The sequence below is a fragment of the Hydrogenophaga sp. genome (genome assembly GCF_030373245.1).
In the GTDB taxonomy this organism is placed as follows: domain Bacteria; phylum Pseudomonadota; class Gammaproteobacteria; order Burkholderiales; family Burkholderiaceae_C; genus Hydrogenophaga.
In genome coordinates this window covers 1-55415 of the sequence record NZ_JAUCZF010000004.1, presented here as the reverse complement: position 1 = coordinate 55415, position 55415 = coordinate 1, and the positions used below count along the sequence as shown (strand labels likewise).

Below are 55415 nucleotides of genomic sequence, written 5' to 3'. Positions count from 1 at the left end.
GAGCTCGCCTTCGGCGCCGTGGCCATCTTCTTCGCCGGCCTTACCGGTTTCCAGTGAACCCAGGCAACCGAGTTCACCTTCCACCGAGACACCGCAGGCGTGCGCCAGATCCACCACCTCGCGGGTGGTGGCCACGTTGTAGTCGTAGCTCGCGGGCGTCTTGCCGTCGGCCAGCAGGCTGCCGTCCATCATCACCGAGCTGAACCCCGACTGGATGGAGCGCGCACAGATGGCCGGTGCAGCGCCGTGGTCCTGGTGCATGCAGACGGGGATGTGGGGGTACATCTCGATGGCGGCGGCGATCAGGTGACGCAAAAAGGGCTCACCCGCGTAGGAGCGCGCACCGGCCGAACCTTGCAGGATGACCGGGCTGTTGACTGCATCAGCTGCCTGCATGATGGCCTGCACCTGCTCCATGTTGTTGACGTTGAAAGCCGGCAGGCCGTAGCCATGTTCGGCCGCGTGATCCAGCAGTTGGCGCAGGGTGATGAGTGCCATGGTGCGGTGTCCTTGAAAAAATCGATGGGGTGGAATGCGAGCGCGCGGAAGTGGCGCAGTGTCAGCGCGCCGTACCCTGGGGCTCGCGCAGCGCCGACAGATCAGCGATCACACGATCGGGCTGGCAGGCTTCGATGGGCTCGCCCATGTTGTAGCCATAAGGCAGCGCCCAGACGGTGATGCCGGCATTGCGCGCGGTCGCGACGTCGATGGATGAGTCGCCCACGAACAGGGTGCGCGCGCGCGCCACGCCGAAACGGGCCATGCAGTGTTCTACACCTGCCGGGTTGGGCTTCTTCACTGGCAGCGTGTCGCCAGAAATCACATGATCGAACAGCGGAGCCAGCTGATGCGCATCGAGCACGGTCTGCGTGTATCGGCCTTCCTTGTTCGTCATCACCACCAGCTTCACGCGTGCTTCTCGCAAGGTATGCAGCGTCTCTCTCACCTGGGGATAAAGATGGCTGCGCGTGCCGCAGCGGCGCTGGTAGTGGCCACTGAAGGCGGCCTCGATGGTCTGAAAGCGTGCTGAGCTGCGCACCACATCGGCCGATTCGTGGCCCACAAACGCCAGCGCCTGGATCAGCAGCTCGCGCGTACCGTGGCCGATCCAGTCGTTCACCTGCTGCTGGGTCACCAGCGGCAATTCGAACTCGTCGAGCGTGTCGTTCACCGCATCGGCGATTTCAGGCGCCGTCTCGATCAGCGTGCCGTCGAGATCGAACAGGATGAGGTCGTAGGCATGGCTCATGGCAGCAGCCCCTTCACCGCCTCGACGACCTTGGCTGAGGTGATGCCGAAGTGCGCGTACAAGTCCTTGGCTGGCGCGGATTCGCCAAAGGTCGCGATGCCGACCACGGCACCGGTGCGCCCGACGTACTTGCGCCAGAAGTCCGGGTGCGCGGCTTCCACCGCCACCGCGGGCAAGTCGATTGGCAGCACCTGGTCCTGGTAGGTGCGCGGCTGGCGGTCGAACACATTGCTGCAGGGCATGGACACGACGCGGGTGGCAATGCCCTCGCCAGCGAGGGCCTTCTGGGCAGCCAGCGCCATCTCGACCTCCGATCCGGTGGCCACGATCACCGCTTGCGGACGCTCCATGTCCGACAGTGAGTAACCGCCGCTGCGGATCTGACCCGCCGTGATGTGCTCGGACACGCGCGGCAGATTCTGGCGCGACAGACACAAGGCGCTCGGCCCATCGCGGCGCTCGACAGAACAGACCCAGGCCACCGCCGTCTCCAGGCCATCCGCCGGGCGCCACACGTCCAGCCCCGGGATGATGCGCAGGCTGGGCACATGCTCGACCGACTGGTGGGTCGGGCCGTCTTCGCCCAGGCCGATGGAGTCGTGGGTGAACACGTGGATCACGCGCTGCTTCATCAGCGCGGCCATGCGGATGGCGTTGCGGCTGTAGTCGCTGAAGGTCAGAAAGGTTCCACCGTACGGGAGGTAGCCGCCGTGCAGCGCGATGCCGTTCATGATGGCGGCCATGCCGAATTCGCGCACGCCGTAGCTCAGGTGGTTGCCCCAGGCATCGCGGCCGGCCTTCACGCAGCCCTTGAAGTTGGTGAGGTTGGAGCCGGTGAGGTCGGCACTGCCACCGAAGAACTCGGGGACCAGCGGCGCCAGCAGATCCAGCGCATTCTGGCTCGCCTTGCGGGTGGCGATGGCGTCGGCCTTGGCCGCGACAGCCGCGAACAGCTCCGGCAGCTGTTTTTCGAACGCGGGCAACAGGTCGCCCGCCATGCGGCGCTCGAACTCGGCGGCTTCCAGCGGGTATTGCACGCGATAAGCCTCGAAACGCTGGCGCCACGCGCGCTCGGCCGTCTCGCCACGCTCCACGGCGTTCCAGGCCAGGCCGATTTCGGCAGGCACCTCGAAGGGCGCGGCCGTCCAGCCCAGCGCGTCGCGCGTGGCCTGCACCTCAGCGGCACCGAGCGCAGCGCCATGCACATCGTGCGTGCCGGCCTTGTTGGGTGAACCCATGCCGATCACGGTCTTGCAGCAGATCAGCGTGGGCTTGCCGTGCGGTTGCATGGCCTGTTTTTTCGCCGCCACCAGAGCGGCCTCGACCGCGACCGGGTCGTGCCCATCCACACCCGGGATCACGTGCCAGCCATAGGCTTCAAAGCGCTTGGGCGTGTCGTCGGTGAACCAGCCTTCCACATGGCCGTCGATGGAAATACCGTTGTCGTCGTAGAAGGCAATCAGTTTGGACAGGCGAAGCGTGCCCGCCAGTGAGCCGGCTTCGTGGCTGATGCCTTCCATGAGGCAGCCATCGCCCAGAAACACATGGGTGAAGTGATCGACGATGTGGTGGCTCACCGTTTCGTCCTCGCGGTTGAACTCGGCCGCCAGCAGCTTTTCGGCCAGCGCCATGCCCACCGCATTCGTGAAGCCCTGGCCCAACGGCCCGGTGGTGGTCTCCACACCGGGCGTGATACCGACCTCGGGGTGGCCGGCAGTCTTGCTGTGCAGCTGGCGGAAGTTTTTCAGCTCATCGATGGGCAGGTCATAGCCGGTGAGATGCAGCAGCGCATAGATCAGCATCGAGCCGTGGCCGTTGGAGAGCACGAAGCGGTCGCGGTCTGGCCAGTGTGGGTTGGCCGGGTTGTGCTTCAGGTGCCGGTTCCACAGCACCTCGGCGATGTCCGCCATGCCCATGGGTGCACCCGGGTGGCCGCTCTTGGCCTTTTCCACCGCATCGACGGACAGCATGCGAATGGCATTGGCCATCTGCTTCGCGAGTTCGGGAGAGGGGTTGTTCATGTCATTTCCTGGAAATGATGGCGACCGTAAGCGGGCCAACAGGGAGCGAGGGGATGGGTTCCAGAACACCGCGGAACCGGCTATGCCGGGCCGCAGGTGTTGCCCCCTGGAGGGGGCGACGCCGCAGGCGGCGCGGGGGTGGGTCAAGCCAGAGCGCGTTTACGTCGCTCCACCATCCGCCAGATGAAGGGCGTGAAGATCAGCTGCATGGCGAGCTCCATCTTGCCGCCGGGGACCACGATGGTGTTGGCGCGGCTCATCATCGAGCCGTTGATCATGCTCAGCAGGTAGGGGAAATCGATGCCCTTGGGCTTGGCGAAACGGATCACCACCATGCTCTCGTCGGCCGTGGGCACGTCGCGCGCGACAAAAGGGTTGGACGTGTCCACGATGGGCACGCGCTGGAAGTTCACGTGCGTGTACTGGAACTGCGGAGTGATGTAGTTCACGTAGTCGGGCATGCGGCGCAGGATGGTGTCGGTCACCGCGTCGGCGCTGTAGCCGCGCATGTTCTTGTCGCGGTAGAGCTTCTGGATCCACTCCAGGTTGATCACCGGCACCACGCCCACCAGCAGGTCCGGGTACTGCGCCACGTTGTGCTCGGGCGTGACCACCGCGCCATGCAGGCCTTCGTAGAACAGCATGTTGGTGCCATCGGGCAGCGGCTCCCAGGGCGTGAAGGTGCCCGGCTCCTGCTGGTAGGGTGCGGCCTCTTCGGCGTTGTGCAGGTACTTGCGGCTCTTGCCGGTGCCGGTCTCGCTGTAGGTCTTGAACAGCGTTTCGATTTCACCGAACAGGTTGGCCTCGGCACCGAAGTGGCTGAAGTTGACATTGCCTGCCTTCTCTTGCTCGGCGGCCTGCAGCTTCATCGACTTGCGGTCGTAGCGGTGGTAGCTGTCGCCCTCGATGATGGCTGCCGTGACATCCTCTCGCCGGAAGATGTTCTGGAAGGTGCGCGTGACGGTGGACGTGCCCGCACCGCTGGAACCGGTGATGGCGATGATGGGGTGGCGTTCTGACATGTGTGCTCCTATCACCCCCGCGCCGCCTGCGGCGTCACCCCCTCAAGGGGGCAACACCAGCCGTCCGGCAAAGCCGGCCCGGCGGTGTTTTGAACAAAGCCCGGCAGGCGATGCGGATGGGTGTCTGCGGTTGATCGAATGGTGTTGAAAGTTCAGTCTCGGAAAAGTGAGCGTTCTACAAACAGCGGGTTGGCGTCGTCCTTGTAGGCGCTGGGTTCTCGGTGGTAGCGCTCGATGCGCTCGACCTCGTTCTTGGAGCCAAACACCAGGCCGATACGCTGGTGCAGCGATGTCGGTTTGACGTTCAGCATGGGATCGCGACCGGTGCTGGCGCGGCCACCGGCCTGCTCCAGGATCATGCCGACCGGGTTGGCTTCGTACAGCAGGCGCAGACGGCCGTTCTTGCTCAGGTCCTTGGTGTCGCGCGGGTACATGAAGACGCCGCCGCGCATGAGAATGCGGTGCGCCTCGGCCACCATGCTGGCGATCCAGCGCATGTTGAAGTCCTTGCCGCGCGGGCCGGTCTTGCCGGCCAGGCACTCGTCCACGTAGCGCTTGATGGGCGCTTCCCAGAAACGGCTGTTGGACGCGTTGATGGCAAATTCCTGCGTGTCTTCGGGCACCCTGAGGTTGGGGTGCGTGAGCATGAACTGGCCCAGATTGGGGTCGAGCGTGAAGCCGGCCACGCCCTGCCCCACGGTGAGCACCAGCATGGTGGTCGGGCCGTAGAGCGCGTAGCCGGCAGCCATCTGCTGCGTACCGGGCTGCAAGAAGTCGGCTTCGACCACATCGCGCCCGCTGTCGATCACGTCCTGTGGCGCGCGCAGGATGCTGAAGATGCTGCCGACCGTCACGTTCACATCGATGTTGCTCGAGCCGTCCAGCGGATCAAACACCAGCAGGTACTTGCCGCGCGGGATGGTGGCCGGGATCTGGTACGGGTGGTCCATCTCTTCCGAGGCCATGCCCGCCAGGTGACCGCCCCACTCCGTCATCTGCATGAAGTAGTCGTTGCTGATCACGTCCAGCCGCTTCTGCTCTTCGCCCTGCACGTTCACCGTGGTGGTCACCGCCTCGGGGCTGCCGATCATGCCGCCCAGGTCGCCAAAGGCCACGGTGCGCGCGATGGCCTTGCAGGCCAGTGCCACGTCGAGCACCAGCGCGTTGAAGTCGCCGCTGGCGGTGGGAAAGCGGCGGCGCTGTTCGATGAGGTACTGCGTGAGCGTGAAGCGGCGGCGGGTGGGCATGGTGAACTCTTTTTTCGAAGGGATGATTCGGTGCGCGATCGAGTCAGCGCTGGACAGCGTTGGTTCTGAGTTGCTGCATCACGGTGCGGTAGCCACCGCCTTCATCGGGCGCGCCGAACACCGCGCTGCCGGCCACCAGTGTGTCGGCCCCTGCGGCCACGATCTGCGCGATGTTGTCCACCTTCACGCCACCGTCCACTTCCAGCCAGATCGGCTGTCCACCGGCCTCGGTGTGGGCGGTGATGCGTTGGCGCGCGGCACGCAGCTTGTCCAGCGTGGACGGGATGAACTTCTGTCCGCCAAAACCGGGATTCACGCTCATGAGCAGCACGATGTCGAGGCGGTCCATCACATGGTCCATGAGCGCCAGCGCCGTGGCCGGGTTGAACACCAGGCCGGCCTTGCAGCCGTGGTCGCGGATCAGCTGCAGCGTGCGGTCCACATGGCGGCTGGCTTCGGGATGAAACGTGATGAGGTTGGCGCCGGCCTTCGCGAACAGCGGGATCAGCGCATCCACCGGCTCGACCATCAGGTGCACGTCAATTCCAATCTTCACGTGCGGCCGGATCGCTTCACACACCAGTGGCCCGATGGTGAGGTTGGGCACGTAGTGGTTGTCCATCACGTCGAAGTGCACCAGATCGGCCCCGGCAGCTTCGATGGCGCGAACCTCTTCGCCCAGACGGGCGAAATCGGCGGACAGGATGGAGGGGGCGAGGCGAATCATGTCGTTGGTCATTCCGGGTCGGGTGCTCAGTGGGTGGCGGCAGGCAAATGCGGTGCCGCGGCCAGCCATTCGCGCAGCTGCGCCACCGACACGCCCGAGAGATCAGGCAAGACGCGCAGCGCGCCGGTGAAGTCCTGGTGGGCGGTGAAGTCGCTGGGCGTGATCACGGTTTGCAACCCGGCTGCCATGGCTGCGCGCAGCCCGTTGGCCGAATCCTCAAAGGCCAGGCAGTCCGCGGGCTGCATGGCCATGTCGCCCAGCACCTGCAGGTACACCTGCGGATGCGGCTTCTTGACCGGCGAAGAAGAGCCATCGCCCACCGCGAGGAACATCTGGCGCCAGTCTGGGCCCACGGCCTTGCGCAGCAGCGCGGCGATGTTGACTGGTGAAGTGGTGGTGGCGATGGCCAGCTTCAGGCCCTGGGCATGGGCTTCGTTCATCAGCGCCAGCACCCCGGGGCGCAGCTGCACCGCGCCCTCGTTGACCGCGTTCTCGTAGTACGCGGTCTTGAACTCGTGCAGCCGGTTGATGGTGTCGGTGAGCGCACCACCTTCCAGCGAGGTCATGCCGGGATTCACCACGTTCCAGTGGTGGCGCAGGCGCTCTTTGCCCCCGGAAATTTCCAGCAGGCGGGTGTAATCCTCGCGGGTCCAGTGCCAGTCCAGGCCAACCTGGTCAAACGCGTGGTTGAAGGCCTCCAGGTGCACGGCTTCCGTGTCGGCCAGCGTGCCGTCGACGTCGAAGATAAGGGCTTTCAGCATAGGGGTCACCTGTTCAAGAGACCCCGTGGTCAGCGGGGTCGTGGGTTAACTATAGGCAGTCACTTAAATAAGGTAAATTCACGATAGATCACATTTAAGTTAAGCAATTACTTAATGAAAAACACCACCTTCCGCCAGCTCAGGGTTTTCACGGAGGTGGCGCGGCACCTGAGTTTTGCCCGCGCCGCCGAAGTCCTGCACCTTACGCCGCCTGCCGTGACCATGCAGGTCAAGGAGCTGGAAGGCCATGTCGGCCTGCCGCTGTTTGACCGCAAAGGCCGCCAGGTCGCGCTCACCACGGCTGGCGAGTACATGCTGGTCTACGCGCGCAAGATGCTCGCCACGCTGAAAGACGCCGAAGACGCCGCCGCCCGCCTGCAGCGCCTGGAGGTGGGCACGCTCACCATCGGCATGGTCAGCACCGCCAAGTACTTTCTACCGCGATTGCTGGCGGAGTTCCAGCGCGAACACGCGGGCATCGAGATTCGGCTGGCGGTGGGCAACCGCGAACAACTGGTCAAGATGCTCCACGGAAATGACGTGGACATTGCGGTCATGGGTCGCCCGCCCACTGAGCTGGCCACGCGCGCCGAGCCCTTCGCCGCCCATCCGCATGTGTTCGTGGCCCCGGTCGATCACCCACTGCTCAAGATCGGCCACCCCACCGCCGAAGCGCTGCAGCCCTATGGCTTCATCCTGCGCGAGCGGGGGTCGGGCACCCGCGCCGCCATGGAAAAGTTCTTTGAGCGAACGCAGCTGGAGCCGCGCGTGGTGATGGAGATGAACAGCAACGAGACCATCAAGCAGGCGGTCATGGCGGGCATGGGCATCAGCTTTCTCTCGCTGCACACCATCGGTCTGGAACTGGAGAACCGGCTCATCGCGGTGCTGGATGTGGAAGGCACACCCATCGTGCGCGCCTGGAATGTGGTGCACACGCTGTCCAAACTGCTTTCGCCGCCAGCCGAGGCCTTTCGCTACTACATGCTGGAGCGCGGCGAAGCCCACCTGGCCGCCAAGTTCGGCCAGTTCGCCCAGCTCGCCCCCGCCGGTACACCGAGCCCGCCGGTGAGCCCCACGCTGAGCTGAGCACCACCTTGATCCTGCGGCCACACCGCGATGCCGGTGCGTGAACTTTGTCGCTTTCGCCGCAGATGGCATCCCCACGACCACCCAGGCTCCGTATCATGCTTTTGACTGACTTTTCATGCTGATCGGCGCCACCTCCACCGCGCTCAGGAGACACCATATGCAACCGAACCGCCGCCTCTCCCTTGCCATCGCCCTCACCGCTGCGCTGCTCGCCGGCTGCGGCACCCAGGTGGTCAACCCGGTCACCGGCAAGACCGAGCTCTCGGCCATGGATGAGCGCACCGAGATCGCCGAAGGCAAGAAGGGGCATGAGCTGATCCTGGCCGAATATGGCGTGGTGAAAGACGCGCGGCTGCAGGCCTATGTGAACCAGGTCGGCCAGCGCCTGGCCGCGCAGTCACACCGCCCCGCCCTGCCCTGGACCTTCACCGTGCTCGACAGCCCGGAGATCAACGCGTTTGCGCTGCCCGGCGGCTATGTGTACGTCACGCGCGGCATCCTGGCCTACATGGAAAGCGAGGCCGACATGGCCGGTGTGATCGGCCACGAGATCGGCCACGTGACTGCGCGCCACGGCGCCCAGCGCGCCACCCGCCAGCAGAACGCCGGGCTGGGCGTGCTCGCGGCCAGCGTGCTCGGCGCGGTGCTGGAGAGCCAGGGCGTGAGCGGCGCGGCCGACCTCAGCAGCCAGGTGGCGCAGGGCGTGGCCGCCGGCTACATCGCCAAGTACAGCCGCGAGCAGGAACTGCAGGCCGACACCCTGGGCGCCGAGTACCTGGCGCGCAACCGCTACAACCCCAGCAACATGGTCGACGTGATCCAGGTGCTGAAATCGCAAGAGGTCTACGCCGCCGACCAGGCGCGTGCCGAAGGCCGCCCGGTGCGCGAGGGCGACGACTGGCTGGCCTCGCACCCCAGCAACGTGCAGCGCCTGCAGTCCATCCGCCAGAACGCCGCCGCCCACAAGGGGCAGTACGGCGATGACGGGCGCGAGCGATTCCTGCAGGCCATCCGCGGCATGACCTTTGGCGACAGCCCCGAGCAAGGCCTGGTGCGCGGCCAGAACTTCTACCACCCCGAGCTCGGCATTGGGCTCACCGCCCAGCCCGGCTGGCGAATCCAGAACAGCCCCAGCGCCCTCAGCTTCGTCAGCCCACAGGGCGACGCCGCGCTGCGCATGCTGGCCGTGCCACCCAAGACCGGCACCACGCACGACGCCATCCTGAAAGACGGCCTCAAGGCCAACCAGGGCCGAGTCACGCGCGGCACCATCAACGGCTTGGCGGCCACCCACTTCGCGGGCACGCGTCTGGTGAACAACGGCCAGACCCAGCCACTGGAAGCCACCATCGTCACCGGCCCCAACAACGCGAACTACGCCCTGCTCTACCTGGCTGCCAACGACGCCGCCAGGAACCGCGCCATGGCCGCCATGAACGCCACCGAAAAGACCTTCCGCCCCCTGAGCGCCGCCGACGCCCGCAACGCCCGCCCTTGGGCAGTGAACCTCGTGCCCTTCCCGCGCGGCGGGTTTGCGGCGCTGCAGACGCCGGGTGTGTCCACCGAGCGGCAGCTGCGGCTGCTCAACGGCCTGTACGACGGGGGTTCTGAGCCCCGGGTGGGGCAGTTGGTGAAGGTGGTGGGGGTGCGGTGAAGCAGCGCCTTCAATGACCCATCGAAGGCCATTCATTCGCTTGAACTATCGTATCCCATAGGATACACTTCACCCATGCGTGTGCAGCTGACTGAAACCTATCGGGACTGGATCAACGCATTGCGAGACCGAACCACGCGTGCGCGGATTCAGGTACGCGTTGACAGGCTGGTGCACGGCAACCCAGGGCAAGTCCGGCGCCTGACCGAGGGCGTCTCTGAACTCAAGATCGATGTGGGTCCTGGCTATCGTGTTTACTACACAGAACGCAACGGGGAGCTGATCATTCTGCTGGCTGGCGGCGACAAGTCCAGCCAGCGCCAAGACATCGAGGCGGCGCTTGAACTCGCCCGCCACCTTTAGGAAACACAGGAGCCAGCCATGACCCAGAACCCTGCCCAGAAGACCCAGACCATGGCCTACGATGTCGCCGAACAGCTGCGCACACCGGAAGAAATGGCCGCCTACCTCGACGCCTGGCTCAGCGACGCACCCGACGACGCCGCCGGCATCGCCCGCGCACTGGGCGACATTGCCCGAGCCAAAGGCATGACCCAGGTCGCCCGGGACAGCGGCCTGAGCCGCGAAAGCCTCTACAAAGCGCTGAGCGAAAACGGCAACCCCAGCCTGGCCACGGTGCTCAAGGTGGCGAAGGCGCTGGGGGTGAGGTTGCACGCGGAAGCGGCTTGAGCGATTGATCGGAGTCTGACCCCATTCGCCGAATTGGAATCTGACCCCAATTTCCTCAATTTCCTGATTTCGCCGCGCGGCTGCAGCGACTGGGAAAGCGCCTGTTGCAGTTGTCGCTCGCCTTGGCGTTGATGGCTCATTGCTGTTTGGGCCAGCCAACCAGCGACAAGGCATGCAGCTAACGCGAGGCTGGCGTGTGCGGCGGGGCGCCAATGCGTGAAGGGTGGGCGGGGCATGAAGTTGGCGGTGAGGTGACCGAGAGGCGTGAGTCAGCGGTTCGAGGGATGGGCAAAAAATGATCTTACTGAGGTGTTGATAGTGAAATTACCAAATTGGAATCCGACCCCAATTTCCCCGTGAAGCAGCTGAAGCCCTCTTCAAAACGGCATCTAGCTCTTAGGCCTCTTGCGGCGCATATCTCGAAATAGAAAAAAAAGTCAAACAAAGCTGTAGAGTAGCAGCAAATTGGGTGATTACTACTGAGGGAATGGAGGTTCCTCGAAGAAATACGTCAGGAACTTTCGATAGAAGAAAATAGAATCCGATGTAAGCTACAGCCGTCAGTGCTAACGAAAGCATAAACAAGATAATTGAAGCTGCAAGAGTTTTTAGCGAAGAGATAGCTGCTGATATGCCCTCATAGATAAGCATTATTACCAAAACCACAATCAGACTGAACCCAGAAAAGAATACCAGTTCACGGCCCGAAACTGACATATCGGTTTGGGGTCCTAATAATAACATTAAAAAAATTAATACAATTATCCCTGTCCGGACTATGGCTGCTTTCAGAGGGTTCATTGGGGGCAGGGGTTTGGCCATAGATTGCTATTTTGTCACATCCAATCTTCGGCTTTTGACATTATTTAGGATTTGCTGAGTAGACCCATATGTCTCAGTGAATCCTGGTGCTGTGTTGGCGAAATGATTTAGGGCAGAGGTGACTTGATTGACTGTAAGGTAGTTATTTTGTGCATTAGGGTTGCTCTTGAGCCACGTACCAAACTCGGTGCTCAGCTTCCTATCCATACTAGGGAGAAATTGGGGTCAGATTCCAATTTGACCCTGCAAGATCAGAGGTTCAGACCTGCGCCGCATCCTGCAACACCTCAGTCGCCCATTGATTCAGGCTCTTGCCCGACGCCTGGGCGGCCACGATGGCAGCGCCGTGCACCTCGGGCGGCACGCGCAGCATCAGCTTGCCGGACGCGGGCTTCTCGGGTTTGATGCCTTGCGCCTTGCAGTCTTGCAGGAAGTCGTCCACAGCCGCTTCAAACTCGCTGCGCAGCTGTGCCACGGTGTCGCCGTGGAAACTGATGATGCTGCGCAGGCCAAGCACGCGGCCCACAAAAATGCTGTCGCGCTCGTCAAACTCGATGCGTGCGGTGTAGCCTTGGTATTGCATGGTGTTCATGGTTGCGCTCCGATTCGTTCTAGCAGTTCTCTGACCTCTTCCACCTGGTAGCGCTTGGCTTCTTTGCCTGGGTGCGGGCGATGGCAGCGCCACTGCTCACCACGCAACTCCAGCTTGACGCGTGAGCCTTCGCGCTCATGCACTTCGCCACCCAACGCCACGATCGGGGCTTCGATGTCCGCGAAAACGATGGACGGCAGCGTGGGCCTGGCAAAAATCGCGCGCAGGGTCTTGCTGTGCTTCGTTTTCATGGCGGAATGCTATCGGTAAATGCAATCATTTGCAAGCGTTTACTGATATCACTCGGTCGCTGAGCCGACAGGCAGAGAGGCGCGAAGACCCCCACCAACGCCGTCTCATGCAGGTCACTCACCTCGACACCACCTCCAACGCCAGAAACTGCGTTGTCTGCAATCGCGAAAAGTTGTTGTCCGACGCCAGGATCAGGCTGCGGTTGCCGTTGGCCAGCACCGGGCCCCAGGCGATGGCTTCGATGTTGTCGAGCAGCAGGCCTTGAAGCGGAATGGGCAGTTCCAGCAACACCTCACGCGACAGCGGCTGAAACGCCGCACCCACGAGGCTTTTGAACGCGCTCACATCGGTCGTATTCGGTTCGATGCGGATCAACACCAGCCGCACGGTGACGCCCTGGCCCGGCACATAGGCGCGCTCCACGGCGATGAAACTGGTCTCGTCCACCGCCAGCAGATCGGTGAGGCCGTTGTCAGCCCGGCTGACCGCCGGTGCACCCTCGCTGGATGGGCGGCGCAATGGAATGGGCGGCAGCGCATAGGCGTACTGCGCGCCTGGTTGGCCGCTCGCTGAGTCGAGCTTGAGCACACGCAGCCAGCTGCCGTGGGACGGCGTGGCCACCGGGCCGTCGTCGATCAGTGCTTCTTCATTGGCCACGAACACCGCGCCGCTGGGTGCGATGGCGAGCGACTCCCACACCTTGTTGCTGCGCGCGCCAGCGGTGACGTTGTCCAGGTAGTCAAAGGCTTGGGGCGGCTCGAACGAGCGCACCCAGCGGCCATCGGTCTGGAACTCGCGCACAAAGGGCTGGTGCCGCGCGCTGGCGTTGCGGCTCCAGTGGCCTTCGCTGGCGATGTAGAGGTTGCCATTGGGCGCCACGCGCAAGGCCTCGGGGTCCAAGCTGGGCCCGCTGGTGGGCAGCGGCTGCCCGTCTGGCCCTTGCAGCAACACCATGCGCTTGATGGCGACGCCGTGAAAGCCGGTCTGATCCACATCGAGGCGCAGCGCATAAAACCGCGGCGGGCCGCGTTCGCCGCCCCGGTCGTCCGAAATGGCCCAATAGGTGCCATCCGGCGCGCGGTCCAGGCCCGAGATGCCGCCAAACTCCACGCCTTCAAACAGGGTGCCGGTGGAGATTTCAAAACTGCCGATCCAGCGCAGGGAAGTGACACGCTCGGGCGCTGGCGCGGCGACCGTTGCCGGCGCTGTGCTCATGGCGGGTACCTGGGCGCTTACCCACCAGGCAGCGCAGCACAGCGATGCGACGCAGGCACAGCGGAACCCAAGGAACAGTGAACGCACAGAAAACCGGTGGTGCATGGCAGCGGCAGCAGATGGCACCGCAGGTTAGCACCGCAGTACGGCAGCGCGATGGCGCGATGCTGTAAAGAGCTGGAAGGGCCCGGCGATGCGCTGCACGCTGGGGTTTTCCCTCGGACTCGAAACGCTCAGACGACCCTACTATGACCCTGTACCCAGTAGGGTATTTTGCATTCCCAACTTTGGAGGAGACTGCCGTGCAACCAGAAGACCTTTCCACCAACCGCCGGCGCCACCTTCTGAAGGCGGTCGCGGCCAGTGCAACGCTGCTGGTCACGGGGTGTGCGGTGTCCACCGGCGCCCGACCACGCGCGGTGGTGGTTGGTGGCGGCTGGGGCGGGCTCGGCGCCGTGCGTGGCCTGCTGGCGGGCGGTGGCGTGGACGTGACGCTGATTGAGCCGAACGAAGCCTTCATGTCTTGCCCGCTGAGCGCGCACTACATCGCCGGTCACCAGCCAGCCAGCGACTTCCAGCGCAGCTATGCCCGCATCGACCAGCTCGGTGCGCGGCGCGTGCGCGAACGCGTGACCGAGATCGACCGGGTCAAGCGCGAAGTGGTGACGGCCACACAGCGACTGCCCTACGACTTTCTGGTGCTCTCACTGGGTGTGGACTACATGGAGGAAGGCATCCAGGGTTATGCGGCGGCGCGCGCGCAGTTGCCAGTGGGTTTTCGCGCGTTTGAGCAATTGGCGGTGCGCCAGCAGGTGGACGAGTTCCTCGTCAAGGGCGGCAACTTCGTGATCAGTGCGCCCAAGCCGCCCTACCGTTGTCCGCCGGCGCCCTACGAGCGCGCCTTCCTGATCGCCGAGCAGATGAAGCAGCGTGGCACCAAGGGCAAGATCATCCTGATCGACGCCAACCCGAACCCGATGCCGCCGCCCATTGCGCAGCCGATCCTGAACGGCATGAAGAGCCTGTATGCAAGTCAGATCGAGTACCTGCCTGACACAGCCATCACCGGGGTGGACATGGGCAAGCGCCAGCTGGCGACCTCGTCGGGCGATGTACCCTTCGCGCACGCCAATTTGGTGCTGCCGATGCGCGCGCCCGCCCTCATCCGCCAGGCGGGCCTGGGCGAGCGATGGGCCGCGGTGAAGCTGCCGAGCTTTCAGAGCCAGGTCGACGACAGCATCTACGTCGTGGGCGATTCGCAGGGCACACCGCTGCCCAAGAGCGGGCATGTGGCCTTTGGCAGCGGCCAGCAGGTGGCCGAGTCGATTCTGGAGCGAGTGGCCGGCAAGCTGCCGGCACCTGCCAGCGGCGCGGTGGATCTGCCGCTGGGTATCTGCTGGGCCAACGTGACCCACAAGGAAGCGATCAACATCAACGTGAGCGCGAGCGTGGTACCCGGGCAGGCGCCCAAGCTCAAATTCACCGTCGACCCTCAGCACAACGAACGCTCGGGTGCCGGCGCGGTCAGCTGGGGCAACGGCATGTGGAAGGCCATGCTGGGCTGACGACACGGTTGCAGGCGGCCGCACCCGGCGAGCTCCCGCACCGGGTCTCGCCCGACCACTACAGGCACGCCGCACTGCCCAGCGACAGGCACCGTTCGTGTCCAATACGGGCATGAGCACCCACAACCCCCAGTCACCCGATACCGACCAGCGCCTGACCGAGCTGGAGATCAAGGCCAGCTACGCCGAAGACCTGCTCGATGCGCTCAATGCGCAGGTGGCGCAACAACAGGAACAGATCGACCTGCTGCTGCGCGAGGTGAGCCGCTTGCGGCAGCAAGGGGGCGACGAGGCTGGCATGAGCTCGCCGCGCAGCCCGCGCGACGAGCTGCCGCCGCACTACTGAGCGCGAGGGCGGCGGCGCGGTACCGGCGCCGCATCGCCTTGCAGGCCAGCGACCATGCGCTGCGCGAGCTCGGGCCGGCGCGCCTGCAGCGCCTGGGCTTGGCGCACCAGCGCGTCGGCCTGCTGGGCGTAGCTGCTGAGTTTCAACCCTTCGATCTCGTCACGAATGGCCTGCAACTGGCGCAACGCTTGTTGCCCCTGAGCAGACCGTGGCGCCGTCTGTTGCGCCACATCGAGCAGCAGCTCGGTGATCAGGCCGAGCTGTTTGCCGTATGACGCCACCGCACAGGCCTGCTGCTCAATGTGGCCATTGCCCGCCTCCGGCGGGATGGCCGCGAACCAGGCACTCGGGTCGATGCGCTGGGCCACATCGCCGCTGAGCGGCAGGTGCAACTGGGGCGCCCAAGTCCAGAACCAGGGAAACATGGCGAACCTCCGGGGTGGTTTTGCTGCGGTGCAGCGTAAACCAGAACACGCTCGCGTGCACCCCTCGCCCGAGGGACGCAACCCAGCAAGCCCTCAGAGCCAGCCTTGGGCATCTTCCTCTGGCCGCGCCGCCGGCGCGGCTTGCGCCAGCGACATCCAGACCTGCAGCGGCAGACGCTCGACCGCGCGGCGCGGTGCGGGCCGCGCCACTTCCAGCTGGCTGCCGGTGGCGATCATCACGCCGCATTCGGCTGGCACCTCGTCGGCCTCGGCGATTGGACGGCCTTTGGCGTCACGCCCGAGCACGTACCAGCAGGCGCCGGCCATGGCGAGGTAGGCGGCGCGTTTGGCTGGGCGCTTGAGGTCACCCAGCAAATCGGCGCGGCTGACCTTGATCTCGTGCACCACCGGCTCCAGGTAGGCCTCGACCGAGCTGCGGCGGATGGAAAACACGTCGGGCATGGCCATGCACCAGGCGCGATCGGGTGCGCGGCCGGCTGCTTCAACTGTCGGCTCGACCGGCCATAGCGGGTGCGGCTCGCTGGCGACTGGTGCAGCGTCAATCGCCGGCTCGCCCTCCAGCAGGTCGCGCGGCAGCGCCACGCGCAAGCTCAGCCCGCGCCAGGCCAGCCGGCCAGCGCGGCCCAGTTCTTCGGCGACCTGCGCCACCAGCGCTTCGTGCGGCGAGCGCGATGCCCGGTTGCCGGCATGGGCCTTGGCCAGTGCCTGGATGCCAGCGCCGGTGAGCCGCAAGGTCTCGAAGCCTTCGGGCGAGCAGCGCCGCTCCAGCAGACCCGCCGCCAGCAGTTCCACCTCCAGCATGTCGGCGCAGGGCCAGCCGGCCGAGCGGTACACCTCGCGCAGGCGCTGATGGTGGCGGCGCGTGATGGCGGGCAACGCAGGCGGGTCAGCGGTGTCGGGCAAAGGCATGGACTGACTGTATATCCAGTACCATGCCTTTTCAATCTCTGCCCCGCTCTCGTGAACGCCGCCGCTTCCCGCATCGACTCTGCCACCGCCAAGCCTTCGCTGATCTCGGCAGACGATGCGCTGACCGGTGAGCTCGCGGTGGCGGTGCGCGCGCTGTGTGATTTCGCGGCGCGGGCGGGTGATCTGGACCTGCGCTTCACCCCGTCGCCCAGCGGCAGCGAAGGCGTGGCCGGTCACGGCACCGTGACCGCGCGCCGCGCAACGGGCTACCAGCGCGAGCTGAGCCTGAGCGCGCGTTTCGAGGCCCTGACGGTGAGCGGCCGCGCCGATGGCTTCGACCCGCAAGCGCTTCGGGTGGAAGAGATCAAGACCCACCGCGGCGACGCGGCGCTGATCCCGCCCAACCAGCGCGCGCTGCACTGGGCGCAGGCGCGGGTGTACGGCTGGATGCTGTGCCAGCAGCTGGGCCTGGAGCGCATCGAGGTGGCCCTCGTTTACTTCAACATCGACACCGGCGAAGAAACACAGCTCACCGAAACGCAGAGCGCCAGCGATCTGCAAACGCAGTTCAACGCCCTCTGCCGGCGCTACCTCGGCTGGGCGCGTGCGCAGGCCATGCACCGAAGCGCGCGCGACACCGCCTTGCGCGCACTGGCCTTTCCCTTTGCCGACTTCCGGCCGGGCCAGCGCCAGCTGAGCCAAAACGTGTACCGCGCCCAGGGGCGCGAGAAAGCCGACGAGCGCGTGCTGATGGCGCAAGCTCCGACCGGCATCGGCAAGACCATGGCCACGCTGTTTGGCGCGCTCAAGGCGGCGCCCGCGCAGGGTCTGGACAAGATCCTGTACCTGACCGCCAAGACGCCTGGGCGCCAGCTCGCACTCGATGCCTTGCAGCGCCTGAACACCGCAGGGCAGCTGCGCGTGCTCGAACGCGTGGCGCGCGACAAGGCCTGTGAACACCCCGACAAGGCCTGTCACGGTGCATCCTGCCCGCTGGCACAAGGCTTTTACGACCGGCTGCCCGAGGCCCGCTCGGCGGCCGCCACCGTGCAGTGGATGGACAAGGCCACGTTGCGCGAGACCGCGCTGGCCCACACCGTGTGTCCCTACTACCTGGGGCAGGAAATGGTGCGCTGGAGCGATGTGCTGGTGGGCGATTTCAACCACTACTTCGACCACGGTGCCGCCTGGCACTCACTCACCGAAGCCAACGGCTGGCGCGTGAGCCTGCTGGTGGACGAGGCCCACAACCTGATCGAACGCGCGCGCCTCATGCACAGCGCAAGCCTGGCGCCCAGTGCCTTCCAGGCGTTGCGCCAGAGCGCGCCACCGGCGCTGAAAAAACCGCTGGATGCGCTGAACCGCCGCTGGGGAAAGCTGGCGCGTGAGCACGACGCGCCCTACACCGCACTGGCCGAGCCGCCGACCGACTGGGTGCAGTCGCTGCAGGAGGCCTGCCACGCCATCGGCGAACACTTCGCCCAGCACCCGGCGCACGCCACCGGCGCGCTGCAGCAGTGGTGGTTCGACGCCCTGCACTTTCTGCGCGTGGCAGAGAGCTTTGGCGACCACAGCCTGTGCGACCTGGCGCGTGATGGTCGGGCCAATGGTCGGGCTTCGGGCAAGCCCGAGCACCCAGCGGTGAGCCTGCGCAATCTCGTCCCCGCACCGCTGCTGAAGGACCGCTGGACCAGCGCCCACAGCGCCACGCTGTTTTCCGCCACGCTCGCGCCCATGGACTACGTGGCCAACATGCTCGGCCTGCCCGAGGAGAGCACGCGCCTGGAAGTCTCGTCGCCATTCGCGCCCGAGCAGCTGCAGGTGCAGCTGGCGCCCCACATCTCCACCCGTTGGCGTGATCGTCTGGCCTCGCTCACGCCCATGGCCGACGTGATGGCGCAGCAGTTCAAGCGCCAACCAGGCAACTACCTCGCCTTCTTCAGCAGCTTCGACTACCTGCTGCAGGCGCTGGACCGGCTGAAGGAAAGGCACGGCAGCGTGCCCACCTGGGCACAGTCGCGCGGCATGAGCGAGCCCGAGCGCGAAGCCTTCATCGACCGCTTCACCGACACCAGCGAGGGTATCGGCTTTGCGGTGCTGGGCGGCGCGTTTGGCGAAGGCATCGACCTGCCTGGCCAGCGCCTGATCGGCGCCTTCATCGCCACGCTGGGGCTGCCCCAGATCAACCCGGTGAATGAGCAGATGCGCGCACGGCTGCAGGCGCGGTTTGGCCAGGGATACGACTACGCCTACCTGTTTCCCGGTCTGCAAAAAGTGGTGCAGGCCGCGGGTCGCGTGATCCGCAGCGAATCAGACCGAGGCACGGTCTGGCTGCTCGACGACCGCTACGCACGCGCCGAGGTCCGCGCGCAGCTGCCGGGGGCATGGTTTCAAGGTCGCGGCCCCTAGCCGGGTCGACGTCACTCCCCGCGGCAGCCTTGCTCAGTCGCCACCGCGGCCGCGCCCTCGACCGCGACCCTGCCCGCCCGAATCTCCGCCGCCCGAGCCACTGCTACCAGAACCGCTGTTGGAGCTGTCGTCCGAGTCGCGATCGTCGCTGGAGCTCCGCCCGCTGCGGCCCCCGCCACGGCGTCCTTCGTTGCGAAATTCCAGTCGGTCGACCACCACCCGCTGCTCGGCGTCCACGCGCCCGCGCACCCACACCGGCTGCCCCGCACGCAGCGCCTCCACCTGGCCGCCCAGCACTTTCAGCACATTGGCCAGCGACAGGGACTCGAAGCCCAGGCTGAGTTCACGCCCACGCAGTTCGTGCACGTAGCCTTGCAGGACCACCTCGCTGACCGGACCAATGGCTTTTCGGGTGGGGTCAGTCTGGGCGTCTCGCACCTGCAGGCGCTCGCCCGTCCACCGACCCTTCACGCGCAGCTCACCGCCCTCACGCCAGCTGACGGTTGACAGATAGCTGCCCAGCTCAAGGCGCGCATCGCCGATGCGCCAGCCAGCGGGATCGCGCGACGCGGACCCGACCAGCAAGGCCTCGCCCGGCGGTACCGCCTGCACACGGGTGGCGCGGATCTCGCCGTCGGCGCGCCGCTGCCCACTCACCCGCACCCAGTCGCCCACAGCAATACCCGCCAGATCCTGCAGTTCGAGCGCGGTCACGCGTTGCCCCATGACCTCCAACTGACCGGTGCTGCGGTCAAGCATGCCCAGCGGTCCCACCACAGCATCGAGCACCGCGATGCGCTCAGCCTGGAACCGTTCGCCCTCACCCTGAGCGCGCAGCGCCACCACCTGGCCCACGGCGAGTTCGTTGAGAGACGACGGTCGACCATCGCGCTGCACCGGCGTATCGCCATCGAAATCCACCTTCACGCCGTTGACACAGATGCTGCCGAACCCGGTCACCACGCCCACGATGCCGGTGCCACCCAGGCCACCCTCGGCCACCTGCCCGGTACCACCCAGCCCCGGACGCTGCGCGACCTGCCCGGTGCCGCCGAGGCCGCCCGGGTTGGCCGCCACCGAGGACGCTGGCGCGCCGGTGCCCCCCAGCCCCGGAGCCAATGGGGCGGGGTTCACCTGCGAAGCCATGCGGGTGCAGGCATCGCCGGCATGGCCGGATCCCACGCCCACGGCGCGCACCACCTGGCCCAGCGGTTGCAGCACGACGCGGTCCGCCAGACTGGCCATGCTGCTGCAGGCGCTGAGGACAAGGACTGCCAGCAGGGGAAAAGCCCAGCGCACCGGACGCCTCAGTGCCCACCACCCCACAGGCGCAGCCCTGCTTGGTACATGCTGGCGAAGACTGGCCCGGGAACTGCGTGGCGCGGCGCTCACGACGACATCCCTTCACCTTGCCCCGCGGGTTCGGCGAGCTCTGCAGGTTCGGCGTAGAAGTAAACGCCCATGGTGATGCGCTGGGGGCTTTCGCCAGGCTGGCGCTCCGCGCTGTCCTTCGCTTCGGCCTCCATGGCCGCCTTGTTCACCGCCAGCAGGGCTTTCATGCCCACCTGCTCAGTCAGCTTGGCCAGGCGATCCACCGAAGCTGGCGCCAGCGCGTTGTAGTGCACGCTGCGCTCCATGAAAGGCGGCTGGCCGCCCAGCACGTTGTGCACCGCGGCGGCGGCATGGTCGTGCAGGTTGTGGCCCAGGTAGAAGGCTTTTTCGTCGGCGCCACGGGTCGGCACGAAGGCGCCGGTGTTGAGACACACGCGGCCTTCGTCGTCGAGATGGACCACGCCCAGGCGCAGCCATTCGTCGAGCACGACGCGCGAACGGATGTCGCTGTTGACGCCGCTCACCAGCGCCTCGAACGATTGCTCGCCGCCTTCGCTGGCCAGGCGGGCCAGCGGTCGGGGCTTGCCATCCTCCTGAACGTAGCGGGCATCGCCCATCCAGTGCGCGACCAGTTGCGCGCCGCGCGGCACCACCGATGGCTCCAGCGCCTCGGGTGTCTGCAGCAGCTGGCGCAGGCGGCTCACGTCCTTGCGGTGCACGCCGCTGACCAGGCTGACCCGGCTGTCGGTGGGCGGTCGGGCATCGAGTCGAAATTCCTTCTCGGCCACTTCCACAAACAAGCCCTTGAGCAGGTCCGCCAGGTACGGGTACGTGATGCCCTGGGCCAGCATCAGCCGCACGAGCGGACGCAACAACTGACGCAGGGCGCGCACCAGCGCGGGCGACGGCCCGCCAGGCTGGCTGCCGTCGGTGGTGGGCTGGGGGGTGTTGTCTGGGCGGGGCATGGCGAAGCGGGAGAAGTGTGCGAACAAAGTTTAACCAATTCGTGGGATATTTTCACACAAATCACTTGACGTGGGAAATTTACCCACACATACTGCGGCTGTGCGTGGGATTTTTTCCCACGCACAAACCCAGAACCCCAACCTTTCAGGAGAAAACCATGGTCACACACAACACAACCCGCATAGCCGCCCTGGTGGCAGCTCTCACGCTGGCACTGGCATCGGGCGCAGCCCTGGCCAAGGACGGCAGTTCCGGCAAGGGCCGCGGCGGCGACAGCGCGGGCTCTTCCTCTTCGTCCAGCGGCGGCGGCAGCGGCGGCCAAGGCCGTGGTCGCGGCCGAGGCGGCGACGGCGCTGGCTCCTCGTCTTCGTCCGGCGGTGACAGCGGTGGCCGTGGTCGCGGCCGCGGTGGCGATGACGGTGGTTCCAGCAGCAGTTCTTCTTCGTCATCGTCATCGTCTTCTTCCAGCAGCAGCTCGGACGGTGGGCGCCGTGGCCGCGGGGCAGATGACGGCCCGAACCACCACGCCGACGGTCACGTCAGCGGCCGCAATCGCCCGCGTGGCGTGGAAGACAGTGGTGTGGACGCACCGGACGACAGCGACGGTCGGGTGGGCCGCCGTGGTCGAGGTGCCGATGACGGAGCCAACCACCACGCCGATGGCCATGTCAGTGGTCGCAATCGCCCGCGTGGCGTGGAAGACAGCGGCGTGGACGCACCAGACGACAGCGATGGCCGCGTGGGGCGCCGCGGGCGAGGCGCAGATGACACGAACGATGCACCAGACGACAGCGACGGTCGGGTCAGCCGCCGCTGATGCCGGCACTCAGGGCAAGAGGGTCGCGCGGGACGCCGCGAGGGCCTCGGCCTGAGCGAGCGCATCAAGTCGATCCCGCGGTTCGACAATCCCGCTTACCTGTTTGCCTCGCTGCTTGCGCCGGCACGGGCAACAACACCGCCGGGGACACTGAACTAGGCCGCGTGATGAACGCCCGCCGCCGGCTGAAGGCTCAGTCATCGTCTCCGAGTTCTGCGCTCCAGCCTGCGGCCTTGGCCAACGCAACCGCCTGCGCATGGATGCGCGCGTGGCGCTCTGCCAGCTCGGGTGGCAGGCGGCTGGGCAGCTGGCCGTAAGGCTCCCAGGCCTGGTGAACTTGTTCAAACAGGTTCTGCAGATCACCCGCCGTCTTACCGGCAAAGGTGTTGCCCTCGGGCACGATGTCGAACACCCAGGCGTCGCGGATGATGCGCCCGGTGAGGGTCATTCCGTGGTTGTCTTCCTGGTCGACGCCAGCGTAGGTTTGGGTGCGGGTTTGGATCATGGTGTGAGCTGAGTGCTTCGGAATGGGCCTAGCGGGTCAGCCCAGCGTACAGCAATGGCAGTTTCTCAGGCAAGCGCTCCACCTGGTCGACCACCAGGTAGTTGCGCGCGCCGAAGATGCGGCTCACGTACTGGTCGGCGCGCGGGTCCAGGCTCATGCAGTAGGTGATCACACCGTTGCGCCCGGCTTCTTCCACCGCCTTCTTGGCGTCGTGGCGCAGATACTGCGGGTCGCGCACATCCACATCGGCCGGCTCGCCGTCGGTGATGACGAACAACAGCTTCTTGCTGCTGCGCTGCGCCTTGAGGGCGGTGGTGGCGTGGCGGATGGCCGCGCCCATGCGGGTGGAGAGCTGCCCTTCCATGCCGGCCAGGCGCGCCTTGGCGGTGTCGTCGTAGGGCTGGTCAAAGTCCTTGAAGCGCCAGTAGTTCACATCGTGCCGGCCATCGGAGCAGAAGCCGTGAATGGCGAACGGATCGCCCACCTTGTGGATTGCGTCGGCCAGCAGCGTGCAGGCAGAGCGCGTGAGTTCGAGCACGGTGTGTTCCTGACCCGCCACCTTGTCATTTGTTGACTGCGAGAGATCCAGCAGGACGAGGACCGAGATGTCGCGCAACTTGCGCACGCTGCGCATCATGATGCGCGGGTCGGGCTGGCGGCCCATGCGCATCTCGATCAACGACGAAAGCGCGGCATTCAAGTCGATCTCGTCGCCGTCTTCGAGCTTGCGGATGCGCTGCACGCCCTGCGGCTGCATCGCGTCCAGGATGTATTTCATGCGGCCGATCAGGCGACGGTGCTCGGCCAGGATGCCGTCGATCACCGCCGCGTCCCCGGCCTTGGGGCGTCTCTCCTGCACCGTGGCCCAGGCCGGGCGTTCGAGCTGGATCATGTGGTCCCACTCGCCGTAGTGTGCCGGCGGCAGCACCGGCTCGCGGCCTTCGCTTTCATTGAACGACACGCCCAGGTCTTCGTAGGGAAACAGCTCGGTGCCCAGCACCCAGATTTCCTGCGCGTCGTCGCCCGCGCCCTCCACCTCGAGCTCGTTGACGAACTCCATCAGGTTGGCCTGCTTGCGCACTTGCTGCGGCGGCTCGTACCCGGCGGCGATGCTGCGCTCGAAGTCGAAACCGTCGAAGGCCCAGAAGTAGCGGTTGTCGTCGCGGTAGGCGACCGTCTGCAGGTCCGTGCGCGGCTGGAAGGCTGGCCCCTTTGTGAGCTCGCGGTAGCTGTGCGCCAGCTGCACGCCCAGTTCCCACGACACGGTGTTGTCGTGCGGATCGGCCTGCATGCGCGGCAGCGCCTCGACCAGCAGCGCGCGGCCCTGGGCGATCCAGGGGTGGTTGTCCTCGTACGCGGGATCGAGCAACGCACGCGCGAGACGATTGAGCCAGTCACCGGCCGTCGCTTGTTGCGTGACCTGCACGGTGTGCAACTGTGCCCAGAGCGGTCGCAGGCCCGGAAAGCGCGCCAGCGTGAGGGCTTCGACCCGCGCGTCTTCCATCAAGCCGATCAGCGCCATCTGCCAGGGGTTCAGCGACTCGGTCGAGATCGGCTGGCGGGTGTACACCACGTGCGCCGCGGCGTGCGCAGCGGCGGCGCGGTAGAGCTGCGTGGCGTCCACCGCACCGGCGTTGCCGTCGACCGCGTCGTAGGCGTCGGGCAGGTGGATGAAGTAGTCCTCGATGAAGGGGCGGTAGCCCTCGCGCGATTCATAGTCACCGGCCGTGGGGCGCATGAAAAAGTCGCGGCCCCAGAGCGCTCGCAAATACATGTTGATGCGCCGCTGCACGTCCACCAGCAGCGTACCCTTGCGCTCCTTCTGCAGCATGGCCAGGGACTCTTTGGACTGCAGGCCGAAGTAGGCGATCTGCTCTTCGTAGTTCGTGCGGTGCGCCTGCGCGCCCCAGGTGGCCCAGCGCCGCAGGCCACCCAGCGTGAGCTGACTGAGGAGCGCGTCGAGCTGGCCCAGCATGGGACGCAGGCCGCGCGGCGCCTGCGCCACCAGCGTATTGAGGAACTGCAGGTACTGCAGGAACAGCGCGCCGTCGGCGAGGCGGCGCGCGGCGGTGGGCGCCGTGGCCAGCACCAGCTCGACTACCGCGCCCGAGGTCTTGGACGCGAGCGTGAGCGCAGTGGTCGCCAGTTCGCCGACCACGTCTTCGCCGATTTCCTGCGCCACCTGCGGCGCGCCATCGATCCAGGCGTTGACCAGTTCGTGACCCCGGCCGAGGCCACGCAGCGCGGCGGCGCCCTTGACGTAGTTGTCCAGCCCGCGCGCGGAAAACACCTTGGTCGCGTCAGGCCAGCGGTGCGCCAGCAGTTCGCGCGAGGCCGCATCCAGTTGCTCGGTCCACTCGGCGTGGTCGTGGAGGTGGACGCTCATGGCGAGATCAGAAGAATGTCAAAACTGCGGCGTCCAAAGCGTCGCGCATGTCCGGGTCGTCCGTGATCGGGCGCACGAGCGCCACGCGGCAGGCGGCCTGTGCGGACACGCCTTTGGCGATCAGGCTGCCCGCGTAGATCAGCATGCGGGTGGAGATGCCTTCGTCAAGGCCGTGGCCCTTGAGGTTGCGCGCGCGCTCGGCGATGCCGACCAGCTTGCCCGCCACGTCCGGACTCACGCCGGTTTCGTGCGCCACGATCTCGGTTTCGATGGCGTGTTCGGGGTAATTGAAATCCAGCGCGCCGAAGCGCTGCTTGGTCGACTGCTTCAAGTCCTTCATCAGGCTCTGGTAGCCCGGGTTGTAGGAAATGACGATCTGGAAGTCCGGGTGCGCGTTCAGGAGTTCGCCTTTCTTCTCCAGCGGCAACACGCGGCGGTTGTCGGTCAGCGGGTGGATGACCACAGTGGTGTCCTGCCGCGCCTCGACCACTTCGTCGAGGTAGCAGATGGCGCCGTGCCGCGCAGCCATGGCCAGCGGGCCGTCCTGCCACCGAGTGCCCTGCGCATCGAGCAGGAATCGCCCCACCAGATCGGACGCTGTCATGTCTTCGTTGCAGGCCACGGTGATCAGCGGCTTGTTCAGCTTCCACGCCATGTACTCGACAAAGCGCGTCTTGCCGCAGCCGGTGGGCCCCTTGAGCATCATCGGCATGCGCACCGAGTACGCGGCCTCGTACAGCTCGACCTCGTCAGTGACGGGGCGGTAGTAGGGTTGTGCGGCGACGCGGTAGGCGTCGAGTTGCTCACTCATGTTTTCGTCTCCACTGCCCTTGCACTCGTTGTCCATCGGCGTTGGCCTGCACCGCGCGGTGCGACGCGGCCAACTCCATTCGTGTCTTCCGCCGGCCTACGGCCGGCTCCCCCTTGACCTCACTGCGTCGGCCACTCCGCACCACGCTCACGAGCACACCAAGTAGAAAACCCTCGGTACGTCCGGCGCGCTTAAGGTGACCAGAGATGCCGTGGAACCGGCTTCGCCGGGCCACAGGCATCGCCCCCCTGGAGGGTGACGCCGCAGGCGGCGCGGGGGGTTAAACAGTTTTCCCGCGATAGATGACCATCGAAGTACCCTGCGACTGGTTGAAGTTGTTGTAGCCAATCAGGCGAACATGGTTGTCAGGGTTGGCCTTGCGGCATGCCGCCGCTTCGGCCAGCACGCGGTCCACATCGGTTTCGCCAAACATGGGCAGCTTCCACATGTACCAGTACGAGTCACCCAGGTAGCGCGGTTCGGTGTGCTCGATGGCGGGGTTCCAGCCCTTGTTCACCAGGTACTCAACCTGCTTTCGGATCTCCGCATCGGTCATGGGCGGCAGGTAGGAAAAGGTTTCGAACTTGCGGCTGGCAGGGTCGGAGAGACGGGATGTGTAGTCTTGCATGCTCATGATGGGTTCCTTAAAAAAGTGACGCTGCGTCCGAACCGGTCAAGTTCGATTCAGGACGCGAAGCAAAGCCGCAGACGGTGCTGAAGGCACGGCAAGGCTTTGCGACAAAGTCATAGATCGAAATCGGCCGGTTCACTTGTGCGCTACGTCGAGCTTGTCCACCGTGTCAAATTCGAATTTGATTTCCTTCCAGGTCTCCATGGCGATCTGGAGCTCGGGCGAATGCTTGGCTGCATCCATCAGCACGGTCTTGCCTTCTTTCTCGACCGCCACGCCTTCATTGCGCGCCTTCACGCAGGCTTCCACCGCCACGCGGTTGGCGCATGCGCCGGCCGCGTTGCCCCAGGGGTGGCCGAGCGTGCCGCCGCCGAACTGCAGGCAGGAGTCATCGCCGAAAATGTTGACCAGTGCCGGCATGTGCCACACGTGGATGCCGCCCGAAGCGACGGGGAAGACGCCCGGCATGGAGCCGAAGTCCTGGTCGAAGAAGATGCCGCGCGAGCGGTCTTCCTTGATGAAGCGTTCGCGCATCAGGTCGATCCAGCCCAGGGTGGCTTCGCGGTCGCCTTCGAGCTTGCCCACTACCGTGCCCGAGTGCAGATGATCGCCACCCGAGAGGCGCAGGCATTTGGTCAGCACGCGGAAATGGATGCCGTGGTGCGGGTTGCGGTCGAGCACGGCGTGCATGGCGCGGTGGATGTGCAGCAGCATGCCGTTGTTACGGCACCAGTTAGCCAGGCTGGTGTTGGCGGTGAAGCCGCCGGTGAGGAAGTCGTGCATGATGATTGGAGCGCCCAGTTCCTTGGCGAACTCGGCCCGCTTGAACATTTCTTCCACCGTGGGTGCGGTCACGTTCAGGTAGTGGCCCTTGCGCTCGCCGGTCTCGCGTTCTGCCTTCTGGCAGCCTTCCACCACGAATTCGAACCGGTCACGCCAGCGCATGAACGGCTGGCTGTTGACGTTCTCGTCGTCCTTGGTCAGGTCCAGTCCACCGCGCAGGCACTCATAGACCGCGCGACCGTAGTTCTTGGCCGACAGCCCCAGCTTGGGCTTGATGGTGCAGCCCAGCAGCGGGCGGCCGTATTTGTTGAAACGGTCGCGCTCGACCTGGATACCAGCCGGCGGACCGCCGCAGGTCTTCACATAAGCAATGGGGAAACGAACATCCTCAAGACGCAGGGCGCGCAAGGCCTTGAAGCCGAACACGTTGCCCACCAGCGAGGTCAGCACGTTGACGATGGAGCCTTCTTCGAACAGGTCGATCGGGTAAGCCACGAAGGCGTAGAAGCAGGTGTCGTCACCGGGCACGTCTTCGATCTTGTAGGCGCGGCCTTTGTAGAAGTCGAGATCGGTCAGCAAGTCGGTCCAGACCGTGGTCCAGGTGCCGGTGGACGACTCGGCGGCAACAGCAGCGGCCACTTCTTCTCGGTCCACACCGGGCTGCGGCGTGATCTTGAAGCAGGCGAGGATGTCGGTGTCTTTCACGGTGTAGTGCGGCTCCCAGTAGGTGCTGCGGTACTCCTTGACGCCGGCGTTGTAGGTTTTGGTGGCCATTCGGTCTTGCTCCTGTTCGTGGTGGTCGGTGGTCTCCGTCGAGGCCCAGGGCATCGGTGGTGAGCCCTTGGCGAGACGCAGTTGCGCTGAACTGGAACAAATTGTTGATCGCTTATAGAATTAGTAAAAGTAAATTGTTTAGACCATAACGGTAGATTTTTATCTATTTATTAGGAACCCAAGAATGAACCTGCGCCATGCCACCCTGCACCAGCTGCGCATCTTCCACGCCGTGGCTCAGCACAACAGCTTTGCACGTGCCGCAGAGGCGCTGCACCTTTCGCCACCGACGCTCTCGCTGCAGGTCAAGCAGCTGTCGGAGACGGTGGGGCAGCCACTGTTCGAGCAGGTGGGCAAGAAAATTTTCCTCACGGCCGCTGGCGAAACCCTGGCCGAGGCCTGCACCGACATCGAGACGCGAATGGAGCGCCTGTCGCAGGACCTCGCTGCGCTGCAGGGCGTGGAGCGCGGCAGCCTGAAGCTCGCCATCCTCACCACGGTGAAGTACACCGTGCCCAAGCTGCTCGGGGGTTTTTGCGCCGCTCACCCAGGCATTGAGGTCGCCATGCTGGTGGGCAACCGCGAGATGCTGCTGCAGCGCCTGGCCAACAACCAGGACGATCTCTACATCATGGGTCAGCCGCCCGAGAACATGGATGTGGTTTGCGAGGGTTTCGCCGACAACCCGCTGGTGGTGGTGGCCCCGCCCGACCACCCGCTGGTGGGACGCAGGCGCATCGCACCCAAGCGCCTGGCGCAGGAGCCGTTCATCCTGCGCGAACCCGGATCGGGCACCCGCCTGACCGCTGAAAAGTTCTTTACCGACCGCGGCATTGCCCTGAAGAACCGCCTGGAAGTGGGCAGCAACGAGGCCATCAAGCAGACGGTGGCTGGCGGTCTTGGCCTGGCTGTGCTGTCGGCCACCACCGTGGTCGCCGAGCTGGCGTTGGGGGAGCTGGTGCAGCTCGACGTACAGGGGTTCCCCTTGATCCGTCGCTGGCACGTAGTCTACCCGCGCGGCAAGCGGCTGTCGGCCGCCACACGCGCCTTCAAGGACTGGCTGTTCGAACACCGCCCGGTCGGCCCGGTGCGGCGCTCGGCGCTTCAGTCCTGATCGGGCTCGGGCGCCGGAGGCGGCGCCAGTGGCGTGATCAGCACCTGGTCTATCCGCCGACCTTCGAGCGCGAGCACCTCGAAACGCCAGCCTGCGCACTCGACCGACTGCGACAAGACCATGAGTTGCCCAGCCTCCGCCTGCATGAGGCCAGCGACGGTGTTGTAGCGGCCTTTGTCCTCGTCGGGTAGTTCGTCGATGTCGAAGCGCGACTTGAGTTCGGCCACCGGCATCGCGCCATCGATCAGCCAGGCACCGTTCTCTTTGGGAATCGCCCACGCGTCCACCGGTTGCTCGGGTGAGAGCTCGCCGGTGATGGCCTCCAGCATGTCCAGCGGCGTGAGCAAACCTTGAACCACGCCGTACTCGTCGACCACGAACACCATGCGCGTGGAGCGGATGCGGAACTGCTCCAGCAGCTCCATGCCCGTCAGGGTCTCGGGCACGAAGACCGCAGGCTTCACATGCTGGCCAATGGCATCCGTCACGCGCTGCGACTGCAGCGAGAGCATGTGCGGCAGGTGGATCACGCCCACCACATCATCAAGGTTGCCACGGCACACCGGATACCACGAGTGCCCGGTGGTCCAGGCTTTCTGGATCGCTTCGTCCAGGGGGTCCTGTGCGTCCAGCCACTCGATGTCGCTGCGAGGCACCATGATGGACGTGAGCTGCCTGTCGTCAAGCAGGAAAACGTTGCGCACCATCTGGTGTTCGTGTTCCTCGATCAGGCCCGCGTCCACGCCCTCCTCCAGGCTGGCGTTGATCTCTTCTTCGGTCACGTGCTGCACCGCATTGGCGTCCACGCGCAGCAGGCGCAACATCCAGTGCGTGGTGTGCGAGAGCAGCCAGACAAACGGCTTGGCCGCCTGGGCCACGAAGGTCATGGGCCGAGAAACCCAGCGCGAGACGGTCTCGGGGTAGAGCTGACCGATGCGCTTGGGGACCAGCTCCCCGAATACGATGGTGATGAAGGTGATGACCACCACCACGACCGCGGTGGCACTCACACTGGCGGTGGTGTCCTCCAGCCCCCAGGATTGCAGCACGAGCGCCAGGTCGTCGCTGAAGGCGGCTTCCCCCACGATGCCGTTGAGCATGCCGATGGAGGTGATGCCCACCTGCACCGAGGACAGGAACTGGGTCGGATTCTCGAGCAGTTTTAGCGCCGTCTTGGCGCCTTTGTCGCCCGATTCGCTCAGGGCCGACAGCCGCGCCTTGCGGCTGGAGGCCAGAGCCAGCTCGGACATGGCGAACGCACCGTTGAGCAAGGTGAGAAAGGCAATCAGCAGTATGTCCATAATTTGTGTATGGCACTTTACCTGATTGGGGATGTACAAGGCTGCAATGCTGCCTTGGGGCAGTTGCTCGACAAGCTGGCGTTTTCACCCAGCCGAGACACCGTTTTTCTGCTCGGTGACCTGGTCAATCGCGGCCCCGATTCGCTGGGGGTGTTGCGGCGCGTGATTGCGCTGGATGGTGCCGCACAGGCCCTGCTCGGCAACCACGACCTGCATTTGCTCGCGACCGCCAGCGGCGTGCGCAAGCCACACCGCAACGACACGGTGGACGACATCCTGGATGCACCCGACCGCGATGCGCTGCTGACCTGGCTTCGCCACCGACCCATGGCCTTGCAGGCGCAGGGCTGGTTGATGGTGCATGCCGGCGTACTGCCCGCCTGGGACGTGGCGCAGACGCTGACCCTGGCGGGCGAACTGCAGGCAGTGTTGCGCGGCCCGGACTGGCTGCACTTCATGCACCACCTGTACGGCAACCAGCCTGACCGCTGGCGCGACGATCTCGCCGGCTTCGACCGGCTGCGCGTGATCGTCAACGCATTGACGCGGCTGCGCTTTTGCACCGCCGACGGCGTGATGGAGTTCGAAACCAAAGACAGCGCCAGCGCCGCGCCACCGGGATTCATGCCGTGGTTCGAGGCGCCCGGTCGGCACACCGCCGGCACACCAGTCGCGTTTGGCCACTGGTCGACCTTGGGTCGGGTGCAACGGGCTGATGTGCTGCCGCTGGACACGGGCTGCGTCTGGGGGGGCTGCCTCACGGCTGCGCGCCTGCTCGACGATCGGGGGGGCGTGGAGCGCATCGACGTGCGCTGCGCGCAGGCTCAGCGCCCGGGCAAGAGAAGCTGAGCGCGAGCGCTGCGGATCAGCTTTCCTGGGCGGGAGCTTCCGCAGGTGCCTCTGCCGCTGCCTCGACAGGTTTGAACAGCATCGGCACTTTCTTGCGCGTCTTGATGTTGGGCGAAACCGAGCGCGCGGTGGCGCGCTTCTCGGCCTCCCATGCCGGTTTCTGGGTGTCCGGCAGGCTGGGTTCGTAGGGTTTGTCGAACAGGGGATCTGCCGGTGCACGCGGCGGACGAGACGGCGCGCGCCCGACGGGGGCTTCGTCACGGCTGCGGCGCTCGCGCGCAGGTTGCGATTCTTCGCGCTGCCAGGCGCGCTGGCCGTCGTTGAAGTGACCCGCCGGCTGCCGGTCGCTGGCGAGCTCCAGGGCTTCGAGCTCCAGCTTCTTGCCCAGCAGCTTTTCGAGATCGCCCATCAGGCGCGTGTCGCGCGCACTCACGAACGACACCGCCAGCCCGGAGGCGCCCGCCCGACCGGTGCGGCCGATGCGGTGCACGTAGTCTTCGGCGTTGAACGGGATGTCGAAATTGAACACGGCCGGCACATCTTTGATGTCCAGGCCGCGAGCGGCCACATCGGTGCAGATCAGCAAGTCCACGGCGCCGCTTTTGAACGCTTCGAGCGCCTTGAGCCGCTCGTCCTGGCTCTTGTCGCCGTGCAATGCGGTGGTGTTGAGGCCTTCGCGCTCCAGAGAGCGCGCCAGCCGAGCGCAGCCGAGCTTGCTGTTGACGAACACAAACGCCTGCTTCAATTCGCGATCGAGCAAGATTTTGCGCAAAGTAGCGCGTTTGTCGTCGTCGTCAACGCGGTAAAAATGCTGCTCCACGGTGGAGGCGGTGGCGTTGGAACGCGCCACCTCGATCGTCACCGGGTCCTGCAGGTAGCTGTTGGCCAGTCGCTTGATCTCGGGTGAGAAAGTGGCCGAAAACAGCAGCGTGGTGCGCTGCTTGGGCAGGTAGCTCAGGATGCGCTGCAGGTCGGGCAGAAAGCCGATGTCGAGCATGCGGTCGGCCTCGTCGAGCACCACGTACTCAACCTGGTTCAGCACGCAGTTCTTGGCCTCGATGTGATCCAGCAGACGCCCCGGCGTGGCCACCAGCACCTCCACGCCTTTCTTCAGCTCGGCGGTCTGCGGCTTCATGTCCATGCCGCCAAACACCACCGTGCTGCGCAGCTGGGTGTATTTGGCATACAGAGCGATCTGCTCGGCGACCTGATCGGCCAGCTCGCGCGTGGGCAGCAACACCAGGGCTCGCACCGGATGGCGCGCTGGTGAGGTGGATGCATTCTCATGCTTCAGCATGCGCTGCAGCAACGGCAGGGAAAACGCCGCGGTCTTGCCGGTACCCGTCTGCGCGGCGCCCATCACGTCCCTGCCCTCCAGCACCACAGGAATGGCCTGGGCCTGGATCGGCGTCATGTTTTCGTAGCCCATTTCGGCCACGGCGCGGGCAAGAGAGGGCGAGAGGGCGAGCTGGGAGAAGGATTGGGTCATTAGAAATGCGTGGCGCGAAAGGCGGTGCCCTGGCTGGGCGTTAGCCTCCTATTGTCGCACTTCAGGCTTTTTTTGCCCATTTTGACCCTCTTTCGGGGCCTGATCCACCTCAAAGGGTGCGTGCGTTGAAGGTATCGCAGGCCTGCACCTGGCCGGTCCTGAGGCCGGTATTGAACCAGCGCTGGCGCTGCTCACTGCTGCCGTGGGTGAAGCTGTCGGGAACCACCATGCCCTGGCTCTTGCGCTGAAGCGCATCGTCACCGATGGCGGCGGCCGCGTTCATCGCCTCTTCCACATCACCCGGCTCGATGATGCCTTTGCTTTTGTCGTTGTGATGAGCCCAGATGCCAGCAAAACAGTCGGCCTGCAGCTCCAGTCGCACCGACAGTGCGTTGTACTCGCGCTCACTGACCCGCCCGCGGGCCTGCTCCATCTTGGTCGTGATGCCGAGCAGGTTCTGCACATGGTGACCGACTTCGTGCGCGATCACATAGGCCTGGGCGAAGTCACCTGGCGCGCCGAGCTGGCGGCGCAAGGTGTCGTAAAAGCTCAGATCGATATAGACCTTTTGATCACCCGGGCAGTAAAACGGGCCCATGGCCGACTGACCGGTACCGCAGGCCGTGGGCGTGGCGCCGCGAAACAGAACCAGTCGGGGCTTCTGGTACTGGGCGCCACCCTGCTGGAACAGCTGGCTCCACACGTCTTCGGTCCCGCCCAGCACTGCGGCGGTGAACTGGCCCATTTCATCGGTCGGCTTTTCGCCGGAGGCGGGCACCGTCTGCACCTGGGCGCTCGGCGCGATGTCGCCCGCGCCGCCCAGCACGCCCAGAATCGTCATCGGGTTGATGCCAAAGATCCAGCCCGCCACCAGTGCGATGACAATGGTGCCCAGGCCAAGGCTGCGCCCGCCGGTGCGCCGTCCGCCGCCCAACATCCCGCCTGCGCCGGGCGACGAACGTCGATCTTCGACCTGATCCGACTGGCGGTTGTTTTCCCATTTCATCTGACGCTCTCCTGATCGGCGGGGAACTCGGTTCTGCACCATGCAGTCCCAAGGTGTGTAGCGCCAATGACTGACAAGCCGCCATTATGCAAACCCTGCCCTCACCTGTCTGCCTGAACACCTCCAAGCGCCGTTGGGGAGCGGTCGCAGCGTGCCGCATCACCGTCGCTGTGGTTTTTGCGGTGCTGGTGCTGGCCCTGGCCGGCTGCGCCAGCACCATCGACGCCAAGGTGACGCGCTTCAACCAGTGGCCCGCCGATGCCGCCGGCCAGACTTTCAGCTTCACCACTCCCGCGGCCGGACGTGAGCTGGAGCTGCGTGCTTACCAGGCTCTCGCGGCTCGCGAGCTCCAGGCGCGAGGCCTGGTGCCGGCACCCGAGGGCCGTGCTGGCCGATTTGTGGTCGAAGTGCAGGCCAGCCAGGCCGAGCGGCAACGCACCCAGCAGGTGCCGGTCTATGTGGATGACTGGGTTTACGTGCCTGCCTGGCGCGACCCCACGCGGTACTACGGAGGCTACTGGGTGCAAGAGCGATTCGGCAGCCGCTATGTAGGCGACCGCGAGGTGACGCGCACGCTGCAGGCCAGCGAGCTTCGCCTGCTCATCCGTGAACGGGGCACAGGTGGCGAATTGCGCACCGTGTTCGAGGCCACAGCGATGCAGGAGAGCCCCAACGATGACTTGGCCGAGGTCATGCCCTACCTCATGCAGGGCGTGTTCCAGGATTTTCCGGGTGCCAACGGCCAAGTGCGCCGGCTTCGGTTCGAACTGCCCAAGCAGTGAGGCTCGGGGCCCAAGCTCTCAGGTCTTGGGCAAGGTGACGCCAACCTGACCCTGGTACTTGCCGCCGCGGTCCTTGTAGCTGGTCTCGCAGACGTCGTCCTTGTCGCTCTCGAAGAACAGCACCTGCGCGCAGCCCTCACCCGCGTAGATCTTGGCGGGCAGCGGCGTGGTGTTGGAAAACTCCAGCGTCACATAGCCCTCCCACTCGGGCTCAAACGGGGTCACGTTGACGATGATCCCGCAGCGCGCGTAGGTGCTCTTGCCCAGGCAGATGGTGAGCACGTTGCGGGGGATGCGGAAATATTCCAGCGTGCGCGCCAACGCAAAGCTGTTGGGCGGGATAACGCAGACGTCCTTGTTGATGTCGACAAAGCTGTTTTCGTCGAAGTTCTTGGGGTCGACCACCGTGCTGTGGATGTTGGTGAAGACCTTGAACTCGGGTGCGCAGCGGATGTCGTAGCCGTAGCTGCTGGTGCCGTAGCTCACGATCCGCTCGCCCGCCGCGTTTTGCCGCACCTGCCCAGGCTCGAAGGGCTCGATCATGCCGTGCTGCTCGGCCATGCGCCGGATCCATTTGTCGCTCTTGATGCTCATGGAGCGCCATTGTAGGGATGTCCAGCGCCGGAGCAGCCCGATCGCCGTCCTCAGGAAAACCGGGAAGGCCTTGCTCAAAATCCTGTTATTTCAGTAATCTCTGAAAATTCAGAAGGTTCTGGATAAGCTCCTGGCCATGACACTGCAAGACCAGCTCCCTCATCTCAACCGCGAGTTCGTTGCGCACTTTGGCGAAATGGGCAGCAAATGGGGCATCAACCGCACCGTGGGGCAGATTTACGCCCTGCTCTACATCTCGCCACAGGCGCTCAACGCCGACGAGATCGCCGACACGCTCGCGTTTTCCCGCTCCAACGTGAGCATGGGCCTGAAAGAGTTGCAGGCCTGGCGCCTGGTACGGCTGCGCCATCAGCCGGGTGATCGGCGCGAGTACTTCGAAGCGCCAGACGACGTGTGGGAGATCTTCCGCGTGCTGGCCGAAGAACGCCGCCGGCGCGAGATCGAGCCAACGCTCTCGATGCTGCGTACAGCGCTGCTGGAAACCCCGCGCAGTGACGCCGAAAGACACGCCCAGGCGCGCATGCGCGAAATGCACGACCTGATCGACCGCCTGATGAGCTGGTTTGACGACGTGCAGAAGCTCGCGCCGGAGACCGCCCTGCAACTCATGGGCATGGGCAGCACCGTGACCAAGGTGCTGGGCATCAAGGACCGCATCACCGGACGCAGCAGCAAGTCGCCATCCAGCGACGCCGCCTGACACCACCAACACACCACCATGGAATTCGACGCCCTCATCCTTTCGCGCATCCAGTTCGCCGCGAACATCAGTTTCCACATCCTGTTCCCGACGATCACGATCGCGCTGTGCTGGTTCCTGCTGTTCTTTCGACTTCGATTCGTGCAGACGCGCGACGGGGCCTGGGAAGAGGCCTATTACTTCTGGACCAAGGTGTTCGCCCTCACCTTTGCGCTGGGCGTGGTCTCGGGCATCGTGATGAGCTTTCAGTTCGGCACCAACTGGCCCGGCTTCATGGAGCGCACCGGCAACATCTCTGGCCCGCTGCTGGGCTACGAGGTTCTGACGGCGTTTTTCCTGGAAGCCAGCTTCCTCGGCATCATGCTGTTCGGTCGTGGCCGGGTGAGCGAGCGGGTGCACCTGATCGCCACGTTCCTGGTGGCCGTCGGTACCACCATGTCGGCCTTCTGGATCCTGAGCCTGAATTCCTGGATGCATACGCCAGCGGGGTATGAAATCATCAACGGGCGGTTCATTCCCACCGACTGGCTGGCGGTGATCTTCAATCCCTCGTTCCCCTACCGCCTAGCCCACAAGCTGCTGGCCTCAGCGCTGACCGCGTCCTTTCTGATCGCAGGTCTCTGCGCTTGGCAGTTGCTCAAGGGCAGTGCCACACGCGGCACCCACAAGGCCTTGCGCGCCGCCGTTTTCACCGCCGCTGCCGTGATGCCGCTGCAATTTGTGGCCGGCGACCTGCACGGACTGAACACGCTGGAACACCAGCCCGCCAAGGTGGCTGCCATGGAAGGCATCTGGGACACGCAACGCGGCGCGCCGCTCACGCTGTTCGGCATCCCCGACGAACAAGAACGCACCACGCACTTCGCGATTGAAATTCCCAAGCTCGCCAGCCTGATCCTGACGCATGAGCTGGACGGCGAAATTCAGGGCTTGAACGAGTTCGAAGGCTCGCACCCGCCGGTGGCCCCGGTGTTCTACGCTTTCCGCGTGATGGTGGGCGTGGGCACGCTGATGCTGCTGATCGCCAGCTTCACGGCCTGGCGCCTGTGGAAGCAGCGTCGCGAAGCCGAGGTGACTTTGCCGCGACCCCTGCTGTGGGTGCTCTCGGGCATGGCGTTTTCCGGCTGGGTCGCCACGCTGGCGGGCTGGTACGTGACCGAGATCGGGCGTCAGCCCTACCTGGTGTACGGGCTGATGCGCACCGCCGAAGCCGCCACCACCGTGCCACCGCCCTACATCGCCCTCACGCTCACCGCCTACCTCGTCGTCTACGGCTTGCTGCTCGTGACGTATGTGGGGGTGCTCAAGTACATGGCCGAGCATCCGAAGCAACACGCGCCAGAAGCGCCGACGGGTGCGCTGCTTGGAAAGGCCGGGGTATGAGCTGGGCTGAATTCCTGCCACTGTTTTTCCTGGCGGTGATGGGCCTGTCGCTGCTGGCGTATGTGATCCTGGACGGCTACGACCTGGGGGTAGGCCTGCTGCTGCCGCTGGCCAGCGACGCCGACAAGGACACCCTGGTCGCCAGCATCGGTCCGTTCTGGGACGCCAATGAAACCTGGCTGGTGCTGGGTGTGGGCGTGCTGCTGATCGCCTTTCCCTTTGCGCACGGCGTGGTGTTGCAAGTGCTTTACTTGCCGGTGACGGTGATGCTGATCGGGCTCATCCTGCGCGGCGTGGCGTTTGACTTTCGCGTCAAGGCGCCCACGCGCTACAAGCCGTTCTGGAACCGCGCGTTTTTTGCTGGCTCGCTCATGGCCAGCGCAGCACAGGGCTGGATGCTGGGCAGCTACATCACGGGCTTTGCACCGGGCGCACTGGGTTGGGCCTTCAGCCTGGGGATTGCGCTCACGCTGCCAGCGGCCTACGTGCTTCTCGGGGCGGGCTGGTTGATCATGAAGACCGAAGGTGAGCTGCAGCTTCGCGCGGTGCGCTGGGCACGGCGCGCGATTTGGCCCATGGCGTTGGCTCTGCTTGCGATTTCAGCCGCCACCCCGCTGGTGAAGACCGGTGTGCTGGACAAGTGGTTTGGCGTGCCCCAGGTCTTTGCGTTGCTGCCGGTACCGCTGATGTGCGCGCTGGCGTTCTTTGCCATGCGCTGGGTCGTGACCCGGCCAGCCCTGGTGGTGGCTGGCTACGGCTGGCTGGTATTTGCCAACACGGTGCTGATCTTTGTGCTGGCCTTCTTCGGTCTGGCCTACAGCATCTTTCCTGACATCGTGATCGGCCGCATGACCGTGTGGGAGGCCGCGATCAGCACCGCCTCGTTGAATGTCATTTTTGTGGGAGTGGCGATCACGTTGCCCGTGATCATCGGCTACACGGTGTTCATGTACCGGGTGTTCTGGGGCAAGGCGACCGAGCTGAAATACGGCTGACGCTCAGCGACTGGCGATGACGGTGCGCGTGACCACGCGCTCGTCGCCCAGCACGATCAGCGCAAACAGCAGCTCTTCCAGGTCACTGGCCTGCTGCGTGCGGCGCGCCAGCAGCGGCGAGGCCTGCGGGTTGAGCACGACGAAGTCGGCTTCGTGGCCCGGTTGCAGATTGCCGACCACCTCCTTCAGCCCCAGTGCCTGCGCCGCGCCCGCCGTGTGCTGCCACCAGAGCTGCGAGGGCTTCAGGCTCAGGCCTGGCTTGCTCTGGCCTTCGCGCCCCACGAAGTAGGCCGCGAGCATGGTCTTGAAAGGCGAGAAGCTGGTGCCGCCGCCGACATCGCTGGCCAGACCATACGCCATGCCCGCAGAGTCCGCCGCAAGGTAGTCGAAGAAACCGCTGCCCAGAAACAGGTTGCTGGTGGGGCAAACCGCGGCCACGGCGCCCGAGCGCTGCATGAGCGCGCGATCGCCCTGACTCAAATGAATGCAGTGCGCGTAAACGGCTCGCTCGCGCAACAAACCAAAGTCGCCATAAACGCCCAGGTAGCTGCCCGCCTCAGGAAACAGCTCGTGCGCCCAGCGCACCTCGTCGTGGTTTTCCGCCACATGCGACTGGATCCAGACATCGGGGTGGCGCGCCGCGAGTTCGCCTGCGCCTCGAAGTTGCGCGGGCGTGCAGGACGGCGCAAAGCGCGGCGTGATCGCATAGCCCAGCCGGTCCACGCCGTGCCAGCTCTGCAACAGGTTTTCGCTGTCGATCAGGCTCTGTTCGGTTTCGTCGCGCACGCCGTCCGGGCTGTGGCGATCCTGCAGCACCTTGCCGGTGATGAATCGCAGGCCACGCGCTTGCGCAGCCTCGAACGCAGCCGTCACTGAGGCCGGGTGCGAGGTGGCAAAGGTCAGTGCGGTGGTGACGCCGTGGCGCTGCAGTTCGTCAAAAAAGAACTCTGCCACGCCGCGTGCATAGTCCGGATCCGCAAAGCGCGCTTCGTGCGGAAAGGTGTAGTGCTCCAGCCAGGGCAGCAGACCATCGGCCGGCGAGCCGATCACGTCGGTCTGCGGGTAATGCACATGCATGTCGACAAAGCCCGGCGCGATCAGGTGGTCGCGCCAGTCATGCACCTCCAGGTCCGCGAACTGCCCGATCAAGGCGCTGTGGGACCCCGCCGCGCGCACGGTGTGCACACCCCGCCGATCGGGCGCAGTCACCAACAGTCCGTCGGTGTCGTACACCGGCCGGTGCTGGTCGTCAAAGCGCAGCAGGGCGGCGCGGTAGGCTTGCATCATCCGCACACTGTACCCAAGGCGCTGCACCCGTTCATACCGCCCCGGGCATGGCGTCGATACGCCACGTGAGAAACCGCACATGGCACGCAGCGCACCCCGGCACTTGCCTCAGGGTCTGAACGAGCCCACCACGCCCTCGACCGCCCAGTCCATGGCCTGGATATCGGCGTCCGAGAGACTCTGCCCTGGCGCGATGACCTGGCGACCGGCGTTGTCCTTCACGCCAGCCTGGCCGCCCGCAAAGACCTTGAGGCGACCCGCCGCCAGATCGGTTTGCCGAGCCAGCACCTCGCTGCGCACCGCAGCCGGCGTCTTGGGACCAAAGCCTTCGATCGCAATCATCCCCTCCTTGACGCCACCCCACACCGTGCCGCTGGCCCAGCGGCCCTCCAGCACCGCCTTCACCCGCTGCGTGTAGTAATCCCCCCAGCGGTGGGTCACTGCAGCGATCTGCGCATCGGGCGCAAAGCGGCTCATGTCGGAGTGATAGGCCACCGCGAGACGCCCACGCTCTTGCGCGGCCGTCATCACCGCGGTGGAGCCGGTGTGGAAAGCGAGCACTTCGGCGCCCTGGTTCATCAGCGTCATCGCCGCGTCGCGCTCGCGCGGCGGGTTGAACCACTCACCCAGGAACACCACCCGCACCGTGGCTGTCGGGTTGACCGAGCGCATGCCCAACGCGAAGGCGTTGATGCCCTGCACCACCTCGGGGATCGGGAAGCCCGCCACGTAGCCAGCTTGCGTGGCAAGACGTCCGGCCGCGATACCCGCCAGGTAACGTCCCTGGTAGTAGCGCGCGTTGGCCGTGGCCACGTTGGGCGCGGTCTTGTAGCCGGTGATCGACTCGAACTTCACATCCGGAAACTCGCGCGCCACCTTGAGCGTGGGCTCCATGTAGCCAAAGCTGGGGGTGAAGATGAGCTGTTGCCCCTGGCGCGCCAGGTCGCGGATCACCCGCTCGGCATCCGCGCCCTCGGCCACGTTTTCCACGTAGCGGGTCTGCACCTGGTTGCCGAGCGCGGCCTCGACCGCCAGGCGGCCCTGCTCGTGCTGGCGTACCCAGCCGGCCTCGGTCAGCGGCGCCACGTAGACAAACGCCACCTTCAATGGCGGCGCCACGGCCGGGGCCGTTTGGGCTGAGACCACAGGGGAGAAGAAAAAAGGCAAACAGGTGACCGCCAGGGCGCAGGCGCGCCGGGCCACGAGGTTTTTGTACATGGTGTTCCTCGACATGGCTTCCGCAAACAAAAAAACGAACCGGGGAAGCACCGGTTCGCTGTCGAGGATTGTAGTGTCGTCCGGGGTGACAACGCACTGCAGACAGCGTATGGTCATCCCATGGCCATCCCACACACCCATCCTGGGCAGCCGGTCGACATCGCTGCAGCCGTTGCGGCCGGGGCGCTCAGTGCGACCGCCTTGTTCAAATCGCGCGATCTGGAGGTGATCCGCCTGCTGATCCCAGCCGGCAAAGGCTTGCCGCCGCACCGGGTGCCGGGAGAAATCACGGTTCAATGCGTATCAGGACAGATCGAGATCGGACTGGATGGCGAAAGTGCACAACTGGCGCCAGGGCAATTGCTCTACCTGACCGGCGATGCAATGCACAGTGTGCTGGCCATCACGGATGCCTGTGCGCTGGTCACGATTGCCTTGCAGGCCCCATCGACGGTGCTCTGAGGCCTTCGCACTCAGGCCTGCACCCTTGCCAACGAACTCACTTGCTGCAGGCAGGCACTGCGCCGGTCCGCATCCACAAAACTCGCCTCGAAACTGTTTCTGGCCAGCGTGATCACCTCGTCGCGCGTGAGTCCCAGCGCCTCGACGGTCTGCACAAAGTTGGCGTTCATGTAGCCACCAAAATAAGCCGGGTCGTCGGAATTGATGGTCACGCACAGACCCGCATCCAGCATCCGCTTGAGCGGGTGTGCACTCAAGTCGTTCACCACGCTGAGCTTGAGGTTGGAGAGCGGGCACACGGTGAGCGGCAGCCGGGTGTGCGCCAGCTCGGCGACCAGCAGCGGGTCTTGCAGGCAGGCCACTCCGTGGTCGATGCGCTCAACCTTGAGCAGGTCAATGGCCTGCCACATGTACTCGGGCGGTCCTTCTTCGCCGGCGTGGGCCACCACGTGCAGGCCGAGCTCGCGGCAGCGCGCAAACACGCGCTCAAACTTGCTCGGCGGATGCCCGAGCTCGCTGGAATCCAGGCCCACACCGATGAAATGCGCGCGGTGCGGCAGCGCGGCCTCCAGCGTGGCGAAGGCGTCGTCTTCGCTCAGGTGACGCAGAAAGCACAGGATCAGCGCAGCGCTGATGCCCAGCTTCTGCTGCGCATCGGCACAGGCGCGCGACAGGCCGCCGATCACGGCCGCCATCGACACGCCGCGCTCGGTGTGTGTCTGCGGGTCGAAGAACAGCTCGGCGTGGATGACCCGATCCGCATGGGCACGCTCGAAGTACGCCCAGGCCATGTCGTAAAAGTCGGCCTCCCTCAGCAGCACGCTGGCGCCAGCGTAGTAGATGTCCAGAAAGCTCTGCAGGTCGGTGAAGGCATAGGCCGCACGCAGCGCCTCCACGCTGGCGTACGGCAGGCTCACGCCATTGCGCTGGGCCAGCGAGAAGATCAGCTCGGGCTCCAGCGAGCCTTCGATGTGCAGGTGCAGCTCGGCCTTGGGAATGCGGCGGGCGAGCTCGGCAGGCGACAGAGGCTGGGTCATGTGGACTCCTTTCAGCAGACGCCGTAGGCAATGCCACAACGCTGCAGGTAACGCCGGTAGGCCACGCTCAGTCGGTCGGCCGAGCCCATGAGCTCTCCCCCACTGATCGGCAGGCGCCGAGGCTGCTGCGATTCCAGAATGGGCTGATCCTGGGAAAAAATCGTGACCTGAAAATCGCGCAGCTCATCGTCGGATGACTGGTCGTCGCTGGTGTACTGCGCAAACCAGAGCCGACAGCTCTCCTCGGTGGTGGGGCAGGCCCAGGCCACGTAGCTGTCCTGAGGTCCACCGCCCTCGGCACGCTTGGTCAGCAGCGCACTGTAAGGGCTGAGCACCTCGTAGCGATAGTCCACCCAGTCGCCGCCAGGCGAGCTGGCACTGGCGCGCGGCTGCCAGGCTTTGTACTGTTCGATCACCGGCCGGCCGTCGGCGGTGGTCGTGACGTCGTAGGGGGGTACCTCTGGGTGGGACGCCTCGCCCAGCCAGCCGCGGTGCACGTAGGCGAAGTGCGCTGTGTCGAGGAAGTTCTCTACCGCGCGCGGAGCGCTGGTGTGAACGTCAAAGGGGCCGTAGATCAGTCGGCGCGAAGGCAGGCCCCTGAGCGCTGGCGGCTCGTGCACCGCGTCGCCCAGGCTGGCCCAGATCAGGCCGTGCTTGCTGCGCGCGCCGTGGCGGCAAGCGGTGTGAGTCGCGGGTGGCACGAAGCTGGGCTGCGCGGGAATCCCGACGCAGCGACCTTCGGCGTTGAAACGCCAGCCGTGGTAAGGGCACTGCAACACGCCGTCGTGCACCTGTCCGAGCGAGAGCTGGGCGCCCCGGTGCGGGCAGCGGTCGGTCATCAGCACCGGGGCACCCTGGCCATCGCGCCACAGCACCAGCGCCTGGCCCATCAGCTGCACTGCCAGGGGCTCGGCGCCCAGATCGGTATCCAGCGCCACGGGCCACCACCAGCCTTGTTCGGTTGCGAGGGGCTTGTCTGTCATGCGTATCTCCTATGAAAAAAGCCACCCGGCCAGCGCATCGCGCCAGCGGGGTGGCCGTGCCGACATCCGGCTGGCGGATGCGGCCCTGTGAGCCCAAAGCCCGGAGGACCGGGCGGGTGCAATTGGCCTCAGTTGCCGGCGGGCACCTTGCCTTCGATGCCCTTGACAAAGAAGTTCACCTTGTCGCGCCAGTCCTGGTCGCCCACGGCGCCAGCAGCCAGCACCTCTTTGCCGGTGTTGTCCATGATCGGGCCGTTGAACACCTCAAAAGTGCCCGCCTTCATGCCGGCCTTGATCTCGTCCAGCTTGGCCACCGTCTCGGCAGGTACCTTGTCAGACACCTTGATCAGGTCGTTCAGCCCTTCCTTGACACCCCAGACGGTGCGCTTGGACGCCCAGGTGCCGGCCTTGAGCTCTTCGATCGCCTGGATGTAGTACGGACCCCAGTAGACGACGGCCGAGGCCAGGTGTGCGTTCGGCGCGAAGGCGCTCATGTCGCTGTCCCAGCCGAAGGCAAACTTGCCGTTGCGCTCGGCGGTTTCCAGCACCGCGGTGGAGTCAGTGTTCTGCAGCAGCACGTCAGCACCCTGGTTAATCAGGCTCTGGGCGGCTTCGGTTTCCTTCGGTGGATCGAACCAGGTGTTGACCCACACCGTCTTGACCGTGATCTTCGGATTCACGCTCTGCGCACCCAGCGTGTAGGCGTTCAGGTTGCGCAGCACTTCGGGGATCGGGAACGAGCCCACATAGCCCAGCGTGTTGCTCTTGGTCATGGTGCCCGCGATCACGCCAGCCAGGTAGGTGTCCTGGTAAAAGCTGGCGTCGTAGATGCGCATGTTGGGTGCGGTCTTGTAGCCGGTGGCGTGCTCGAACTTCACGTTCGGGAAGTCGGCGGCCACTTTGAGCATGGGCTCCATGAAGCCGAACGAGGTGGCGAAGATGATCTGGTTGCCTTGCTGGGCCAGATCGCGGATCACGCGCTCGGCGTCGGCTCCTTCAGGCACGCTTTCCACGAACGTGGTCACCACCTCGGCACCAAACTTCTCCTCAACCGCCTTGCGGCCGAGGTCGTGGGCGAACGACCAGCCGGCATTGCCGACCGGGCCGACATAGACCCAGGCCGCCTTGATCGGCTCGGGCTTGGGCGCTTCGGCGGCTGCGGGGGCCGGCGCAGGGGCCGGTGCGGCTTCTTCTTTCTTGCCGCAGGCCATCAGCAGGCTGCCGGCCAGCGCGCTGGCGGCGGCGGCTTTGATCAGGGAACGTTTTCTCAGGTCGGTCATGGGAACCTCGGGGTTGGGTGAAAAAAACCAGAAGAAATCAGGACAGCATTATCGGCGGCAAAACGCACCATGTTGGCGCTTGTGAGGCATTGAAATTGTGCAGCGTAGCCCTGCCACTAGGAACCCGGATAAAACGGCTTCCCGATCGAGCTGGGCATGTTGACGCGAATCCAAGTCGGGTTGCGCGAGATCAGGACCAGCACGACGATGGTCGCCAGGTACGGCATCATGGTCAGAAACTGGCTGGCCACGTTGACGCCGATCGCCTGCAAGTGAAACTGCAACATGGTCACGCCACCGAACAGGTAGGCTCCCAGCAAGACCCGTGCCGGTCGCCAGGTAGCGAAGGTGGTGAGAGCGAGCGCGATCCAGCCTTTGCCGGCGATCATGCCCTCTACCCACAGCGGCGTGTAGACCGTGGACACGTAAGCGCCCGACAGGCCACACAGCGCGCCGCCAGCCACCACGGCCAGCAGGCGAATCCGGCGCACCGGATAGCCCAGGGCATGCGCCGACTCCGGGCTCTCGCCCACGCTGCGCAGCACCAATCCGGCGCGCGTGCGATACAAAAACCAGATCAGGCCGAGCACCAAAAAGATGCACACGTAGACCATGGGGTGGTGACGGAAGAAGGCTGAGCCCAGGAACGGAATGTCCGACAGCAGCGGAATCGCAAAGCTGGGCTGCTCGGGCAACGAAGCCTTGACGTAGCTCGCACCAGCAAAGGCGGACAGCCCACCTCCGAACAAGGAGAGCGCCAGCCCGGTAGCGTACTGGTTGGTGTTGAGCCATATCACCAGCACACCGAACACCGCCGCAAGGATGGCGCCAGCCGCCATGCCAGCGACAAAACCAGCCAGTCCGCTGCCGGTGTGCACCACCGCCGCGAACCCAGCCAGCGCCGAGCACAGCATCATGCCCTCGGCCCCCAGGTTGACGATGCCGGCTTTTTCGTTGATCAGCAAACCGAGCGCGGCGATGGCCAGCACGGTGCCGGCGTTGAGCGAGGCAGCGATGAGCAGGGCAATCGGTTCCATGTCCTAACTCCTCTTCCAAACAATGCGGTAGGCGATCAAGGTATCGCAAGCCAGCAGCGCAAACAGCAGTAGACCCTGAAACACACCTGTGATCGACCGGGGCAGGCCCAAGCGCGACTGCGCCAACTCGCCGCCGATGTAAAACATGCTCATCAGAATGGCCGAGAACACGATGCCCACCGGGTGCAGGCGGCCCACAAACGCCACGATGATCGCGGCAAAGCCGTAACCCACCGGCACATGCGGCGTGAGCTGGCCAATCGGCCCGGCCACCTCCAGAGCGCCCGCCAGGCCGGCGGCACCGCCCGACGTCAGCAGCGCCACCCAAAGCGCCTTGCGCGAAGAAAAGCCGGCGTACCGCGCCGCCGCTGGAGCCAGGCCACCCACCTGCTGGGCAAAGCCCGAGTAGGTGCGAAACAGAAACACCCAGACCAGGCCCACGCCCACCAAAGCCAGCAACAGCCCAATATTGACCCGGGAGCCTTCCATCAGCCGCGGGATCTGCGCCGCCGACTCGAAGGTCTTGGTCTGCGGGAAGTTGAAGCCCTGCGGGTCTTTCCAGGGGCCGTAGACCAGGTAATTGAGCACCTGGATGGCCACGTACACCAGCATCAGACTGACCAGTATTTCGTTGGCGTTGAAGCGGTCGCGCAGCAGCGCGGTGATGCCGCCCCACAGCATGCCGCCGAGCACGCCGGCCAGCAACACCGGTACCACGATCCAGCCGCTGGTGGACGGACCCGCGCTGAGCGCCACGCCCGAGGCAAAGATGGCGCCGATCAGGTACTGGCCTTCAGCGCCGATGTTCCACACGTTGGAGCGGAAACACACCGCCAGCCCGAGTGCGATGATGAGCAACGGCGTGGCCTTGACCATGAGCTCGGACAAGGCGTACGGGCTCTTGATCGGTTCCCAGAAAAAAATCTGCAGGCCGCGCACCGGGTCCTTGCCGAGCAACACGAACAACAGGACGCCAATCACCACCGTGATCGCCAGCGCCAGCAGCGGGGAGGCATAGCTCCAGCCCGCCGAAGGCTGGGGTCGGGCTTCAAGCCTCAGCATGGTGGTCCTCCTGCGCGCTGGCCTGCTGATCCCACAGGCCCGACATCCATTCACCCACCTGCTCGATGCTGGCCGCGGCGCGGTCCACACTCGGCGAAAGCCGGCCGCGGGCGATCACATGCAGCCGGTCGCAGATTTCAAACAGCTCATCCAGTTCTTCGCTCACCACCAACACCGCGCATCCGGCGTCGCGCAGGGCCAGGATTTCGCCGCGGATCTGGGCCGATGCGCCCACGTCCACGCCCCAGGTCGGCTGGCTCACGATCAGCAGCTTCGGCTTGGCTTCGATCTCGCGCCCGACGATGAACTTCTGCAGATTGCCGCCCGAGAGCGACTTGGCCGCGGCAGTCGGCCCGTTGGCCTTGACGTTGTAGCGGCGGATGATGTCGGCCGCCTGCGCCTTGAGCGCGCCCACCCGGATCCAGCCGCCAGCGCCCAGCGAGTCGCGGCGCGAAAGCAGCAGGTTGTGCGCCAGCGAGAGCGTGGGCACGGCACCTCGACCCAGCCGTTCCTCGGGCACGAAGTGCTGGCCCATGGCGCGCCGCTGCCCGGGCGAAAGCCGAGAAGCGTCACGCCCGCTCACCTGGATGCTGCCTGGCGGTGCGCGCATGTCCTCGCCCGACAGCGACTGAAGCAGCTCGCCCTGGCCATTGCCAGAGACCCCGGCGATCCCCACCACCTCACCCGCGCGCACCTGCAGCGCGATGTCGGCCAGATCGGTGCCAAAGGGCTCGGCGCTGGCAAGCGTCAGTCCGGTCACGCTGAGCACAGTGTCGCCCAGGTGTTGCTCGCGCACCGTGAGCGCGGGCGGTTCGGCGCCGATCATGAGGCGCGAGAGCGAGGCGTTGCTCTCCTCGCGCGGGTCACACACGCCAGTTACCTTGCCGCCACGCAGCACGGTACAGGCGGTGCACAGCTCGCGGATCTCGTTGAGCTTGTGGCTGATGTAGAGGATGCTGCAGCCCTCGGACGCCAGTTTCTTGAGGACCACAAACAGCTTTTCGACCGCCTGCGGCGTGAGCACTGAAGTGGGCTCATCCAGGATCAGCAACTGCGGACTGGTCAGCAGCGCGCGGATGATCTCCACCCGCTGCATCTCGCCGACCGACAGGGTGTGCACTGGTCGCGCCGGGTCGATGTCCAGCCCGTACTCGGCTGCCTTGGCGGTGATGCTGGCGCTGACCTCAGGCAGCGTGAGCGACTTGTCCAGCCCCAGCCACACGTTTTCCGCCACGGTCAGCGTCTCGAACAGGCTGAAATGCTGGAACACCATGCTGATGCCCAGCGTGCGCGCCTCTTGCGGGTTGCGCACGTGCACCGGGTGACCGTTGAACATCACTGCGCCCTCGTCGGGCTTGACCGAGCCGTAGATGATCTTCATCAGCGTGGACTTGCCGGCGCCGTTTTCGCCCAGCACGGCGTGGACCTCACCCGGCAAGACCTTGAGCGAAACGTCCTGGTTGGCCACCACACCGGGGTAGCGTTTGGTGATGCCGGTGAGCTGCAATCGGGCGGTGGTCACGTGGGCTTTCTGGGGTGGAGGGCGGGGACGAAAGGGCTCAGACAGCGTTGGGCACATCGTGCTCGATGCGGCGCAGCGAGCTGGCTGCGGTTTTGATCTGGTCGCGCAGCCAGCGCCCGGCCACCGAGGCGTGGGTGCGCTCGTGCCAGAGCTGGTAGTACATCATGCGGGGGAAAACGATGGGACTCGGCAAGATCTGCACTGGCAGCGTGTCCACAAAGCGTTCGCAATACTGGCGCCCGGTGGTGAGCACCAGCAGGCTGCCCGCCACCATGGCCGGGATCAGACCGAAGTGCGGGCAGCGCGCGGCAATCTTGCGCAGCAGCCCCAGGCTGGCCAGGTGGTCGTCGATCACGCCGCGCGCACCGGGGTGGGTGGGCATGGGCGCGATGTGGTCGGCCGCCAGCCAGGCCTCTGCATCCCAGCCGCGCTTGACCGCCGGATGCTGGCTGGACACCAGGCACACCACCTCGTCGCCGAACAGGCGGCCCAGGTGCAAATCGTCTGGAGGCTTGGGCCAGTTGCCGATCACCACGTCCACCTGGCCCTGCGCGAGCTGGTGGCGGTAGTCGGCGTCGGCCGACAAGGGGTGGATATCGATCGGGCAGCTGGGCGCGTGCGCCTTCAGCTGGCACACCAGCTGGGGCAGAAACTGCGGGTCCATGTAATCGCTGGCGGCCAGGCTGAAGGTCTGGCTGGCAGTGGCCGGGTCAAAGCTGCGCGCATCGGAAAACAGCATCTCGGCCGAGCGCAAGATGTGCGCCGCCGGCTCGATCATGCGCAGGCCTGCCACCGTGGGCACCATGCCCGCGCCCGAGCGCACCAGCAGCGGATCGCCCGCCAGCTCGCGCAGCCGCTTGAGCGAGGCGCTCACTGCCGGCTGGTACATGCCCAGCCGCAGCGCCGCGCGCGACACGCTGCGCTCGGTGAGCACCGTGTGCAGCACGCGTATCAGGTGCAGGTCAATCTTGTCGAACATGGACACGTATTTCATACCGGTCGACATTATTGGTTGGGAGGGCGCCAGACATTTTGGCCATATGCCTGAGCATATGTTGTGCCAGCGGCTGCGCGCTATGCTGGCGCGCATGAACCCCAAGATGTCCGTACAAACCCTGAGATTCGTGCGCCGTGGCGAGCCGGTCACGGTGCACAACGTGCCGGCCGACCGCACCTTGCTCCAGGTGCTGCGCGAAGACCTCCACCTGACAGCCGCCAAGGAGGGCTGCGGCGAAGGCGATTGCGGCGCCTGCACCGTGGTGATCGGCGAGCCCACCGGCGGCCAGCTGAGCTACCAGGCCATCAACAGCTGCATCCGGCTGGCGCATTCGGTGGAAGGCATGGCGGTGTGGACGGCAGAGGACATTGGAGAAGCCCCCACGCCGCACCGCTTGCGCGGGTCGCTGCCCCCCGCGGGGGCTGATCTCGCCTCTGGCCTGCATCCCGCCCAGGAAGCCATGGTGCAGTGCCACGGCAGCCAGTGCGGCTTTTGCACGCCGGGCTTCGTGATGAGCCTGTTTGCGATGTACCAGAACACGGATGGCGGCCGGGGTATCACCCGAGCCCAGGCCCAGGCCGATCTCTCCGGCAACCTGTGCCGCTGCACCGGCTACCGGCCCATCCTCGACGCCGCCGTCGCCATGGGCAACCTGCCCCTGCCCGCCGGCTGCACGGTGGACGAGAGGGCCACCCTGGCCGCGCTCAAGTCCATCGCCACGCGTCAGACAGACGATGCGGCCTACCTTCGCCCCCGAACCCTGGAAGCATTGCTGCAGGCCAGAGCCCGCCACCCCCAGGCCCAGGTGGTCGCCGGTTGCACCGATGTGGGGCTCTGGGTGACCAAGCAGCACCGCCAGTTCAGCCGCGTGCTGGACGTGACCGCAGCCCGCGAGCTGAGGCGCGTGGAGACCTACCCGCACCACATCGCCATCGGCGCGGCCGTGAGCCTGCAGCAGGCCTTCGCCGCCCTGGTGAAAGAGCGTCCGCAGCTGCAAACATTCGCCCAGCGATTTGCCGGCCTGCCGGTGCGCAACTCGGGCACGCTGGGCGGCAACGTGGCCAACGGCTCACCCATTGGCGATTCCATGCCCTTGCTGATCGCCCTGGGCGCCAGCGTGGTGCTCATGCGCTGGGATGCGAGGCGACAACAGGTCGCCCACCGCGAGCTGCGGCTGGAAGACCTGTACACCGGCTACCGAACCAACGTGATGAAGGCAGACGAACTGCTGGCCTGGATCAAGGTGCCGCGACCCACCGGACATCCGCCGAGCGCCGCGCCGGGCCGCCCCAAGCCAGCGAGCGCCCCCTTGAGGGGCAGCGAACCCAACACAGTGGAGAGCGTGGGGGCCGGACGGTTCATGAAGGTCTACAAGATCAGCAAACGGTTCGACGACGACATCTCGGCCGTGTGTCTGGCCATCCAGATGACGGTGAAGGACGGCGACGTGAAGGCCGCGTCCATCGGCGCCGGTGGCGTCGCGGCCACGCCGGTGCGGGCGAGGCAGACCGAAGCGGCACTGCTCGGGCAACCCTGGACAGCCGACACCGTGATGGCCGCCATGGCCACCCTGCGTGCCGAGTTCCAGCCCATTTCCGACATGCGCGCCAGTGCCCACTACCGCCAGACTGTGCTGGGCAACCTGCTGCAGCGCTTCTGGCTGGAAAGCCAGGGCCTCACCGCCATCAACCTGGAAAGCCCGGCCACCCTGGAGGCCCTGGCATGAACTCACCCCAAAAAATCCAGGTCCCGAGCGCTGCAACGGCGCAGCGTGGGCGTCCAGCCTTGCGCGCCGCCGGCCAGTCCCAGCCTCACGAAAGCGCCCGCGCCCAGGTGGAAGGTGCTGCCACCTACATCGACGACATCCCCGAGGTGCGCGGCACGCTGCACGCCGCGCCGGTCTGCTCGCCAGTGGCCCACGGCATCTTGCGCGGCGTAGACGTGTCCGCCACGCTGGCCATGCCTGGCGTGCGCGCCGTGATCGATGCCGGCGACATCCCGGGCGACCCCATGCTGGCCGCGTTCGCCCACGACGAGCCCGTGTTCGCCCTGGACACGGTGCAGTTCGTGGGCCAGGTGATTGCCCTGGTGGTGGCCGACGACGCGATGACCGCGCGCCGCGCCGCGCGGCAGGTTTTGCTCGACATCGAGCCGCTCGACGCCGTGCTCAGCGTGCACGAGGCCCACGCGCTGGAGCACTACGTATTGCCAGCGGTGCATGTGAAGCGAGGCGATGCCCAGGCCGCGCTGCGACGCGCCCCTCACCAGCTCGAAGGCCGCTTTGAAGTCGGAGGACAGGAGCACTTCTATCTCGAAGGCCAGATTGCTTACGTGCTGCCGCTGGAGCAAAACCAGTGGTGGGTCTACACCAGCACACAGCATCCTGGCGAGGTGCAGCACTGGGTGTCGCACGCCTTGGGGCTGTCGAACCACGCGGTCACGGTCGAATGCCGCCGCATGGGCGGCGGCTTTGGCGGCAAGGAAACCCAGGCCGGTCACCTCGCGGTCTGGGCCGCCGTGGCCGCCAACAAGCTGCGATGCCCGGTCAAGCTGCGGCTGGACCGCGATGACGACTTCATGATCACCGGCAAGCGTCACCCCTTCGCATACCACTATCGCGTCGGCTTTGACGACACCGGCCTGTTGTGCGGACTCGATCTGGAGATGCTGGCCAACTGCGGTTTCAGCGCCGACCTGTCGGGCCCGGTGGCCGACCGCGCCATCTTCCACGCCGACAACGCCTACTTCCTGGAAGACGTGGCCATCAGCTCCTACCGCTGCCGCACCAACACCCAGAGTCACACCGCCTTTCGCGGCTTCGGCGGCCCGCAGGGCGTGATCGTGATCGAGCGCATCCTGAGCGACATCGCACGCGCGCTCGGGTTGGACCCGCTCGATGTGCGGTTGCGCAACCTGTATGGCATTCAGGAGAGAAACGTCACCCACTATCAGATGAAGGTGGAAGACAACATCCTGGAGCCCCTGATCAGCCAGCTGGCGCTCACCAGCGGCTACCGCGAACGCCGCGAGCAGATCGCGGCCTGGAACGCGAACAGCCCCGTGATCAAAAAAGGCCTTGCACTCACACCGGTGAAGTTCGGCATCAGCTTCACCGCCACACTGTTCAACCAGGCCGGTGCGCTGGTGCACGTGTACACCGATGGCAGCGTGCAGGTGAACCACGGCGGCACCGAAATGGGCCAGGGCCTGAACACCAAGGTCGCACAGATCGTGGCCGACGAGCTGGGCGTTCCGTTTGATCGTGTGCTGTCCACCGCGGCCGACACCAGCAAGGTGCCAAACGCCAGCGCCACCGCCGCCTCCGCCGGCACCGACCTCAACGGCCGGGCAGCCCAGTTCGCGGCGCGCAACGTGCGCGACAACCTCGCCGCATTCGTGGCGGGGCTCGATGGCGTGGGCGCCGGCGCTGTTCGTTTTGAAGGCGGACAGGTGATCACGGAAAAGCGCAGCCGCAGCTTCGACGAAGTGGTGGCCGCCGCCTACGCCAACCGCATCCAGCTCTGGAGCGACGGCTTCTACCGCACCCCCAAGATCCACTACGACAAGACCACCCTCACCGGTCGTCCATTCTATTACTTCGCCTATGGTGCGGCGGTCAGCGAGGTCGGCATCGATACGCTCACCGGCGAGAGCCGCGTGCTCAAGGTGGACATCCTGCACGACGTGGGCCACAGCATCAACCCGGCCCTGGATATCGGCCAGATCGAGGGTGGCTTTGTGCAAGGCATGGGCTGGCTCACCACGGAGCAGCTCGTGTGGAACGGCAAGGGCGTGCTGTCTACCCACGCGCCCAGCACCTACAAGATCCCCGCCACCGGCGACATACCGGCGCATTTCAAAGTCGATCTCTGGCCCGAAGCCAACCGGGAAGATAACGTGCACGGCAGCAAGGCCGTGGGCGAGCCGCCTTTCATGTTGGCCATCAGCGTGTTTGAAGCGCTGCGCGATGCGGTTGCACAGGCGGGCGGGAAGCCGGAGGGCATGAATGCACCGGGCACGGCAGAAGAGGTCTTGCGCGCCTTCGACTGAGCTTGCTCGGCACGCCTCGCGAAAAGAGGTTCCAATGGCCGATGATCAGAATTGAAATGAACATCGAGCTGGACTATGTGGTCGACCCCCAGGGGGCCGACTTCATGTTCAATATCCACGCCGCTCACACCGCTCAGCAGCGCGTCTCCGAGGAACGGCTGTTCATCAGCCAGCCCGTTGACGCCAGGGTGCACACCGATGCGGCCAGCGGTAACCGCTACCTGCGACTGCATGCGCTCGGCGGCCCGCTTCAGCTGCGCTACTCAGCCACGGTGGACATCCACCACCACCGCGCCGACCCAGCCACCATCGGCGAAGTACCGGTGCACCGCTTGCCGCCAGAGACTGTGGGCTACATCTACCCCAGCCGTTACTGCCAGAGTGACCGCCTGCTGCGCCTGGCTTACAACGAATTCGGCAACCTGCCCCAGGGCTACTACCGCGTGCTCGCGATCCGCGACTGGGTCACGCGCCAGGTCGCCTTCACCTCCAACACCACCAACGGCAACACCTCGGCGGTGGACACGCTGATCGAGCGGGTCGGCGTGTGCCGCGACTTTGCCCATTTGATGATCGCGCTGTGCCGCGCCTGCAACATCCCGGCGCGCTTCGCCACCGGCACCGATTACGGCGCCGACCCCGCGCTCGGCCCACCCGACTACCACGCCTACGTCGAGGCCTACCTGGGTGGCCGCTGGTACATCTTCGATCCATCGGGCACCGCCATCCCCATGGCCTTTGTGCGCTTCGGCACCGGGCGCGACGCCGCCGACGTGGCCTTCGCCACCATCTTCGGCAATGTGCAGACGCAGGCCCCCGTCATCCGTACCTGGGCGGTGGAAGACGCGGCGCGCGGCTTCGAGCTGCCGCACCACTGCAACGAGGCTTTGTCGTCTGACAGCGGGCCCTTGCTGCAAAGCTGATCGCGCGCCCCTCACTCCCCAGCACCCAGGAAGGGCTGAGCAATTTGAAGCCCTGGCCAGGGCTCAGCGTGGATGGCCGAATCAACCAGCTTCAGTTCACCGCGAACTGGCCGATAACTCCCAGACAGCCCGACTTTTTCCCGTTCGTCCACCGCCCGCCATGCCCATCTCTGCAGTCTCCAGCGCCAGCGCCATTGGTCTGAGCGGCATGCGCGCCGCCCAGCAGCGGCTGGACACACACGCACACAACATCGCCAACGTGGCCACCCCCGGTTTCCAGCGGCAGACCGTGGTGCAGACCGCGCAGCCTGGCGCAGGCGGCGTCATCGCATCGGTTCGCCGAGAGCCGGCGGGCGGCTCTGAATTTGGTACCCAGCTGGCCGAAGACCTGGTGGGTCAGCGCGTGAGCCTCTACAGCTTTGCCGCCAGCCTCAAGACCGTGCAAACGCAAGACGACATGCTGGGCGCGCTCCTCGACATCAAGGCCTGAGGTCTGCCGAACTGGGTCAACGGCCCAGACCATGTCTGGGACTAGCATGGGTGTCGTTCACCATTCGGAAGACACCATGAAAACGCTCACTGCTTTGGCCCTCGCCACCACCTTTTTCGCAGGTTGCGCGCAAAGCCCCATGGGCCATCACGCGGGCATGCGCCACGCCACCCACCAGCAGGCCAGCGCCGACCGGCAAGCCGACGTATCCTCACGCGGCGGCCACGTGATGCCCTTCAGCCTGACCGCTACCCAGCATGTGTTCGCCAAAACCGCCGGCGGCGGCATGCAGCAAGTGGTGGCCCGCAACCCGGCCGATGCCGAACAGATCACCCTGGTGCGCCAGCACCTGCGCGAGATTCGCGAGCAGTTCTTGAAAGGCGACTTCTCCGGCCCCAGCCACATCCATGGCGCCGACATGCCCGGTCTGGGCCAACTCAAAGCCGCGCGGCCTGGCCAGCTCGCGATTGACTACCGCGACATCCCAGCTGGCGCCGAACTGAGCTACACCAGCGACCAAGCCCATCTGGTCGCCGCCCTGCACCAGTGGTTCGACGCCCAGCTGGCCGACCACGGTCCGGATGCACGGAGTGGGCATGCACACCATGAAGGCATGGGCAAGCGCTGAACGCAGTGTGGTCAGCGGGCATCCCTTCCGAAGTGCTTTCTGCTGGCCGGTTTCTGGAGTTGACTGCCGCCTGAATTTGACTCTGTGAGGGCGTACGAAATGCACTCTTCAAGGACCGTTTTGCAGCTATTCCGTTGAAAAACTCGGTTTTGGCCGTGATCCAGATACCGCGCTGAACTTG

General features: G+C 65.4%; 53 protein-coding genes (1 of these 53 running past the window's edge). 20 read left to right on the top strand and 33 right to left on the bottom strand.

The features are described 5' to 3' along the window. From fba to QUV25_RS10405, 7 genes are all read right to left on the bottom strand, one after another. Nucleotides 1–498 carry the start of a class II fructose-bisphosphate aldolase gene (gene fba / locus QUV25_RS10435; RefSeq protein ID WP_300863652.1) on the bottom strand. The gene continues 570 nt to the left of window position 1, outside the view, so only the first 498 of its 1068 coding nucleotides appear in the window; the start codon lies at nt 496–498; its stop codon lies beyond the left edge, outside the window. Nucleotides 499–559: 61 nt separating this feature from the next. Next, the gene (locus QUV25_RS10430) at nt 560–1249 is read right to left on the bottom strand and encodes an HAD-IA family hydrolase (protein WP_300863651.1); all 690 of its coding nucleotides are present in this window, start codon (nt 1247–1249) and stop codon (nt 560–562) included. Beyond that, nucleotides 1246–3270 carry a transketolase gene (gene tkt, locus QUV25_RS10425; RefSeq protein WP_300863649.1) on the bottom strand — a complete coding sequence of 675 codons (2025 nt, stop codon included), beginning with the start codon at nt 3268–3270 and terminating at the stop codon, nt 1246–1248. The genes QUV25_RS10430 and tkt overlap by 4 nt, the downstream gene beginning before the upstream one ends. Nucleotides 3271–3413: 143 nt before the next feature. Then, on the bottom strand, nt 3414–4292 hold the full coding sequence (locus tag QUV25_RS10420) for a phosphoribulokinase (protein ID WP_300863648.1): 879 nt from the start codon (nt 4290–4292) through the stop codon (nt 3414–3416). A gap of 152 nt (nt 4293–4444) precedes the next feature. After that, a complete protein-coding gene (locus tag QUV25_RS10415; protein ID WP_300863647.1) occupies nt 4445–5539 on the bottom strand; it encodes a class 1 fructose-bisphosphatase in 1095 nt (364 codons plus the stop codon). A gap of 43 nt (nt 5540–5582) precedes the next feature. After that, nucleotides 5583–6266 (bottom strand): ribulose-phosphate 3-epimerase, encoded by a 684-nt coding sequence (gene rpe / locus QUV25_RS10410; RefSeq protein ID WP_300863645.1) that lies wholly within the window; start codon nt 6264–6266, stop codon nt 5583–5585. A 26-nt stretch (nt 6267–6292) separates the two neighbouring features. Next, nucleotides 6293–7027: an HAD-IA family hydrolase gene (locus tag QUV25_RS10405; protein WP_300863644.1), complete on the bottom strand. Its 735-nt coding sequence runs from the start codon at nt 7025–7027 to the stop codon at nt 6293–6295. A gap of 114 nt (nt 7028–7141) precedes the next feature. Between QUV25_RS10405 and QUV25_RS10400 the strand changes: the two genes are divergently transcribed. The 4 genes from QUV25_RS10400 (at nt 7142) to QUV25_RS10385 (ending at nt 10463) form a co-directional block, all read left to right on the top strand. Next, nucleotides 7142–8116, top strand: coding sequence for a LysR family transcriptional regulator (locus QUV25_RS10400; RefSeq protein WP_300863643.1), 975 nt, complete (start codon nt 7142–7144; stop codon nt 8114–8116). A 160-nt stretch (nt 8117–8276) separates the two neighbouring features. Next, on the top strand, nt 8277–9773 hold the full coding sequence (locus tag QUV25_RS10395) for a M48 family metalloprotease (protein ID WP_300863642.1): 1497 nt from the start codon (nt 8277–8279) through the stop codon (nt 9771–9773). A gap of 75 nt (nt 9774–9848) precedes the next feature. Beyond that, nucleotides 9849–10136: a type II toxin-antitoxin system RelE/ParE family toxin gene (locus QUV25_RS10390; protein WP_300863641.1), complete on the top strand. Its 288-nt coding sequence runs from the start codon at nt 9849–9851 to the stop codon at nt 10134–10136. An 18-nt stretch (nt 10137–10154) separates the two neighbouring features. Continuing rightward, a complete protein-coding gene (locus tag QUV25_RS10385) occupies nt 10155–10463 on the top strand; it encodes an addiction module antidote protein (protein WP_300863640.1) in 309 nt (102 codons plus the stop codon). A 396-nt stretch (nt 10464–10859) separates the two neighbouring features. Here the strand turns inward: QUV25_RS10385 and QUV25_RS10380 are convergent, their stop codons facing one another. The 4 genes from QUV25_RS10380 to QUV25_RS10365 all read right to left on the bottom strand — a co-directional run bounded on the left by QUV25_RS10380 (nt 10860) and on the right by QUV25_RS10365 (nt 13344). Beyond that, a complete protein-coding gene (locus tag QUV25_RS10380; RefSeq protein WP_300863638.1) occupies nt 10860–11285 on the bottom strand; it encodes a hypothetical protein in 426 nt (141 codons plus the stop codon). A gap of 259 nt (nt 11286–11544) precedes the next feature. Next, nucleotides 11545–11877: a type II toxin-antitoxin system HicB family antitoxin gene (locus tag QUV25_RS10375; RefSeq protein ID WP_300863637.1), complete on the bottom strand. Its 333-nt coding sequence runs from the start codon at nt 11875–11877 to the stop codon at nt 11545–11547. Continuing rightward, nucleotides 11874–12128 carry a type II toxin-antitoxin system HicA family toxin gene (locus tag QUV25_RS10370; protein WP_300863636.1) on the bottom strand — a complete coding sequence of 85 codons (255 nt, stop codon included), beginning with the start codon at nt 12126–12128 and terminating at the stop codon, nt 11874–11876. The genes QUV25_RS10375 and QUV25_RS10370 overlap by 4 nt, the downstream gene beginning before the upstream one ends. A 118-nt stretch (nt 12129–12246) precedes the next feature. Beyond that, nucleotides 12247–13344: an esterase-like activity of phytase family protein gene (locus QUV25_RS10365; RefSeq protein ID WP_300863635.1), complete on the bottom strand. Its 1098-nt coding sequence runs from the start codon at nt 13342–13344 to the stop codon at nt 12247–12249. A 302-nt stretch (nt 13345–13646) separates the two neighbouring features. Between QUV25_RS10365 and QUV25_RS10360 the strand changes: the two genes are divergently transcribed. Next, nucleotides 13647–14909, top strand: coding sequence for an FAD/NAD(P)-binding oxidoreductase (locus QUV25_RS10360; protein ID WP_300863634.1), 1263 nt, complete (start codon nt 13647–13649; stop codon nt 14907–14909). Between the two features lie 112 nt (nt 14910–15021). Further along, nucleotides 15022–15255, top strand: a complete 234-nt coding sequence (locus QUV25_RS10355) for a SlyX family protein (protein ID WP_300863633.1) — start codon at nt 15022–15024, stop codon at nt 15253–15255. On the opposite strand, the gene QUV25_RS10350 is transcribed toward QUV25_RS10355, so the two are convergent. Further along, nucleotides 15249–15680: a hypothetical protein gene (locus QUV25_RS10350; protein ID WP_300863632.1), complete on the bottom strand. Its 432-nt coding sequence runs from the start codon at nt 15678–15680 to the stop codon at nt 15249–15251. The two genes, QUV25_RS10355 and QUV25_RS10350, sit on opposite strands and share 7 nt — an antisense overlap. Nucleotides 15681–15773: 93 nt before the next feature. Next, a complete protein-coding gene (locus QUV25_RS10345; protein ID WP_300863631.1) occupies nt 15774–16610 on the bottom strand; it encodes a hypothetical protein in 837 nt (278 codons plus the stop codon). A 51-nt stretch (nt 16611–16661) separates the two neighbouring features. Between QUV25_RS10345 and QUV25_RS10340 the strand changes: the two genes are divergently transcribed. Beyond that, nucleotides 16662–19019: an ATP-dependent DNA helicase gene (locus QUV25_RS10340; RefSeq protein WP_300863629.1), complete on the top strand. Its 2358-nt coding sequence runs from the start codon at nt 16662–16664 to the stop codon at nt 19017–19019. Nucleotides 19020–19052: 33 nt separating this feature from the next. Here QUV25_RS10340 and QUV25_RS10335 read toward each other — a convergent pair whose 3' ends face one another. Next, a complete protein-coding gene (locus tag QUV25_RS10335) occupies nt 19053–20264 on the bottom strand; it encodes a DUF5666 domain-containing protein (protein WP_300863628.1) in 1212 nt (403 codons plus the stop codon). A gap of 143 nt (nt 20265–20407) precedes the next feature. Next, nucleotides 20408–21316 (bottom strand): DUF6502 family protein, encoded by a 909-nt coding sequence (locus QUV25_RS10330; protein WP_300863627.1) that lies wholly within the window; start codon nt 21314–21316, stop codon nt 20408–20410. A gap of 158 nt (nt 21317–21474) precedes the next feature. On the opposite strand from QUV25_RS10330, the gene QUV25_RS10325 reads away from it, so the two are divergent. Then, on the top strand, nt 21475–22134 hold the full coding sequence (locus tag QUV25_RS10325) for a hypothetical protein (RefSeq protein ID WP_300863626.1): 660 nt from the start codon (nt 21475–21477) through the stop codon (nt 22132–22134). Nucleotides 22135–22327: 193 nt separating this feature from the next. Here QUV25_RS10325 and QUV25_RS10320 read toward each other — a convergent pair whose 3' ends face one another. The 5 genes from QUV25_RS10320 to QUV25_RS10300 all read right to left on the bottom strand — a co-directional run bounded on the left by QUV25_RS10320 (nt 22328) and on the right by QUV25_RS10300 (nt 28024). Then, on the bottom strand, nt 22328–22639 hold the full coding sequence (locus QUV25_RS10320; protein WP_300863624.1) for a hypothetical protein: 312 nt from the start codon (nt 22637–22639) through the stop codon (nt 22328–22330). Nucleotides 22640–22667: 28 nt separating this feature from the next. After that, on the bottom strand, nt 22668–25025 hold the full coding sequence (locus QUV25_RS10315) for a nitric oxide reductase activation protein NorD (protein ID WP_300863622.1): 2358 nt from the start codon (nt 25023–25025) through the stop codon (nt 22668–22670). A 7-nt stretch (nt 25026–25032) separates the two neighbouring features. Beyond that, nucleotides 25033–25836, bottom strand: coding sequence for a CbbQ/NirQ/NorQ/GpvN family protein (locus QUV25_RS10310; RefSeq protein ID WP_300863621.1), 804 nt, complete (start codon nt 25834–25836; stop codon nt 25033–25035). Between the two features lie 280 nt (nt 25837–26116). Beyond that, nucleotides 26117–26470 (bottom strand): ribulose bisphosphate carboxylase small subunit, encoded by a 354-nt coding sequence (locus QUV25_RS10305; RefSeq protein WP_300863619.1) that lies wholly within the window; start codon nt 26468–26470, stop codon nt 26117–26119. 132 nt (nt 26471–26602) lie between these two features. After that, the gene (locus tag QUV25_RS10300) at nt 26603–28024 is read right to left on the bottom strand and encodes a form I ribulose bisphosphate carboxylase large subunit (RefSeq protein WP_300863617.1); all 1422 of its coding nucleotides are present in this window, start codon (nt 28022–28024) and stop codon (nt 26603–26605) included. Nucleotides 28025–28208: 184 nt separating this feature from the next. Between QUV25_RS10300 and QUV25_RS10295 the strand changes: the two genes are divergently transcribed. Continuing rightward, nucleotides 28209–29138: a LysR family transcriptional regulator gene (locus tag QUV25_RS10295; RefSeq protein ID WP_300863616.1), complete on the top strand. Its 930-nt coding sequence runs from the start codon at nt 28209–28211 to the stop codon at nt 29136–29138. On the opposite strand, the gene QUV25_RS10290 is transcribed toward QUV25_RS10295, so the two are convergent. Continuing rightward, on the bottom strand, nt 29129–30439 hold the full coding sequence (locus QUV25_RS10290) for a hemolysin family protein (RefSeq protein ID WP_300863614.1): 1311 nt from the start codon (nt 30437–30439) through the stop codon (nt 29129–29131). The genes QUV25_RS10295 and QUV25_RS10290 overlap by 10 nt on opposite strands. A gap of 9 nt (nt 30440–30448) precedes the next feature. Between QUV25_RS10290 and QUV25_RS10285 the strand changes: the two genes are divergently transcribed. Then, a complete protein-coding gene (locus QUV25_RS10285) occupies nt 30449–31288 on the top strand; it encodes a symmetrical bis(5'-nucleosyl)-tetraphosphatase (RefSeq protein ID WP_300863613.1) in 840 nt (279 codons plus the stop codon). Nucleotides 31289–31304: 16 nt separating this feature from the next. Here QUV25_RS10285 and QUV25_RS10280 read toward each other — a convergent pair whose 3' ends face one another. Together QUV25_RS10280 and QUV25_RS10275 are read right to left on the bottom strand one after the other, a co-directional pair. Further along, complete coding sequence (locus tag QUV25_RS10280) at nt 31305–32777, bottom strand: DEAD/DEAH box helicase (protein WP_300863612.1); 1473 nt, start codon at nt 32775–32777, stop codon at nt 31305–31307. Between the two features lie 109 nt (nt 32778–32886). Continuing rightward, nucleotides 32887–33783, bottom strand: coding sequence for a neutral zinc metallopeptidase (locus tag QUV25_RS10275; RefSeq protein ID WP_300863611.1), 897 nt, complete (start codon nt 33781–33783; stop codon nt 32887–32889). Between the two features lie 86 nt (nt 33784–33869). Between QUV25_RS10275 and QUV25_RS10270 the strand changes: the two genes are divergently transcribed. Next, nucleotides 33870–34565: a DUF4136 domain-containing protein gene (locus QUV25_RS10270; RefSeq protein WP_300863610.1), complete on the top strand. Its 696-nt coding sequence runs from the start codon at nt 33870–33872 to the stop codon at nt 34563–34565. Between the two features lie 18 nt (nt 34566–34583). Here QUV25_RS10270 and dcd read toward each other — a convergent pair whose 3' ends face one another. After that, complete coding sequence (gene dcd, locus QUV25_RS10265) at nt 34584–35159, bottom strand: dCTP deaminase (RefSeq protein ID WP_077332095.1); 576 nt, start codon at nt 35157–35159, stop codon at nt 34584–34586. Between the two features lie 136 nt (nt 35160–35295). Between dcd and QUV25_RS10260 the strand changes: the two genes are divergently transcribed. Genes QUV25_RS10260 through QUV25_RS10250 form a run of 3 tightly spaced genes read left to right on the top strand, consistent with a single transcriptional unit; the run spans nt 35296 to nt 38258 of the window. After that, nucleotides 35296–35880 carry a GbsR/MarR family transcriptional regulator gene (locus QUV25_RS10260; RefSeq protein ID WP_300863609.1) on the top strand — a complete coding sequence of 195 codons (585 nt, stop codon included), beginning with the start codon at nt 35296–35298 and terminating at the stop codon, nt 35878–35880. A gap of 18 nt (nt 35881–35898) precedes the next feature. Continuing rightward, nucleotides 35899–37263: a cytochrome ubiquinol oxidase subunit I gene (locus tag QUV25_RS10255; protein ID WP_300863608.1), complete on the top strand. Its 1365-nt coding sequence runs from the start codon at nt 35899–35901 to the stop codon at nt 37261–37263. After that, on the top strand, nt 37260–38258 hold the full coding sequence (locus QUV25_RS10250) for a cytochrome d ubiquinol oxidase subunit II (RefSeq protein WP_300863607.1): 999 nt from the start codon (nt 37260–37262) through the stop codon (nt 38256–38258). The genes QUV25_RS10255 and QUV25_RS10250 overlap by 4 nt, the downstream gene beginning before the upstream one ends. Nucleotides 38259–38261: 3 nt before the next feature. On the opposite strand, the gene guaD is transcribed toward QUV25_RS10250, so the two are convergent. Then, nucleotides 38262–39542, bottom strand: a complete 1281-nt coding sequence (gene guaD / locus QUV25_RS10245; protein WP_300864205.1) for a guanine deaminase — start codon at nt 39540–39542, stop codon at nt 38262–38264. A gap of 111 nt (nt 39543–39653) precedes the next feature. Next, nucleotides 39654–40763 carry a BMP family ABC transporter substrate-binding protein gene (locus QUV25_RS10240; protein WP_300863606.1) on the bottom strand — a complete coding sequence of 370 codons (1110 nt, stop codon included), beginning with the start codon at nt 40761–40763 and terminating at the stop codon, nt 39654–39656. Between the two features lie 120 nt (nt 40764–40883). On the opposite strand from QUV25_RS10240, the gene QUV25_RS10235 reads away from it, so the two are divergent. After that, the gene (locus QUV25_RS10235) at nt 40884–41225 is read left to right on the top strand and encodes a cupin domain-containing protein (protein WP_300863604.1); all 342 of its coding nucleotides are present in this window, start codon (nt 40884–40886) and stop codon (nt 41223–41225) included. An 11-nt stretch (nt 41226–41236) separates the two neighbouring features. On the opposite strand, the gene QUV25_RS10230 is transcribed toward QUV25_RS10235, so the two are convergent. The 7 genes from QUV25_RS10230 to QUV25_RS10200 all read right to left on the bottom strand — a co-directional run bounded on the left by QUV25_RS10230 (nt 41237) and on the right by QUV25_RS10200 (nt 49140). Beyond that, nucleotides 41237–42262: an adenosine deaminase gene (locus QUV25_RS10230; RefSeq protein ID WP_300863602.1), complete on the bottom strand. Its 1026-nt coding sequence runs from the start codon at nt 42260–42262 to the stop codon at nt 41237–41239. An 11-nt stretch (nt 42263–42273) separates the two neighbouring features. Further along, nucleotides 42274–43245 carry an aromatic ring-hydroxylating dioxygenase subunit alpha gene (locus QUV25_RS10225; protein WP_300863601.1) on the bottom strand — a complete coding sequence of 324 codons (972 nt, stop codon included), beginning with the start codon at nt 43243–43245 and terminating at the stop codon, nt 42274–42276. A 128-nt stretch (nt 43246–43373) separates the two neighbouring features. After that, nucleotides 43374–44525, bottom strand: a complete 1152-nt coding sequence (locus tag QUV25_RS10220) for a BMP family ABC transporter substrate-binding protein (RefSeq protein ID WP_300863600.1) — start codon at nt 44523–44525, stop codon at nt 43374–43376. A gap of 116 nt (nt 44526–44641) precedes the next feature. Then, nucleotides 44642–45562, bottom strand: coding sequence for an ABC transporter permease (locus QUV25_RS10215; RefSeq protein WP_300863599.1), 921 nt, complete (start codon nt 45560–45562; stop codon nt 44642–44644). Nucleotides 45563–45565: 3 nt separating this feature from the next. Next, nucleotides 45566–46624 (bottom strand): ABC transporter permease, encoded by a 1059-nt coding sequence (locus QUV25_RS10210; protein WP_300863598.1) that lies wholly within the window; start codon nt 46622–46624, stop codon nt 45566–45568. Continuing rightward, entirely contained in the window at nt 46611–48146 is a 1536-nt protein-coding gene (locus QUV25_RS10205; RefSeq protein ID WP_300863597.1) for an ABC transporter ATP-binding protein, read from the bottom strand. Before QUV25_RS10205 ends, QUV25_RS10210 begins: the two co-directional genes overlap by 14 nt. A 37-nt stretch (nt 48147–48183) precedes the next feature. Beyond that, on the bottom strand, nt 48184–49140 hold the full coding sequence (locus QUV25_RS10200) for a LysR family transcriptional regulator (protein WP_300863595.1): 957 nt from the start codon (nt 49138–49140) through the stop codon (nt 48184–48186). A gap of 94 nt (nt 49141–49234) precedes the next feature. Here QUV25_RS10200 and QUV25_RS10195 point away from each other — a divergent pair, with 94 nt between their 5' ends. From QUV25_RS10195 to QUV25_RS10175, 5 genes are all read left to right on the top strand, one after another. Further along, complete coding sequence (locus tag QUV25_RS10195) at nt 49235–50869, top strand: FAD binding domain-containing protein (protein ID WP_300863594.1); 1635 nt, start codon at nt 49235–49237, stop codon at nt 50867–50869. Further along, on the top strand, nt 50866–53193 hold the full coding sequence (xdhB, locus tag QUV25_RS10190; protein WP_300863593.1) for a xanthine dehydrogenase molybdopterin binding subunit: 2328 nt from the start codon (nt 50866–50868) through the stop codon (nt 53191–53193). The genes QUV25_RS10195 and xdhB overlap by 4 nt, the downstream gene beginning before the upstream one ends. Before the next feature lie 41 nt (nt 53194–53234). Further along, nucleotides 53235–54116, top strand: a complete 882-nt coding sequence (locus tag QUV25_RS10185; RefSeq protein ID WP_300863592.1) for a transglutaminase family protein — start codon at nt 53235–53237, stop codon at nt 54114–54116. 160 nt (nt 54117–54276) lie between these two features. Next, nucleotides 54277–54606, top strand: a complete 330-nt coding sequence (locus QUV25_RS10180; protein WP_300863591.1) for a flagellar basal body protein — start codon at nt 54277–54279, stop codon at nt 54604–54606. 76 nt (nt 54607–54682) lie between these two features. Further along, the gene (locus QUV25_RS10175) at nt 54683–55234 is read left to right on the top strand and encodes an aspartate carbamoyltransferase (RefSeq protein ID WP_300863590.1); all 552 of its coding nucleotides are present in this window, start codon (nt 54683–54685) and stop codon (nt 55232–55234) included. Nucleotides 55235–55415: the final 181 nt, after the last annotated feature.

What these genes read in the sequence shown, in the direction of transcription:
- QUV25_RS10430 (WP_300863651.1), bottom strand. Translation starts at nt 1,249, where the DNA reads ATGAGCCATGCCTACGACCTCATCCTGTTCGATCTCGACGGCACGCTG.
- tkt (WP_300863649.1), bottom strand. Translation starts at nt 3,270, where the DNA reads ATGAACAACCCCTCTCCCGAACTCGCGAAGCAGATGGCCAATGCCATT.
- QUV25_RS10420 (WP_300863648.1), bottom strand. Translation starts at nt 4,292, where the DNA reads ATGTCAGAACGCCACCCCATCATCGCCATCACCGGTTCCAGCGGTGCG.
- QUV25_RS10415 (WP_300863647.1), bottom strand. Translation starts at nt 5,539, where the DNA reads ATGCCCACCCGCCGCCGCTTCACGCTCACGCAGTACCTCATCGAACAG.
- rpe (WP_300863645.1), bottom strand. Translation starts at nt 6,266, where the DNA reads ATGATTCGCCTCGCCCCCTCCATCCTGTCCGCCGATTTCGCCCGTCTG.
- QUV25_RS10405 (WP_300863644.1), bottom strand. Translation starts at nt 7,027, where the DNA reads ATGCTGAAAGCCCTTATCTTCGACGTCGACGGCACGCTGGCCGACACG.
- QUV25_RS10400 (WP_300863643.1), top strand. Translation starts at nt 7,142, where the DNA reads ATGAAAAACACCACCTTCCGCCAGCTCAGGGTTTTCACGGAGGTGGCG.
- QUV25_RS10395 (WP_300863642.1), top strand. Translation starts at nt 8,277, where the DNA reads ATGCAACCGAACCGCCGCCTCTCCCTTGCCATCGCCCTCACCGCTGCG.
- QUV25_RS10390 (WP_300863641.1), top strand. Translation starts at nt 9,849, where the DNA reads ATGCGTGTGCAGCTGACTGAAACCTATCGGGACTGGATCAACGCATTG.
- QUV25_RS10385 (WP_300863640.1), top strand. Translation starts at nt 10,155, where the DNA reads ATGACCCAGAACCCTGCCCAGAAGACCCAGACCATGGCCTACGATGTC.
- QUV25_RS10380 (WP_300863638.1), bottom strand. Translation starts at nt 11,285, where the DNA reads ATGGCCAAACCCCTGCCCCCAATGAACCCTCTGAAAGCAGCCATAGTC.
- QUV25_RS10375 (WP_300863637.1), bottom strand. Translation starts at nt 11,877, where the DNA reads ATGAACACCATGCAATACCAAGGCTACACCGCACGCATCGAGTTTGAC.
- QUV25_RS10370 (WP_300863636.1), bottom strand. Translation starts at nt 12,128, where the DNA reads ATGAAAACGAAGCACAGCAAGACCCTGCGCGCGATTTTTGCCAGGCCC.
- QUV25_RS10365 (WP_300863635.1), bottom strand. Translation starts at nt 13,344, where the DNA reads ATGAGCACAGCGCCGGCAACGGTCGCCGCGCCAGCGCCCGAGCGTGTC.
- QUV25_RS10355 (WP_300863633.1), top strand. Translation starts at nt 15,022, where the DNA reads ATGAGCACCCACAACCCCCAGTCACCCGATACCGACCAGCGCCTGACC.
- QUV25_RS10350 (WP_300863632.1), bottom strand. Translation starts at nt 15,680, where the DNA reads ATGTTTCCCTGGTTCTGGACTTGGGCGCCCCAGTTGCACCTGCCGCTC.
- QUV25_RS10345 (WP_300863631.1), bottom strand. Translation starts at nt 16,610, where the DNA reads ATGCCTTTGCCCGACACCGCTGACCCGCCTGCGTTGCCCGCCATCACG.
- QUV25_RS10335 (WP_300863628.1), bottom strand. Translation starts at nt 20,264, where the DNA reads ATGGCCAGTCTGGCGGACCGCGTCGTGCTGCAACCGCTGGGCCAGGTG.
- QUV25_RS10330 (WP_300863627.1), bottom strand. Translation starts at nt 21,316, where the DNA reads ATGCCCCGCCCAGACAACACCCCCCAGCCCACCACCGACGGCAGCCAG.
- QUV25_RS10325 (WP_300863626.1), top strand. Translation starts at nt 21,475, where the DNA reads ATGGTCACACACAACACAACCCGCATAGCCGCCCTGGTGGCAGCTCTC.
- QUV25_RS10320 (WP_300863624.1), bottom strand. Translation starts at nt 22,639, where the DNA reads ATGATCCAAACCCGCACCCAAACCTACGCTGGCGTCGACCAGGAAGAC.
- QUV25_RS10315 (WP_300863622.1), bottom strand. Translation starts at nt 25,025, where the DNA reads ATGAGCGTCCACCTCCACGACCACGCCGAGTGGACCGAGCAACTGGAT.
- QUV25_RS10310 (WP_300863621.1), bottom strand. Translation starts at nt 25,836, where the DNA reads ATGAGTGAGCAACTCGACGCCTACCGCGTCGCCGCACAACCCTACTAC.
- QUV25_RS10305 (WP_300863619.1), bottom strand. Translation starts at nt 26,470, where the DNA reads ATGAGCATGCAAGACTACACATCCCGTCTCTCCGACCCTGCCAGCCGC.
- QUV25_RS10300 (WP_300863617.1), bottom strand. Translation starts at nt 28,024, where the DNA reads ATGGCCACCAAAACCTACAACGCCGGCGTCAAGGAGTACCGCAGCACC.
- QUV25_RS10295 (WP_300863616.1), top strand. Translation starts at nt 28,209, where the DNA reads ATGAACCTGCGCCATGCCACCCTGCACCAGCTGCGCATCTTCCACGCC.
- QUV25_RS10290 (WP_300863614.1), bottom strand. Translation starts at nt 30,439, where the DNA reads ATGGACATACTGCTGATTGCCTTTCTCACCTTGCTCAACGGTGCGTTC.
- QUV25_RS10285 (WP_300863613.1), top strand. Translation starts at nt 30,449, where the DNA reads ATGGCACTTTACCTGATTGGGGATGTACAAGGCTGCAATGCTGCCTTG.
- QUV25_RS10280 (WP_300863612.1), bottom strand. Translation starts at nt 32,777, where the DNA reads ATGACCCAATCCTTCTCCCAGCTCGCCCTCTCGCCCTCTCTTGCCCGC.
- QUV25_RS10275 (WP_300863611.1), bottom strand. Translation starts at nt 33,783, where the DNA reads ATGAAATGGGAAAACAACCGCCAGTCGGATCAGGTCGAAGATCGACGT.
- QUV25_RS10270 (WP_300863610.1), top strand. Translation starts at nt 33,870, where the DNA reads ATGCAAACCCTGCCCTCACCTGTCTGCCTGAACACCTCCAAGCGCCGT.
- dcd (WP_077332095.1), bottom strand. Translation starts at nt 35,159, where the DNA reads ATGAGCATCAAGAGCGACAAATGGATCCGGCGCATGGCCGAGCAGCAC.
- QUV25_RS10260 (WP_300863609.1), top strand. Translation starts at nt 35,296, where the DNA reads ATGACACTGCAAGACCAGCTCCCTCATCTCAACCGCGAGTTCGTTGCG.
- QUV25_RS10255 (WP_300863608.1), top strand. Translation starts at nt 35,899, where the DNA reads ATGGAATTCGACGCCCTCATCCTTTCGCGCATCCAGTTCGCCGCGAAC.
- QUV25_RS10250 (WP_300863607.1), top strand. Translation starts at nt 37,260, where the DNA reads ATGAGCTGGGCTGAATTCCTGCCACTGTTTTTCCTGGCGGTGATGGGC.
- guaD (WP_300864205.1), bottom strand. Translation starts at nt 39,542, where the DNA reads ATGCAAGCCTACCGCGCCGCCCTGCTGCGCTTTGACGACCAGCACCGG.
- QUV25_RS10240 (WP_300863606.1), bottom strand. Translation starts at nt 40,763, where the DNA reads ATGTACAAAAACCTCGTGGCCCGGCGCGCCTGCGCCCTGGCGGTCACC.
- QUV25_RS10235 (WP_300863604.1), top strand. Translation starts at nt 40,884, where the DNA reads ATGGCCATCCCACACACCCATCCTGGGCAGCCGGTCGACATCGCTGCA.
- QUV25_RS10230 (WP_300863602.1), bottom strand. Translation starts at nt 42,262, where the DNA reads ATGACCCAGCCTCTGTCGCCTGCCGAGCTCGCCCGCCGCATTCCCAAG.
- QUV25_RS10225 (WP_300863601.1), bottom strand. Translation starts at nt 43,245, where the DNA reads ATGACAGACAAGCCCCTCGCAACCGAACAAGGCTGGTGGTGGCCCGTG.
- QUV25_RS10220 (WP_300863600.1), bottom strand. Translation starts at nt 44,525, where the DNA reads ATGACCGACCTGAGAAAACGTTCCCTGATCAAAGCCGCCGCCGCCAGC.
- QUV25_RS10215 (WP_300863599.1), bottom strand. Translation starts at nt 45,562, where the DNA reads ATGGAACCGATTGCCCTGCTCATCGCTGCCTCGCTCAACGCCGGCACC.
- QUV25_RS10210 (WP_300863598.1), bottom strand. Translation starts at nt 46,624, where the DNA reads ATGCTGAGGCTTGAAGCCCGACCCCAGCCTTCGGCGGGCTGGAGCTAT.
- QUV25_RS10200 (WP_300863595.1), bottom strand. Translation starts at nt 49,140, where the DNA reads ATGAAATACGTGTCCATGTTCGACAAGATTGACCTGCACCTGATACGC.
- QUV25_RS10195 (WP_300863594.1), top strand. Translation starts at nt 49,235, where the DNA reads ATGAACCCCAAGATGTCCGTACAAACCCTGAGATTCGTGCGCCGTGGC.
- xdhB (WP_300863593.1), top strand. Translation starts at nt 50,866, where the DNA reads ATGAACTCACCCCAAAAAATCCAGGTCCCGAGCGCTGCAACGGCGCAG.
- QUV25_RS10185 (WP_300863592.1), top strand. Translation starts at nt 53,235, where the DNA reads ATGATCAGAATTGAAATGAACATCGAGCTGGACTATGTGGTCGACCCC.
- QUV25_RS10180 (WP_300863591.1), top strand. Translation starts at nt 54,277, where the DNA reads ATGCCCATCTCTGCAGTCTCCAGCGCCAGCGCCATTGGTCTGAGCGGC.
- QUV25_RS10175 (WP_300863590.1), top strand. Translation starts at nt 54,683, where the DNA reads ATGAAAACGCTCACTGCTTTGGCCCTCGCCACCACCTTTTTCGCAGGT.